This is a genomic window from Nigerium sp. (assembly GCF_039811905.1).
Classification (GTDB): domain Bacteria; phylum Actinomycetota; class Actinomycetes; order Propionibacteriales; family Propionibacteriaceae; genus Propioniciclava.
In genome coordinates, this window is sequence record NZ_JBDHZL010000014.1 from 1 (window position 1) to 46,009 (window position 46,009).

The 46,009-nt window shown below is 71.7% G+C and carries 42 protein-coding genes; 18 read left to right on the top strand and 24 right to left on the bottom strand.

What is annotated here, in order from left to right:
• The first annotated feature begins 128 nt into the window (after positions 1-128).
• A complete protein-coding gene (locus WMJ97_RS04640) occupies positions 129-1,397 on the top strand; it encodes a PspC domain-containing protein (protein WP_347347800.1) in 1,269 nt (422 codons plus the stop codon).
• Positions 1,394-2,065, top strand: a complete 672-nt coding sequence (locus WMJ97_RS04645; protein ID WP_347347801.1) for a response regulator transcription factor — start codon at positions 1,394-1,396, stop codon at positions 2,063-2,065. Before WMJ97_RS04640 ends, WMJ97_RS04645 begins: the two co-directional genes overlap by 4 nt.
• 215 nt (positions 2,066-2,280) lie before the next feature.
• Here WMJ97_RS04645 and WMJ97_RS04650 read toward each other — a convergent pair whose 3' ends face one another.
• Both WMJ97_RS04650 and WMJ97_RS04655 read right to left on the bottom strand, forming a co-directional pair.
• Positions 2,281-2,556, bottom strand: coding sequence for a GlsB/YeaQ/YmgE family stress response membrane protein (locus tag WMJ97_RS04650; protein WP_347347802.1), 276 nt, complete (start codon positions 2,554-2,556; stop codon positions 2,281-2,283).
• 297 nt (positions 2,557-2,853) lie between these two features.
• Positions 2,854-4,083, bottom strand: coding sequence for a phosphatidylserine/phosphatidylglycerophosphate/cardiolipin synthase family protein (locus WMJ97_RS04655; RefSeq protein WP_347347803.1), 1,230 nt, complete (start codon positions 4,081-4,083; stop codon positions 2,854-2,856).
• 406 nt (positions 4,084-4,489) lie between these two features.
• Between WMJ97_RS04655 and WMJ97_RS04660 the strand changes: the two genes are divergently transcribed.
• Positions 4,490-6,901: a UvrD-helicase domain-containing protein gene (locus WMJ97_RS04660; RefSeq protein ID WP_347347840.1), complete on the top strand. Its 2,412-nt coding sequence runs from the start codon at positions 4,490-4,492 to the stop codon at positions 6,899-6,901.
• Between the two features lie 19 nt (positions 6,902-6,920).
• Here the strand turns inward: WMJ97_RS04660 and WMJ97_RS04665 are convergent, their stop codons facing one another.
• Positions 6,921-7,751 (bottom strand): M23 family metallopeptidase, encoded by an 831-nt coding sequence (locus WMJ97_RS04665; RefSeq protein ID WP_347347804.1) that lies wholly within the window; start codon positions 7,749-7,751, stop codon positions 6,921-6,923.
• 238 nt (positions 7,752-7,989) lie between these two features.
• Between WMJ97_RS04665 and WMJ97_RS04670 the strand changes: the two genes are divergently transcribed.
• From WMJ97_RS04670 to sucD, 3 genes are all read left to right on the top strand, one after another.
• Entirely contained in the window at positions 7,990-8,406 is a 417-nt protein-coding gene (locus WMJ97_RS04670) for a cobalamin B12-binding domain-containing protein (protein ID WP_347347805.1), read from the top strand.
• 242 nt (positions 8,407-8,648) lie between these two features.
• Positions 8,649-9,833 carry an ADP-forming succinate--CoA ligase subunit beta gene (sucC, locus tag WMJ97_RS04675; RefSeq protein ID WP_347347806.1) on the top strand — a complete coding sequence of 395 codons (1,185 nt, stop codon included), beginning with the start codon at positions 8,649-8,651 and terminating at the stop codon, positions 9,831-9,833.
• 4 nt (positions 9,834-9,837) lie between these two features.
• Positions 9,838-10,725, top strand: a complete 888-nt coding sequence (gene sucD, locus WMJ97_RS04680) for a succinate--CoA ligase subunit alpha (protein ID WP_347347807.1) — start codon at positions 9,838-9,840, stop codon at positions 10,723-10,725.
• Positions 10,726-10,875: 150 nt separating this feature from the next.
• On the opposite strand, the gene WMJ97_RS04685 is transcribed toward sucD, so the two are convergent.
• Entirely contained in the window at positions 10,876-12,405 is a 1,530-nt protein-coding gene (locus WMJ97_RS04685; protein ID WP_347347808.1) for a hypothetical protein, read from the bottom strand.
• A 97-nt stretch (positions 12,406-12,502) separates the two neighbouring features.
• On the opposite strand from WMJ97_RS04685, the gene WMJ97_RS04690 reads away from it, so the two are divergent.
• Positions 12,503-14,386 carry a DUF6350 family protein gene (locus tag WMJ97_RS04690; RefSeq protein ID WP_347347809.1) on the top strand — a complete coding sequence of 628 codons (1,884 nt, stop codon included), beginning with the start codon at positions 12,503-12,505 and terminating at the stop codon, positions 14,384-14,386.
• Positions 14,387-14,402: 16 nt separating this feature from the next.
• Here WMJ97_RS04690 and WMJ97_RS04695 read toward each other — a convergent pair whose 3' ends face one another.
• From WMJ97_RS04695 to WMJ97_RS04730, 8 genes are all read right to left on the bottom strand, one after another.
• On the bottom strand, positions 14,403-15,182 hold the full coding sequence (locus WMJ97_RS04695; protein WP_347347810.1) for an ABC transporter ATP-binding protein: 780 nt from the start codon (positions 15,180-15,182) through the stop codon (positions 14,403-14,405).
• Positions 15,182-15,991 (bottom strand): ABC transporter permease, encoded by an 810-nt coding sequence (locus tag WMJ97_RS04700; protein ID WP_347347811.1) that lies wholly within the window; start codon positions 15,989-15,991, stop codon positions 15,182-15,184. The genes WMJ97_RS04695 and WMJ97_RS04700 overlap by 1 nt, the downstream gene beginning before the upstream one ends.
• Before the next feature lie 25 nt (positions 15,992-16,016).
• Positions 16,017-17,030 (bottom strand): hypothetical protein, encoded by a 1,014-nt coding sequence (locus WMJ97_RS04705; protein WP_347347812.1) that lies wholly within the window; start codon positions 17,028-17,030, stop codon positions 16,017-16,019.
• A complete protein-coding gene (locus tag WMJ97_RS04710; RefSeq protein ID WP_347347813.1) occupies positions 17,030-17,887 on the bottom strand; it encodes a glycosyltransferase in 858 nt (285 codons plus the stop codon). Before WMJ97_RS04710 ends, WMJ97_RS04705 begins: the two co-directional genes overlap by 1 nt.
• 10 nt (positions 17,888-17,897) lie before the next feature.
• Positions 17,898-18,227 (bottom strand): hypothetical protein, encoded by a 330-nt coding sequence (locus tag WMJ97_RS04715; RefSeq protein WP_347347814.1) that lies wholly within the window; start codon positions 18,225-18,227, stop codon positions 17,898-17,900.
• 104 nt (positions 18,228-18,331) lie between these two features.
• Positions 18,332-19,078, bottom strand: a complete 747-nt coding sequence (locus tag WMJ97_RS04720; protein ID WP_347347815.1) for an SDR family NAD(P)-dependent oxidoreductase — start codon at positions 19,076-19,078, stop codon at positions 18,332-18,334.
• Complete coding sequence (locus WMJ97_RS04725; protein ID WP_347347816.1) at positions 19,071-20,297, bottom strand: AMP-binding protein; 1,227 nt, start codon at positions 20,295-20,297, stop codon at positions 19,071-19,073. Before WMJ97_RS04725 ends, WMJ97_RS04720 begins: the two co-directional genes overlap by 8 nt.
• Positions 20,294-20,551 (bottom strand): acyl carrier protein, encoded by a 258-nt coding sequence (locus tag WMJ97_RS04730; protein ID WP_347347817.1) that lies wholly within the window; start codon positions 20,549-20,551, stop codon positions 20,294-20,296. Before WMJ97_RS04730 ends, WMJ97_RS04725 begins: the two co-directional genes overlap by 4 nt.
• Positions 20,552-20,654: 103 nt before the next feature.
• On the opposite strand from WMJ97_RS04730, the gene WMJ97_RS04735 reads away from it, so the two are divergent.
• Positions 20,655-21,158: a GNAT family N-acetyltransferase gene (locus WMJ97_RS04735; protein ID WP_347347818.1), complete on the top strand. Its 504-nt coding sequence runs from the start codon at positions 20,655-20,657 to the stop codon at positions 21,156-21,158.
• Positions 21,155-22,210 carry a pseudaminic acid synthase gene (pseI, locus tag WMJ97_RS04740; protein ID WP_347347819.1) on the top strand — a complete coding sequence of 352 codons (1,056 nt, stop codon included), beginning with the start codon at positions 21,155-21,157 and terminating at the stop codon, positions 22,208-22,210. Before WMJ97_RS04735 ends, pseI begins: the two co-directional genes overlap by 4 nt.
• Positions 22,211-22,286: 76 nt before the next feature.
• On the opposite strand, the gene WMJ97_RS04745 is transcribed toward pseI, so the two are convergent.
• Together WMJ97_RS04745 and WMJ97_RS04750 are read right to left on the bottom strand one after the other, a co-directional pair.
• Positions 22,287-23,741, bottom strand: a complete 1,455-nt coding sequence (locus WMJ97_RS04745; protein WP_347347820.1) for a hypothetical protein — start codon at positions 23,739-23,741, stop codon at positions 22,287-22,289.
• The gene (locus WMJ97_RS04750) at positions 23,734-24,555 is read right to left on the bottom strand and encodes a hypothetical protein (protein ID WP_347347821.1); all 822 of its coding nucleotides are present in this window, start codon (positions 24,553-24,555) and stop codon (positions 23,734-23,736) included. The genes WMJ97_RS04745 and WMJ97_RS04750 overlap by 8 nt, the downstream gene beginning before the upstream one ends.
• Positions 24,556-24,629: 74 nt before the next feature.
• Here WMJ97_RS04750 and WMJ97_RS04755 point away from each other — a divergent pair, with 74 nt between their 5' ends.
• The gene (locus WMJ97_RS04755) at positions 24,630-26,555 is read left to right on the top strand and encodes a glycosyltransferase family 2 protein (protein ID WP_347347822.1); all 1,926 of its coding nucleotides are present in this window, start codon (positions 24,630-24,632) and stop codon (positions 26,553-26,555) included.
• 3 nt (positions 26,556-26,558) lie between these two features.
• On the opposite strand, the gene WMJ97_RS04760 is transcribed toward WMJ97_RS04755, so the two are convergent.
• The 5 genes from WMJ97_RS04760 to pseB are packed head-to-tail and all read right to left on the bottom strand — an operon-like array spanning position 26,559 to position 32,078.
• The gene (locus WMJ97_RS04760; protein ID WP_347347823.1) at positions 26,559-27,359 is read right to left on the bottom strand and encodes an SDR family oxidoreductase; all 801 of its coding nucleotides are present in this window, start codon (positions 27,357-27,359) and stop codon (positions 26,559-26,561) included.
• Positions 27,356-28,249: an aldo/keto reductase gene (locus WMJ97_RS04765; protein WP_347347824.1), complete on the bottom strand. Its 894-nt coding sequence runs from the start codon at positions 28,247-28,249 to the stop codon at positions 27,356-27,358. Before WMJ97_RS04765 ends, WMJ97_RS04760 begins: the two co-directional genes overlap by 4 nt.
• Entirely contained in the window at positions 28,246-29,955 is a 1,710-nt protein-coding gene (locus tag WMJ97_RS04770) for a hypothetical protein (RefSeq protein WP_347347825.1), read from the bottom strand. Before WMJ97_RS04770 ends, WMJ97_RS04765 begins: the two co-directional genes overlap by 4 nt.
• A 10-nt stretch (positions 29,956-29,965) precedes the next feature.
• Complete coding sequence (pseC, locus tag WMJ97_RS04775) at positions 29,966-31,090, bottom strand: UDP-4-amino-4,6-dideoxy-N-acetyl-beta-L-altrosamine transaminase (RefSeq protein ID WP_347347826.1); 1,125 nt, start codon at positions 31,088-31,090, stop codon at positions 29,966-29,968.
• A 1-nt stretch (position 31,091) separates the two neighbouring features.
• Positions 31,092-32,078, bottom strand: a complete 987-nt coding sequence (pseB, locus tag WMJ97_RS04780) for a UDP-N-acetylglucosamine 4,6-dehydratase (inverting) (protein ID WP_347347827.1) — start codon at positions 32,076-32,078, stop codon at positions 31,092-31,094.
• Positions 32,079-32,170: 92 nt separating this feature from the next.
• On the opposite strand from pseB, the gene WMJ97_RS04785 reads away from it, so the two are divergent.
• Genes WMJ97_RS04785 through WMJ97_RS04810 form a run of 6 tightly spaced genes read left to right on the top strand, consistent with a single transcriptional unit; the run spans position 32,171 to position 38,207 of the window.
• On the top strand, positions 32,171-33,217 hold the full coding sequence (locus WMJ97_RS04785) for a spore coat protein (protein WP_347347828.1): 1,047 nt from the start codon (positions 32,171-32,173) through the stop codon (positions 33,215-33,217).
• A gap of 9 nt (positions 33,218-33,226) precedes the next feature.
• Positions 33,227-34,639, top strand: a complete 1,413-nt coding sequence (locus tag WMJ97_RS04790; RefSeq protein WP_347347829.1) for an NTP transferase domain-containing protein — start codon at positions 33,227-33,229, stop codon at positions 34,637-34,639.
• 10 nt (positions 34,640-34,649) lie between these two features.
• A complete protein-coding gene (gene purN, locus WMJ97_RS04795; protein ID WP_347347830.1) occupies positions 34,650-35,237 on the top strand; it encodes a phosphoribosylglycinamide formyltransferase in 588 nt (195 codons plus the stop codon).
• Positions 35,234-36,811 (top strand): bifunctional phosphoribosylaminoimidazolecarboxamide formyltransferase/IMP cyclohydrolase, encoded by a 1,578-nt coding sequence (gene purH / locus WMJ97_RS04800; protein ID WP_347347831.1) that lies wholly within the window; start codon positions 35,234-35,236, stop codon positions 36,809-36,811. The genes purN and purH overlap by 4 nt, the downstream gene beginning before the upstream one ends.
• A gap of 10 nt (positions 36,812-36,821) precedes the next feature.
• Positions 36,822-37,736 (top strand): bifunctional methylenetetrahydrofolate dehydrogenase/methenyltetrahydrofolate cyclohydrolase, encoded by a 915-nt coding sequence (locus WMJ97_RS04805; protein ID WP_347347832.1) that lies wholly within the window; start codon positions 36,822-36,824, stop codon positions 37,734-37,736.
• A gap of 3 nt (positions 37,737-37,739) precedes the next feature.
• Positions 37,740-38,207: a DUF3017 domain-containing protein gene (locus tag WMJ97_RS04810; RefSeq protein WP_347347833.1), complete on the top strand. Its 468-nt coding sequence runs from the start codon at positions 37,740-37,742 to the stop codon at positions 38,205-38,207.
• Positions 38,208-38,249: 42 nt separating this feature from the next.
• Here WMJ97_RS04810 and WMJ97_RS04815 read toward each other — a convergent pair whose 3' ends face one another.
• Together WMJ97_RS04815 and WMJ97_RS04820 are read right to left on the bottom strand one after the other, a co-directional pair.
• Positions 38,250-39,974, bottom strand: coding sequence for an AMP-binding protein (locus WMJ97_RS04815; RefSeq protein WP_347347834.1), 1,725 nt, complete (start codon positions 39,972-39,974; stop codon positions 38,250-38,252).
• Positions 39,975-40,147: 173 nt separating this feature from the next.
• The gene (locus tag WMJ97_RS04820; RefSeq protein ID WP_347347835.1) at positions 40,148-41,125 is read right to left on the bottom strand and encodes a malate dehydrogenase; all 978 of its coding nucleotides are present in this window, start codon (positions 41,123-41,125) and stop codon (positions 40,148-40,150) included.
• Positions 41,126-41,250: 125 nt separating this feature from the next.
• Here WMJ97_RS04820 and WMJ97_RS04825 point away from each other — a divergent pair, with 125 nt between their 5' ends.
• Positions 41,251-41,961, top strand: coding sequence for a substrate-binding domain-containing protein (locus WMJ97_RS04825; protein WP_347347841.1), 711 nt, complete (start codon positions 41,251-41,253; stop codon positions 41,959-41,961).
• A 41-nt stretch (positions 41,962-42,002) separates the two neighbouring features.
• On the top strand, positions 42,003-42,623 hold the full coding sequence (locus WMJ97_RS04830) for a histidine phosphatase family protein (protein ID WP_347347836.1): 621 nt from the start codon (positions 42,003-42,005) through the stop codon (positions 42,621-42,623).
• Positions 42,624-42,750: 127 nt separating this feature from the next.
• Here WMJ97_RS04830 and WMJ97_RS04835 read toward each other — a convergent pair whose 3' ends face one another.
• The 3 genes from WMJ97_RS04835 to purU all read right to left on the bottom strand — a co-directional run bounded on the left by WMJ97_RS04835 (position 42,751) and on the right by purU (position 45,963).
• Positions 42,751-44,391 (bottom strand): cation acetate symporter, encoded by a 1,641-nt coding sequence (locus WMJ97_RS04835; protein WP_347347837.1) that lies wholly within the window; start codon positions 44,389-44,391, stop codon positions 42,751-42,753.
• Positions 44,388-44,873 carry a DUF485 domain-containing protein gene (locus WMJ97_RS04840; RefSeq protein ID WP_347347838.1) on the bottom strand — a complete coding sequence of 162 codons (486 nt, stop codon included), beginning with the start codon at positions 44,871-44,873 and terminating at the stop codon, positions 44,388-44,390. Before WMJ97_RS04840 ends, WMJ97_RS04835 begins: the two co-directional genes overlap by 4 nt.
• Before the next feature lie 238 nt (positions 44,874-45,111).
• Positions 45,112-45,963 (bottom strand): formyltetrahydrofolate deformylase, encoded by an 852-nt coding sequence (gene purU, locus WMJ97_RS04845; RefSeq protein ID WP_347347839.1) that lies wholly within the window; start codon positions 45,961-45,963, stop codon positions 45,112-45,114.
• Between the last annotated feature and the right edge of the window lie 46 nt (positions 45,964-46,009).

Here is a 46,009-nt window from a genome sequence, read left to right on the forward strand (position 1 = left end):
GGAGTCGCTCCCCACCGACGTCCAGCCCGGGAGTCGCTCGCCGACGGAGCCGTGTGACAACCTCCACATCAGAGTGTGGAGAGCGTCAGGTAGAAACGCCCACGGGGCCGGGCGTTAGTCTTTCGGGCATGTCAACCCCGGAGCAGCAGGCGTCCGATGGTCCGCGCCGGGTGGTCCGGGCGCCGGAACGCGGGCTCCTCGGCGGGGTCTGCGTCGGCCTGGGGGAGCACCTCGGGATCCCCGTACCGGCGGTGCGGCTGATGTTCGCCGCGTTGGCGTCCTGGCGCCTCCTCGGGGTCGTCACCTACTTTCTGCTCTGGCTGCTGCTGCCCCGCGCCGCCGAGGACGCCGAGTCGCCCGGCCTCGCCGCCGCCACCCGCCGCGGCCTCCGGACGAAGGCGACGAAGCAGACCGTCCGGGACGCCGCCCCGCACCTCGGCGAGGCGGCCGCGATCGCGATGGTCGGGGGCGGGCTGGCGTGGCTGGTCCAGTGGTTCGGCTGGGGCATGCCGGACGCCTGGTTCACGATCGGCATCCTCCTCGCCGCCGGCGCGACGCTCGTGTGGTGGCAGGCCGACCGCTCGTCGGCGTCCGGCATCGATCTCAGCCGGGGGCCGCTCGGCCTGATCGAGCCGCTCGTCCGGCACTGGACGACCGTCCTCAGCCTCGTCGTCGGGCTGCTCAGCGTGGCGGTCGCGATCGGCATGATCACGACGATGATCCCGGGCGTCGGGGACGTCGGCCGCACCCTCCTCGCGATCGGGCTGGCCGTGGCCGCGCTGTTCCTGCTGACGGGCCCCTGGCTGCTCCGCGTCCGCCGTGCTTTCACGGTCGCACGTGAGGACAAGCTCATATCGGACGCCCGCGCCGACATGGCCGCGCACCTGCACGATTCCGTCCTGCAGACGCTGGCGCTCATCCAGCGGCAGGCGCAGGATTCGGCGGAGGTCGTCCGGCTGGCGCGCCGCCAGGAGCGCGAACTCCGCGAGTGGCTCTACGGCGAAGGGATCCCCGCCGAGACCCTCAAGGCCGCCCTCACCTCCGCCGCCCAGGACGTCGAGGACAACTTCGCCGTCACCGTCGAGTCCGTCGTCGTCGGCGACGTCGAACTGGACGCCCGCCTGGCAGAACTCGTCCGCGCCGCCCGCGAGGCGATGTGGAACGCGGCGAAGCACTCCGGCGCGCCGGCCGTCGACGTCTACGCCGAGGTCGAGGAGGACGGCGTGACGATCTTCGTCCGCGATCGCGGCTCCGGTTTCGACGTCGAGGCGATCCCGGAGGGAAGAATGGGCATCGAACGGAGCATCATGGAGCGCGTGCGGCGGCACCACGGGGTGGCGCGCATCCGCTCGAGCGCCGAGACGGGAACCGAAGTGATGTTGGAGATGAAGAGATGACCGACGAGAAGGCCACGCCGGCCGCCACCGCCCAGCGCCGGGTCGTGATCGTGGACGACCACGCCATGTTCCGCAGCGGCGTCCGCCACGATGTGGGCCCGTTCGTGACCGTGGTCGGCGAGGGCGAAGACGTGAAAACCGCCGTCGAGGCGATCACGAAGACCCTGCCCGACGTCGTGCTGCTCGACGTGCACATCCCCGGCGGCGGGGGCGTCGCGGTCATCAAGGAGGTGTTGGCCGAGCATCCGGACGTCCGCTTCCTCGCCCTCAGCGTCTCCGACGCCGCCGAGGACGTCATCGGCATCATCCGCGCGGGCGCCCGCGGCTACGTGACCAAGTCGATCTCGGCGTCCGAACTGGTGGACGCCATCGAGCGCGTGGCGAGCGGTGACGCCGTGTTCAGCCCGCGCCTGGCCGGCTTTGTGCTGGACGCCTTCTCGGGCGCGATCGACATCTCCGAGATCGATGAGGAGCTCGACAAGCTCTCCCAGCGCGAGCGGGAGGTGCTGCGCCTCATCGCGCGCGGCTACGCCTACAAGGAGATCGCGAAGGAGCTGTTCATCTCCATCAAGACGGTCGAGACCCACGTCAGCAGCGTGTTGCGCAAGCTTCAGCTCTCGAACCGGCATCAGCTCACACGCTGGGCGACCGACCGCCGGCTCGTCTGAGCCCCGATTCAGGACGCCCCGGCTCGCCGGGGCGTCCGCGGCGCGAGAATGCAACGCGGACGCCTCCGGACGCCGCGCCGGCTCTGCTCGCCCGCGTCCTGGGCGCGCCCCATGCCGGAACCCGCCACCCCCCGAAGACGCGATCAGGGGCCGCGCCCGACGGCGCGGCCCCTGATGGAGCGGTCAGTGGGACGCCTGCGGCGCCCGGCGAACCGTTACCGGCCCACCTGCGAGCGGCCGCGGGTGGCGCCGACGTAGATCGACACGCAGACCATGGCGGCGATGACCATGAGGATCCAGCGGATCCAGTCGATGCCGCCGGTGGCCACGGCGTTCGGGAAGAGCAGCCCCGTCAGGAACGAGCCGATGAAGGCGCCGATGATGCCGAGGATGATCGTCCAGACGATGCCGATCGGCTGGCTGCCGCGCATGAACAGGCGGGCCAGCAGGCCGACGATGAGACCGACGACGATGGTGGAGATGATTTCCATGTGAATCTCTTTTCCTAGAAGGTCGGGGTTGTGATCGCGAGCTCTCCCGCGAGCGAGCGAGGCGCGGCGCCCGGATGGGCCGTCCTCGGGCCTCCCCTGGTGTGGCCGCGCTCATCCCTGCTCATGGCCTCCAAGTTAGCTCGGTGATGGGCAAAAGAGGTAGTGAACGCGCCCCTCGATGCGATTCAGAGTCGATAACAATCGTCCCCGGGTGTCTCAGTACACCCTCAGTTTTTAGGGACACCCGGCGGCCGGCGGCAGCGGGCGGGGCGCGGCGTCCGCGCCCGCACAGCCGGCTCACAAGAGGGGCCGCAGCGGCGCCAGCACCCACTCCGAGATCTTGGCCGCGACGGGCCGGGCCTCCCACTCGGCGAGGGTCAGCTCGACGCAGTTGCCGGCGTCCATCGAGAAGACCTGCTCGAGCTGGGCGGCCAGGTCGGCGTCCACGACCTCGATGTTGACTTCGTAGTTGCCCATCAGGCTGAGCCGGTCGATGTTCGCCGTGCCGATGGTCGACCAGCGCCCGTCGATCGTCGCGGTCTTCGCGTGGACCATCGCCCCCTGATAGCGGAACAGCCGGATGCCGTTGCCGAGCAGCACCTGGTAGTAGCCGCGCGACAGCCAGTCGGCGACGATGTGATTCGACTCGGCGGGCACGATGATGCGCACGTCGACGCCCCGCTCGGCCGCCTCGACCAGGGCGAGGGTGAGGACGTCGTCGGGGATCAGATAGGCGTGGGTCATCCAGATGCGCTCGGACGCCCGGTCGATCGCCTCCAGGTAGCTGTACCGAATCGGGTACACCCCGATGCTCGGCACGTTGCGCGTGACCTTGACCGGCGCGTCCCACGAGCGGCCACCCGGGGACGTCAGCTCGGGCATGTGCGGACGCCGCGCCTGGTTCCAGTAGTCGACGAAGGCGTTGGCCAGGTCGAGGGCGGCCGAGCCGGTGACGCGGGCGTGCGTGTCGCGCCAGCGGGTCGCGTAGAGCGAGCCGATGTTGTAGCCGCCGACGTACGCGCAGTCGTCGTCGACGACGAGCAGCTTGCGGTGGTTGAGCCCCGGGGCGCGCCACACGATCGCGCCCTTCATGCCCGTCCACGGGAAGTGCGGCATGACGTAAACGCCCGGCAGCCGGAAGAACGACGGCTTCACGACCAGATTGCCGAACACGTCGAAGCTCACGTAGACGTCGACGCCGCGGGCGGCGGCCGCGACGAGCGCGTCGCGGACGAGGCGTCCGGTGCGGTCGCCCTTCCAGATGTAGGTCTCGAAGTAGATGCGGTCGGACGCCCCGTCGATGGACGCGATCATGTCCTCGTACAGGTCGCGACCCTTCGTGTAGACGACGACCTCGCCGTCCCCGACGCCGACCGCGGTCGGCGGCGCCGTCGGGAAGGGCCGGTCGCGGCGTCCGCGCTTGCGGCGGCGGTCGACCACCGCCAGCGCGGCCAGCGTGACCGCCTGCGCGCCGGCGAAACTCGCCGCGCCCCACTTCACCAACCGCCGAACCCGGGGGAGCACCATGGCGTCACTGTAGTGGGACGCCTCGTCCCTCCGGCGCGGACGCCGCCCCGCGCGCCCCGCCGAGCGCGAGGGGGCGCGGGGTCGGGGCCGGACGCCGTGGCGGTCGGGAATTGTCAGGGCGACCGCCTAGGCTGGCAGAGCCATGAACGACTCCCTCTTTCCCGACCTGTTCGCCGCGTTCGAGCCGGCCCCGCCGAGCGAGCGGGCCGAGCGGGCCGTCGACCGGCTGCGTCGCGCCCGTCCGACCACGGCCGAGCCCGCGCCGCGCGGGTCGGGGGCGTCCGGGGGGCGGGCCGCGGGCGGTGAGCCCGGGCGGGCGGACGGTGCCGCTCGATCCGATGCGGGCAGGGGTGCGGAGAGGCCCGAGGGCGCCGACCGGCGCCCGAGGCGTCCGCGGGGTGACGAACTGCTGGAGGGGCTGAACCCGCCGCAGCGCGAGGCCGTGGTGCACGCCGGCACGCCGGTGCTGGTCGTCGCCGGCGCCGGCTCGGGTAAGACGCGGGTGCTCACCCGGCGCATCGCGTACCTGCTCAGCGAGCGCAACGTGCACCCGGGGTCGATCCTGGCGATCACGTTCACCAACAAGGCCGCCGCCGAGATGCGGCACCGCGTCACCGAGCTCGTCGGCAACCGGGCGCGGCTGATGTGGGTGTCGACCTTCCACTCGGCGTGCGTGCGCATCCTGCGCTCCGACATCGATCGGTTCGGGCTGTCGAAGACGTTCTCGATCTACGACGACGCCGACTCCAAGCGGCTGATGACGCTGGTGACCCGCGAGCTGAACCTCGACCCGAAGCGCTACCCCGTGCGCGCGGTGATGAACGCGGTGTCGAACTGGAAGAACGAGCTGGTCGACCACGAGTCGGCGGGCAAAGACGCGGAGGGGGCGACCGCGGTCTACGCCGAGGCGTACGGCGAGTACCAGCGGCGGCTGCAGGCGGCGAACGCGCTCGACTTCGACGACCTGATCATGACGACCGTGCACCTGCTGCAGGCGCTCCCCGACGTGCGCGAGCGCTACCGGCGGCGGTTCCGGCACGTGCTGGTCGACGAGTATCAAGACACGAACCACGCGCAGTACGCCCTGGTCAGGGAGCTGTGCGGCGTCGCCGAGGGGCCCGACGGGGCGCCGATGGCCGAGACGCCCGAGCTGATGGTCGTGGGCGACTCCGACCAGTCGATCTACGCGTTTCGCGGCGCGACGATCCGCAACATCCTCGACTTCGAGTCCGACTTCCCGGGCGCCGAGACCATCCTGCTCGAGCAGAACTACCGCTCCACGCAGACCATCCTGTCCGCCGCCAACGCGGTGATCACCCGCAACCCGAACCGGCCCGAGAAGAGGCTGTGGTCGGATGCGGGGGACGGGGAGAAGATCGTCGGCTACGTCGCCGACACCGAGCACGACGAGGCGCAGTTCGTCGCCGACGAGATCGACCGGCTGGTCGACGCCGGCGAGGTGAAGCAGTCCGACGTCGCGGTGTTCTACCGCACCAACGCGCAGTCGCGCGCGTTCGAGGAGGTGTTCATCCGGGTCGGCATGCCGTACCGGGTGGTCGGCGGCGTCCGGTTCTACGAGCGGCGCGAGATCCGCGACGCGATCGCGTACCTGCGGGCCATCGCGAACCCGGCCGACGACGTGTCGGTGCGGCGCATCGTGAACGTCCCGAAGCGCGGCATCGGCGAGCGGGCCGAGGCGGCCGTCGAGGTGTTCGCGGCGTCGCGGCGCATCCCGTTCGGGGCCGCGCTCGAGCGGCTCGACGAGGTGCCGGGGCTGGCCACGCGGTCGGCGAAGCAGCTGGCGTCCTTCGCCGAGCTGATGGCCAAGCACCGGGCGATGGTCGCCGAGGGGGCGAGCGCCGACCAGGTGCTCACGAGCATCCTCAACGAGTCCGGCTACCTGGCCGAGCTGCAGAGCTCGACCGACCCGCAGGATCAGACGCGGCTGGAGAACCTGGTCGAGCTCGTCAGCGTCGCGGGGGAGTTCGTGGCGGCCGCGCACACGATCGACGTGCCGAGCGCGTACACCGTGGTCGACGATCCTGCCGAGCCCGGTTCTCTGGAGCCCACGACAGCCCACGACGCCGCGGGGCCGGACGCCGCGGGCGTCCGAGCGGCGGCGGCCGACGCCGATGCGGAGGAGGCGGACGGCGGCGGGCTGGCCGCAGGAGCCCCCGAGCCCGACGACTCGCTGCCGGCGTTCCTGGAGCGGATCGCGCTGGTCGCCGACTCCGACCAGATCCCCGACGCCGACGACTCCGGTGGCGTCGTCACCCTGATGACGCTGCACACGGCGAAGGGGCTGGAGTTCCCGGTCGTGTTCCTCACCGGCTTCGAAGACGGCATCTTCCCGCACATGCGCGCGATGACCGACCCGAAGGAGCTGGAGGAGGAGCGGCGCCTCGCCTACGTCGGCATCACCCGCGCCCGCAAGCGGCTCTACCTGACGCGGGCGACCGTGCGCGTCATGTGGGGCCAGCCGCAGTACAACCCGCCGAGCCGGTTCATCGAGGAAATCCCCGAGCGGCTCATCGACTGGCGTCGGCTCGGGGCGTCCGCGGGGGGCTGGGGCACGAACGCGCGGGTCCGCACGGAGGCGTCCTGGCGGCAGACGGTCGGGTTCGGCGGGTCGGCGAAGCCGGCCGGGCCTCGGGCGGCGTCCGTGAGCGTCGGCGACAAGGTGCTGCACACCAAGTTCGGCCTGGGCAGCGTGATCGAGACCTCGGGGGCGGCCGACAACCTGAAGGCGAAGATCGACTTCGGGTCCGACGGCGTGAAGATCATGGCGGTCAAGCACGCCCCGATGGAGAAGCTGTAGCGGGGCGGACGCCGCGGGCTCAGCCCTCCAGGTACTGGCCCGGGTCGGCGTTCTCGCCGTTGGCGATGACGCCGAAGTGCAGGTGGCAGGCGGTCGAGAGCCCGGTGTTGCCGACGTAGCCGACGACCTGCCCGCGCTTGACGGTGTCGCCGGCCTTCACCGTGAAGCTCTGCATGTGCTGGTAGCTGGTCTCGACCTTCGTGCCGTTGACGGTGCCGTGATCGATGCGCAGGTAGTTGCCCGACTGCCCGGCCTGCGCCGCGAGCACCACCTTCCCGTCGCGCGCCGCCCAGATGGGTTGGCCGCAGTTACCGCCCATATCCCAGCCGGCGTGGAGCCGCGTGTAATGCAGGATCGGGTGCATCCGCGGGCCGAACTTCGAGCCGAGTTCCCCGTCGGTCGGCCGGAAGAAGCCGCCCCGCTGGTTGAGCCGGTTCGCCTCGCCCTTGATCCGGCCGGTCTCCGTCGACAGGGACGCCTGCCGTGCCGACAAGGCGGTTCGGAGCTGGGTGGCGTCCAGGTCCTTGCTGACCGCGCCGAGTTGCGTCGCCCGGGCGGCCGCCGCAGCGCTGAGCGACCCGGCGTCCCGCTGGCCGCCGCGGCTCACCGACGAGCCGCGGTCGAAGGGGGCGGGCGTCGGTGACGCCTCGACGCCGAGCGCGTTGACCGCGCGGAGCTGGTTGCCGGACGCCTCCGCCGCCTGCGAGCCGGGGGCCACAACGCCCACCGCCCCGGCCAACAGCACCGCGAGGCCCGCGATGCCGGCGCGCAGAATGCGCCGCGGGACGCCGCCGGTGCGGTCCGGCCGGGTCTCGGCCGCCGCCGACGAGGAGCGTTCTGAAGCCACCATGGGGATCCTTCTCAGCTTGATCAGGGGCGTCGCGCGCGTGCGGAGCGGCGGCCCACCGAAAAAGTTAGCATTGCATTAAGATTTCTCAGCATCTCAGGTGGAAAGTTGCCACGTCGCCCGCGCAGGGGACGCCGTGCCCGCGATGTGGACGCCGCCCTGCCGAGCGTCCGCGCTGCCCGGGACGAGCGATTTGACGTTTGTCTCCCCTCGGCATGCGGCCAGGGGTAGGCTCTTCGACGTGGATACCAATGCTCCTATTCGTGTCGTTGTTGCCAAGCCCGGTCTCGATGGTCATGACCGGGGCGCCAAGGTGGTGGCTCGGGCCCTGCGGGACGCGGGCATGGAGGTGATCTACACGGGGCTGCACCAGACGCCCGAGCAGATCGTCGACACCGCGATCGCTGAGGACGCCGACGCGATCGGCATGTCGGTCCTCTCCGGGGCGCACCTGACCTTGTTCAAGAAGGTGATCGAGCTGCTGAAGGCGGCCGACGCCGACGACATCGTGGTCTTCGGGGGCGGCATCATCCCCGAAGAAGACCACCAGGCCCTCTACGACATGGGCGTGAAGGGCATCTTCACCCCCGGCACGCGCATGGACGAGTGTGTCGACTGGGTGCGCAACACGGTCGGCAAGCAGACCGAACCGGCCTGACCGGTTGAAGAAGATCCGGGCGCCTCGGCGTCCGGTCCGGTGACGCTCGACAGGACGCCGGCGAGCGGGTAAGCCCGCGCGCCGGCGTCCTGCGTTTGTCCGGACCCCCGCGGAGGGTGCCTCACCCCGGGGGACCGCTCAGGTTTGCAGGCCAGGATCGAGCCGTTAGTCTCTAGGGCACCTCACGGCGACGTCCGATGCCCGCCCGGCTACGACGGACGCTGACAGTTGGATGGAGAAGCATGGATCTGTACGAGTACCAGGCGCGCGACCTGTTCGAAGCCAACGGAGTGCCCGTGCTGCGAGGCATCGTCGCCTCGACGCCGGCCCAGGCGCGGGAGGCCGCGGAGCAGTTGGGCTCCGAGGTCGTCGTGGTGAAGGCCCAGGTGAAGACCGGGGGGCGCGGCAAGGCGGGCGGCGTCAAGCTGGCGAAGTCGCCCGAGGAGGCCGAGGAGCGGGCGTCCGAGATCCTGGGGCTCGACATCAAGGGTCACGTCGTCGAGAAGGTGATGGTCGCCGAGGGCGCCGACATCGCCGAGGAGTACTACTTCTCCCTGCTGCTCGACCGGGCCAACCGCAGCTACCTCGCGATGTGCAGCCTCGCCGGCGGCATGGATATCGAGGCGCTCGCCGAGGAGCACCCCGACGAGCTGGTGAAGATGCCGGTCGACCCGCGCCGCGGGCTCGATATGGACGCCGCCGACGAGTTGGTCTCGTTGGTGGGCTTCTCGGCCGACGACCGCGACGAGGTCGCGCGCGTCCTGACGCTGCTGGGCAAGACGTACGCGGAGTCGGATGCGACGCTCGTCGAGGTGAACCCCCTCGTCAAGACCGGTGACGGGCGCATCCTCGCGCTCGACGGCAAGGTCTCGCTCGACGACAACGCCGACTTCCGGCACCCCGAGTGGGAGGAGTGGCGCGACGAATCCCGCGACGACCCGCTCGAACTGCGCGCCCGCGAGAAGGGCCTCAACTACGTGAAGCTCGACGGGCAGGTGGGCGTCATCGGCAACGGCGCCGGCCTCGTGATGAGCACGCTCGACGTCGTCGCGTACGCGGGCGAAGACCTGCCGGGGTCGCCGACGCCGGCGAACTTCCTGGACATCGGCGGCGGGGCGTCCGCGCAGGTGATGGCCGACGGGCTCGACATCATCCTGTCCGATCAGCAGGTGAGCGTGGTGTTCGTGAACGTGTTCGGCGGCATCACCGCCTGTTCGGAGGTCGCGAAGGGCATCCGCGGGGCGCTGATGCAGCTCGGAAACCGGGCGAGCAAGCCGATCGTCGTCCGGCTGGACGGCAACGCGGTCGACGTCGGGCTGGCCATGCTCGGCGAGTACGACCACCCCCTCGTCACGATCGAGAAGACGATGGACGGCGCGGCCCGGCGGGCCGCCGAGCTGGCCAGCGCGGCCATGGAAGGGAAGTGACACCATGGCGATCTGGCTGGACCATACGAGCAAGGTGATCGTCCAGGGCATGACCGGCAGTGAGGGGCGCAAGCACACCCAGCGCATGGTCATGTTCGGCACGCGGATCGTCGCGGGCGTCACGCCCGGCAAGGGCGGGCAGAGCCTCACGTTCGAGGAGGACCCGATCCCGATCTACAACACCGTCCGGGAGGCGCGGCATGCGACCGGCGCGACGGTGTCGGTGATCTTCGTCCCGGCGGCGTACACGAAGGCGGCGGTGCTGGACGCCATCGACTCCGGCGTCGAGCTCGTGGTGTGCATCACCGAGGGCGTCCCGGTGAAGGACACGGCCGAGTTCTTCGCGGCCGCGCAGGCCAAGGGCGTCCGGCTGATCGGGCCGAACTGCCCGGGCATCATCTCGCCCGGCCGCTCGAACGTGGGCATCATCCCGCCCAACATCGCGCGCACCGGCCACATCGGGCTGGTGAGCAAGTCGGGCACGCTGACCTACCAGATGATGTACGAGCTGGGCGACCTCGGCTTCTCGACGGCCGTCGGCATCGGCGGTGACCCGATCATCGGGACGACCCACATCGACTGCCTGCAGGCCTTCGAAGAGGACGACGAGACCGACTGCATGGTCATGATCGGCGAGATCGGCGGCGACGCCGAGGAGCGGGCGGCGGCGTACATCGCCGAGCACGTCAGCAAGCCGGTCGTCGCGTACGTGGCCGGGTTCACCGCCCCCGAGGGCAAGACGATGGGGCACGCGGGCGCGATCGTGTCCGGGTCGTCCGGAACCGCGGAGGCGAAGAAGAAGGCGCTCGAGGCGGCGGGCGTCCGGGTGGGCAAGACGCCGAGCGAGACGGCCGAGCTGGTGCGCGAGATCGTCCGGAAGACGGCTCGCTGAGGCGGAGTTTCCGAGTCCAGAGGCTCCCCCCCCCACGTCGACGACGAAAACCGACCTCGCGCGTGTTGCGGCACGCGCGAGGTCGGTTTTCGTCGTCGAGGTCGTCTGAGGGTCTGCGAGGTGGCGTCCCTCCCCGCGAACGCGGGCCGCTCAGGGCAACTGCGTCAGCCGGTCGGACGCCCGATTCGCCAGGCCGGCGAACACGCCGTCGGCCAGGTCGTACGCGGGGGAGGGGTTGGCGAGCAGGTAGGTGACGTCGGCGCCCCTGCGGACGATCGCGACACGGAATCGCACGCTCGTCGTCGGGTTCGTCTTCTGGTCGACCAGGAACATCGCCCCCGACGCCGGCGCCGGTGAGCTGCCGGTCTGCTTCACGGTCGCGGTGGTCGTCCTCTGGGCGCAGCCGCTGATGTTGCCGGCCACCTGGCTGGTGAACGCCTGCGCGGCCTGCTGCGAGCCGAAGGTGTAGATCGCCTGATCGACGCCGAAGCCCTGCGGCGCGCGCGGGTCGTCGGTGAGCAGGAAGGTGCGCTGCGACCGCTTGGACGCCCCCGGCACCGTCGTCAGGTCGACGCCCTCGCACTGGGTGCCCGGGAGGCGCATCTGATCGACGTCGGTCGCGTGCCAGGCGCCGACGCCGGGGGTGAGCTGCGGGAGATCGCCCGGCGCGAGCCAGCCGGCCGGGTCGCCGGGCGGCGGGACGGCCGCGCTGGCGACGTTCACCGTCGCCGGGCACGTGCCGGACGCCGGCCCGCACAGCCGCGTCAGCGACGCGCCGAGCGCGGTCGCGACAGCCTTGGGGTCGAACGGCCCGTCGACGCGGCTGGCGTCCACGATCGCGACCGCCGTGCCCGTGCGCGCGAGGATGATCGCGTGGTGCTCGGCCGTCGCGCCCTGCCCGCGCTGTGCGATCAGCCCGACCGCCGAGTTCGCGAGGCCGGTGGGGGCGAGCCCGCGCGCGATCGAGGCGTCCGGGCAGTTGCCGATCTGGCCGGCGAGGGTGGCGTAGGCGGCCTTCGCGGAGGCCTCGTCGGGGTAGGTGCGGATCGACTCGAGCAGGGCCGACTCCGGGGACCCCTCGGCCGTGAACGTCCGGACGCTGCGCCCCGCCGGAGCCGGGTCCTCCGGCGCGTCGGATGCGATGCAGCGCGGCCGGGGGCTGGCCTCGTCGGCGTCCAGGGCGGTCTGCGCGATCGCCCAGGTGCGCCCCAGCGGCGCGAGGTCGGCCGGCTGCAGGAGCGCACCCTCGACGGGGTTCGGCGTCGGCGGGGCGACGGTCGGCGCGGCCGGCGCGGGGTGCGTGGCCAGGTAGGCGCCCGCGGCGATGAGGCCCAGCACGACCACGCCGCCGAGGATCGTCAACAGCCGGACCCCGACGCGGCGGCGGGCCACCGCCGACTCGGCGCGGGGGGCGTCCGGGGGGCTCATCGGCGAGCGCTCGCGCGTGCCTGAGGGGCTGTCGGCGGAGCGGCGCGGCAGCGGGGACGTCCAGTCGTCGGGCAGCGAGTCGGCCGAGTAGCGGCGGCCGGAACCACCGGCGTCCGACGGGGGGAGCGCCGGAGGCGGGACGGGCGTTGGCGGGCGGTCCTGCCCTGGGCTGGACGCCGACCACCGCGACGAACCGCCGCCGTCCGGCTTGTCCGCGGCCCGCCGCGGCCCCGTCGGCTCGTCGTCGCTCATGTTGGGTCCCCCTGAAAGTCCGTTGGCGGTCAGACTTTAGCAACGGCGGGCGTGTCCGGGAGCCGCACCCCACGGCGGTGGGGAAGCATGGTGCATCATGTCGAAGCTGCTCGCCCACCGTCCCCCGGTCTCCCTGACGGTCTCCTCTCCGAGCGAGAACGCGGACGCCGGGGCGCGCCTGTCGCGGGTTCCGTACTTGCCGTGGCTGGCGGCCGCGCTGTTGGGTGCCGTGTGCTGCGTGCTGTTCGGGTGGCTGCTGGTCGCCCTCCCCGTGGCCGTGGGGTGGCTGAGCGCGACCTACCTTCCCCTCACGACCGTGCTCACGACCGTGAACCAGGGGTGGCTGGCCCTGCACGGCGTCGGCGGTCAGGTCGGCGACCTGACCCTGGGCATCACGCCCCTCGGTCTCACCGCGGTCGTCGGCGTCGCGATCGGCGTCGCGACCACGTATGCGTCCGCGCAGATGGGCGAGCGGGCCGATGGTGCCCCCGCGACGCCGCTGCGGGCCGCGCTGCTGCTGACCGGCTCGATGACCGTCAGCTACACGGTCGCCGCGCTGCTGCTGGCCACGCTGGTCGGGGCGCCGGCGCAGGCCGCGCACATCGTCGTGGGCTCGTTCGCGCTCGCCCTGGTGAGTTCCTGCTGGGCGGCGGTGCGGGCGCGGCGCGTCCGGCTGCTGGAGGCGGCGCCGGCCTGGGTCCGGGCGTTGCCGGGGGCGGCGCTCGCCGGGGTGGGGGTGCTGCTGACCGGCTCGGTCGCCGCGCTCGCGACGGCGCTGGTCGCGCACTGGCCGCGGGTCTCCGCGCTGCAGGCGGCGCTCGACCCGGGCGTGCCGGGGGCGATCCTGCTCGGGATCGCCTACCTGGCCTACCTGCCGGCGATGCTGCTGTGGGCCGGGTCGTACGTGCTCGGCGCGGGGTTCCGGGTGAGCGTCGACAGCGTGGTGACCCCCGGGTCGGCGGCCGTCGGGCTGCTCCCCGGGTTCCCGCCCTTCGGCGCGGTGCCGGCCCAGTCGGCACCGGCGGCCTGGGCGTGGCTGGCGTTCGGCGTGCTCGCCGGGGCCGCTGCGGCGCTCGTGCACCGGCGGGCCGTGGGCCGGACCGACGACCCGTGGGGACGCGCGGCCTGGCAGTCCGCGGTCGCGGGGGCGGCGTCCGGGCTGGGCTGGGCGCTGGCGTCCGGGTTGGCGCGGGGTGACCTGGGCGAGGGACGCCTCCGCGGGCTCGGTCCGGTTTTCCCGCAACTGCTGCTGTACGGCGTCGGGCTGACCGCGGCGGGTGCCGCGCTGGCCGGCCTAGCCTGGACGGCCTGGGCCCGGCGGTCCGCGCTCGAGCCCGAGGAGGTCACGTCGCCGTTGGGGCGTCCGTGGGTGCGGCAGTCGTCCGGGGCGGACGCGCTCGGGTCGGGGGCCGCGGCAGCCACGGGCTCGCCCGCCGAAGCGCCGTCGGACCCCGCGGACGGCGCCTCCGGCGCGGCCGGGCTTCGGGGCGTCGGGTCGGCGGTAGGCCGGGTGGGTACCCGGCTCAAGGACGCCGCGGCCGCGCGGGTCGCCCGGGTGCGTTCTCGGGCGGCGCGGGACGACGCTCCGCGTGACGGCACCCCCGGCGCCCCTGTGCCGCACGAACCGGCGGAGCGGGCCGCGTCGAGTCGGGTGTTTGAGCCGGTCTCGGGCCCCGACGAGGAAACCCTCGCCCTCGGGACGCCCGCCCCCACGCGGCGGCTCGACCCCGACGACGCCGATCGTGGCGCGGACGAGCCCACCGATCGCGTCCCGGGGCTCGCGAGCGACGTCCCCGCCGGCGATCCCTGCGCCGAGGGCGTCCCCGCGCATGACCTGCCCGCGCACGACGCCCCGGACGCCGAGGATGCGCACCCGGCCCAGCCGGAGGAGAAGCGGACGCCCGCGGCGTCCCCGTGGGGCGACCCGGACGCCATCGGTCCGATCGCCATGCGGCCCTGGGGCCGCGACGACGCGCGCTGAGCGCGCGCCGGACGCCTCAGGCCTGGGCGTCCAGGTCGGCGTTGTACTGCGCCATGACGGCCTCCATCTCCCCGTCGAGCACGAGGTGGCCGCCGCGCAGGTAGAGGCCGCGGTTGCAGAAGCGCATGAGATCCGCCTCGGAGTGGGAGACCAGGAACAGCGTCTTGTCGTTGGCCAGCATCTCCTCCATGCGCGCGTAGCACTTGTCGCGGAACGCGCGGTCGCCGACGGCCAGCACCTCGTCGACGAGCACGATCGGCTCGTCGAGGGTCGTGATCACGGCGAAGCCCAGCCGCACCTGCATCCCGGACGAGAAGTGCCGAAACGGCGTGTCGAGGCCGGCGCGCACCTGGGGGCCCGCGAAATCCACGATCTCGTCGAACCGTTCGTCGACCTGCTCGCTTGTCAGCCCGTGCAGCCCGGCGGTGAGATAGATGTTCTCGCGCGCGCTGAGGTCGCCGAGAAACCCGCCGGTCAGCTCGATCAGCGGGGCCACCCCATGGGCGACGGAGATCGTGCCCTCGTCGGGCAGCAGGACGCCGGCGATCATCTTCAGCAGCGTCGACTTGCCGCTGCCGTTGCCGCCGACGAGGCCGACCGCCTGCCCGCGCAGCACCTGGAACGACACGTCGCGCAGGGCCCAGAACGTGTCTTTGGCCGCGCCGCTGCGCCCGGTGAACACGAGCTCCCGGATCGACATCTTGCGCTTGCGGGAGCGCAGGAACTCGATGCCGACACCCTCGACGTCGATCACGACCTCCTTGGTCGCGACGCCGGTGCCCTGCGTCTCGGTCATCAGATCTCCTTCAGGACGGTCTTCTCCATGCGCGAGAAGACGAACCCGCCGATGAGCAGCATGATCACGGTGCCCGCGACGGCCGAGACGACCGGCAGCGGGTTGACGGGCTGCGGGAAGAACCCGGCCCGGAAGAGCTCCAGCACGCCGGAGTACGGGTTGGACGTGTAGATCCAGCGGATGAAGTGCGGGATGTACGGCTTCTCGAGGAACCTGATATCGAAGATGATCGGGCACAGGTAGAAGAAGACCCGCAGGAAGATGCGCACCAGCGGCATGATGTCGTTGATCAGCACGGTGATCGGCGCGAGCACGAGCCCGATGCCGATGCACATCAGGTACTGCAGCACGATCGCCACCGGGAAGAAGACGATCTGCCAGTTCAGGTGGGCCTCGCCGCGGATGAAGTAGATGGTGAAGAAGATGATCAGCACCGGCAGCGACAGCAGGAACTCGATGCCCTTCGCCGTCACCATGCGGATCACCCACAGCTCGCGCGGCAGCTTCGTCGAGCGGACCAGCTTCTGCTCGGCGATGAGCGCCCGCGGCGACTCGGCGACGGCGGCGTTGAACCACTGCCACGAGAGCAGGGCGACGATGAGGAAGAGGAAGTACGGCGAGTGGCCCGCGTCGCTGCGGTGAAAGATCACGGCGAACAGCATGAAGTAGATCAGCGCGTTCGCGAGGGGGTCGATGATCGTCCACAGGTACCCGAGGAAGCTCTGGGAGTACCGCACCCGCAGATCCCGCTTCACGAGGATGCCGAGAACCTTGCGGTCGGCCCACAAGGCCCGCAGTCGTGTGATCATCGAACGCCTTTCCGCCTGACGGCTGTCACAGCGTACCGCCCTGCGTCGCGAGCGCCCGGAGGGCGCCGCCGGTCTCGTCGTCGGCCACCGGACGCCCCACGAACTGCCCCAACAGGGACGCCTGATCGGCGCTCAGATCGCGATCCAGGAACTCCAGGCCGGGCGCCGCGACCCGCAGCGCCGGGACGCCGTAGAGCGCCCGCAGGTTCAGCAGCGCGGTGCTCGTGGCCCCCAGCACGACGGACGCCCCGACGATCCGGGCGTCCAGCTCGGCCGGCTCGGGGCCGGCGTAGACCTCGTGGGCGGCGTAGCGCGCGGGGTCCTCGACCGGGTGCGGCCGGACGACGAACCGCAGCCCCGCCCCGGACGCCTGCGCGGCCAGCCGGTCGACGTGGGCGGCGTAGGCGCCGGCGTCGAGCACGCCGAGCTCGACCCAGGGCTGCGAGAGCAGCACGGCCGTCCGCGGGGACGCCGCCCGCCGGACGCCGCCGTGCCGCCGGAACTCCGCCGCGACCTCGTCGTGGACGGCCCAGGACCCCCCACGCCGCTCGTACAGCGCCCAGCGCTGCGTGGTGAGCATGCGGCGCGCCCCGGTCGTCGCGAGCGCCCGGACGGTCGGCCACCAGCCGTCGCCGCCCTCGCGCAGCCAGGCGTCCCGCCGGGTCTGCCAGGTGCCGTAGGTGCCGAGGCCCTCGTCGGTGACGACCACGTGGAACGCGCGGCCGGGGTTCGCGGCCAGCAGGCGTCCGTAGGGCTTGATGCCCGGCGCGCCGATCGCGAGGTAGGCGAGACGTTCGCCGCGGCGTCCCCGCAGCGAGGACGCCTGCTCGATCGTCAGCCGGGGGTCGTCGGGCAGCAGCCGCCGCACGTCGGCGTCCGTGACGGCCTGCCGGCCGAGGAACGACCCGCGCCCGAGGTTGACCAGTGTCACCGGACCGTCGGTGCGCCGCAGCAGGTCGCGCAGCCAGCTCGCCGCGTACACGACGTGGCTCTGCGAACGGACGCCGGAGCAGAACACCCGGCGGGCGACGGCACCCATCACCACACCGGCGGGCGGCCGAGCCGGGTCATGCGGGCGACGGTCGCCCACGAGATCGGACGCCGCGGCCCGGCGTCGGTGCGCAGCCCTTCGGCCAGGCCCCGGAACCAGGTGGCGACGAACCGCGGGTCGCGCACCCGCGCGACGGTCGCGGCCGCCCAGACGCCCAGGTAGACCGGCAGGAGCGGTGCGGGCAGGTTGCGCTTGGCCACCCACGCCCGGTTGCGGGCGGTCAGGCGGTAGTGGTGGGCGTGCCGGGCGGCGGTGGTCGCCGGGTGGCAGACCTCGATGTCGGGGGCGTAGACGAGGCTCCAGCCGGCGTCGAGCAGCCGGAACGCCAGGTCGACGCCCTCGTGCCCGAAGAAGAAGTTGCCCGCCCAGCCGCCGGCGCTCTCGAACGCGGTCCGCCGGACGAGGCACAGCGCTTCCCAGAACACGGCGACGTCGCCGCCCTTCGCCCGGCCGGCGCGCAGCCGCGGCACCCAGCGCCTCGGCGTGGGCCGCCCGCCGGGATCGACCCCGTGCGGCTGGACGACCGCGACGCCCGGCCCCATGCGCGCGACCATGCGCGCCAGGACGTCGGGGCGCGGCAGGAACGCGTCGTCGTCGTAGAAGAACAGGAAATCGCCGGTCGCGTGGGACGCCCCGATGTTGCGTCCGCCCGGGCAGCCGGTGTTCTCGGGCTCGTAGTAGGTCTCGACCCAGCCGGGCACCCCCTCGGGACGCCAGCCGTTGCCGACGAGGATCGTCTGCAACTCCACGCCCGTCTGGGCGCGCAGCGTGTCAAGGGCCTTGGCCAACTCGGCGGGGCGGTTGCCCATCGACAGGACGATCGCCGACACCCTGGGACGTTGCATGGGGGACAACCTACTCGGTCGGGACGCCGCCGTCGCGGACCCCGATGCAGACCAGCACGTCGCCGATTCGCCGATGCCACACCCGCATCCCGGACGCCTCCGCGCCGAACCCGCGCGTGGTCACCCAGGCGAGGATCGGCGTCCCGGTGAGCTTCGCGGCGACCTCGGCGCGCGTCCAGGCGCGCCAGAAGGCGTCCGGGTCGGCGTCGCCGTGTTCGTGGTCCCCGGCGTCGGGCCCGCCCTCGGCGCGCCAGCGCGCGCCGAGGGCGTCCGGGATGGGCTGGGTGACCAGCTCGGCGTCGACCGCCCAGGCGCCGGGGGCGTCCGGACGCAGGCACACCCGCCGGTCGTCCGCCAGATAACTGTGGACGCCGCGGCAGCCGCTCGTGCACGGCCGGCCCCGCTCGGGGCGGGGGCTGAGGCGCAGCGCCCAGGGGTCGGCGGTCAGATCGACCCGCCGCCGTCGACGACGAGGACCTGGCCGTTGGTGTTCGTGTCGTCGAACAGCAGAAGGTCGACGTAGGGGACGATGTTCTCCGGCTCGACGAGCAGGCCCGTCGGGGTGCGCCGGGTGATCGCGTCGAGCTGGGTCTGGCCGAGCACCGAGCTCATCTCGGAGGCGAAGAACCCGGGCGCGATCGAGTTCGCGAGCACCCGGCCGTGCATCTCGCGGGCGATGGCGCGCATGGCCGAGTCGAGGCCGCCCTTCGTCGACGAGTAGGCGACGAGGCCGGCGTAGCCGCGCTGGGCGCAGATGGAGGTGACGAACACGATCCGGCCGCGGCCGGGGCCGGCGAGGATGCGGCGCAGCACCGTGCGGGTGAGCACGAGCGGGGCGGTCAGGTTGGTCGCGACGATCTGCTCGATCTTGGCCGGCGAGGTGTGGATGTGCAGGCTGTCCTGGCCGATGGCCGCGTTGTTGACGAGGCTGTCGATCGGGCCGAGCTTGGCCTCGGCCTCCTTGACGAACGCGGTGAGCGCCTTGCTGTCGGTCGCGTCGACGGACGCGACGTGGACGCGGTCGGGGTGGGCCGCGGCGAGGGCCTCCAGCTCGGGCGTGACCGTCCGCGCGAACGTGGCGACCTTCGCACCGCGGTCGACGATGGACTGCACGATCGCGAGACCGAGGCCGCGGGACCCGCCCGAGACGACGGTGACGGACGCGGGCGGGATCGGGGTGACGTCAGACATCGCTCTTCAGGCTCTCCTTGATCGGGATGGAGTCGCGCACGCGGAACCGGCGCGGCACCGCGTAGTCGGCGAGGCGCTCGGCGCACCAGCGCGCGAGGTCGGCCTCGGTGGTGGCCGGGTCGGCCAGCACGACCTCGGCGGTGACGACCGTGCCCACCAGCGGGGCCTTGCGGCCCTTGACGTTCGCCCAGGCCACGCCGGGGTGTGCCAGCAGGGTCTCGCGCACCTGGGACGCCGACACCTTCGAGCCGCCCACGTTGATCTCGTCGGACGCCAGCCGCCCGGTGATCAGGACGCGGCCGTCGCGGATCTCGACGCGGTCGCCGGTGTGCAGCTCGGCGTCCACCCCCTCGCCGCGGTGGGGCGAGGCGATGACGAGCTCGTCGCCGTCGATCGACAAGCGCGGACGCCCCTCGCGCGGCTCGCTGCCGAGCCACTTCTCGGGGAACCCGGCTTTGCCGTCGTGCACGGCGATCGAGGCGCCGGCTTCGGAGGACGCGTAGATCCAGGACACCCGCGCCGAGGGGAAGGCCTCGTGCAGCAGGTCGAGCACGGCCTGATCGACGGGCTCGCCGCCGAGGGTGACCTGCTGGAACGGGATGCGCGCCAGCGTGTCGCCGGAGCGCATGAGCGCCTGCCGCCAGAACGTCGGCGTGCCGGACGCCGCATCCACCCCGTGCTCGAGCGCGATCTCGGCCCAGTCGTCGAGCCGGTCGTTCTCGACGTAGACGACGGCTTGGTCGGCCAGCTCGAGGCCCAGCGTGGTGACCTGCCACCACGCGTACGCGCCGGGGGTGTAGGGGCACAGCCAGGTGCGGGGCGGCTGGGCGCCCTTGACGGTGGTCAGCGACTCGAGCGTGTGCGCGACGTGCTTGGGGCGTCCGGTGGATCCGGAGGTCAGCAGCCAGACCCGCCCGGGCGTGGCCGGGCGCGGGTCGGGCAAGGGATCGACGGCGACCGAGTCGCCGTCGACGTCGACCGTCGCGAGCCCGGCCACGCGGAGCCCCTCGACGAGGCCCGCCTCCTTGCGGGAATGCGCCGCGACGAGGGTCTCGCGCCCCGGGTGCGTGGCGTGGATCCAGACGGCGCGGAGCGCGTCGATGTTCGAGCCGACGAAGAACGCGGACGCCTCGGGCGCCTCGAGCGCGGCCAGGTCGCGCCAGGTGCCCTCGAACGACCCGGCGACGATGCGGTTGCCCGCGCCGGCGGGCTCGCTCACTCCTCAGCCTCCAGGAGTTGCTGCACGAAGTCGAGCACGTCGCCGATCGTGCGGATGGAGCGCAGGCCGGGGGCGTCGAAGTTCAGCTCCTCGTCCACCTCGTCTTCCACCTTCAGCGCCAGCTCGGAGAAGTCGAGCGAGCGGAAACCGAAGGAATCGAGCGGCGTCGCGTCGTCGGCGGGCAGCTCTTTGCCCTGCTTGGCCATCACCTCGGACATCATGCTGCGGACCTGCTCGCGGCTCAGTTGGCTCATCGGTTTCCTACCCTCTGATCGGGAATGTCGCGCTGTAGTCTAGCGACGATATCCCCGCCCGAGCCTGCACGCGCGGGGGCCGCGCCGAGCACGAGAGGCACCCATGCTGCGACCTGCGACCGACGCCGACCGGGACCTGATGCTGCCCTGGCGCAACCACCCCGAGGTGCGCTCCGTGTCGCTCACCCAGCACGAGATCAGGCCCGAGGAGCACGCCGGGTGGTGGAAGAAGACGAAGTCCGACCCGACCCGCGCGGTGCTGATCTACGAGCGCGACGGCGTCCCGTCCGGCGTGGTGTCGTTCTTCGATCTGGACGCCGAGGCCGGGTCCGGCTGGTGGGGCTACTACCTCGACAACGACGGGCTGACCGAGCGCGGCGCGATGTTCCCGGCGTGGATCGCGATCCAGCGCGAGGCCGTCAAGTACGCCCGCGACGTGCTGAAGCTGCACACGCTCGACGGGGAGACGCTGGCGTCCAATCAGTCGGTGCGCGACTTCAACGCGCGCCAGAAATTCGACGAGGTCGAGACGTACCTGCGCGAGATCGACGGCGTCCCGACCGAGGTCGTCCACACCCGCCGCACGTTCGAGGAGAACGCCCGATGAGCCGTCCCAGCATCACGATCGGCGACCGCAGGGTCGGCGCCGACGCACCGCCGTTCTTCCTCGCCGAGATGAGCGGCAACCACAACGGGAGCCTCGCTCGGGCGCTGGAGATCGTGGACGCCGTCGCCGAGGCCGGCGCGCCCGCGATCAAGCTGCAGACCTACACGGCCGACACGATCACGATCGACGCCGACACCCCGAACTTCCGCATCAGCGACGGCCACTCGCTGTGGGGGTCGCGGCGGCTGTACGAGCTGTACGACGAGGCGCACACGCCGTGGGAGTGGCACGAGGAGATCTTCGCGCGGGCGTCCGAGAAGGGGATGCTGGCGTTCTCCAGCCCGTTCGACCCGACGGCGGTGGACTTTCTGGAGGGGCTGGGCGCCCCGGCGTACAAGGTGGCGAGCTCCGAGATCGTCGACCTGCCGCTCGTGCGGGCGATGGCGGCCACGGGCAAGCCGATCATCATCTCGACGGGGATGGCGTCGCTGTCGGAGATCGACGCCGCGGTGCAGGCGGCGCGGTCGACGGGCAACGAGCAGATCGTCGTCCTGAGCTGCACGGCCGAGTATCCGGCCGACCCGGCGTCCGCGAACCTGCGGTCGCTGCCGACGCTCGCGGCGGCGTTCCAGACGCTGGTGGGGCTGTCGGATCACACGATGGGGATCGGCGTCCCGGTGGCGTCGGTCGCGTTCGGGGCGTGCCTGATCGAGAAGCACGTGACGACGCGCCGCGCCGACGGGGGCGTCGACTCGGCGTTCTCGCTGGAGCCCGAGGAGGTCGCGGCGCTCGTCCGCGAGACCGAGGTGGCCTGGCAGGCGCTGGGGGAGAACCGCATCGGCGCGAAGGAGTCCGAGCGGGAGGGCCTGCGGTTCCGCCGCTCGCTGTACGTGACGCGCGACGTGACGGCGGGGGAGCTGGTCGGCCCCGACAATGTGCGCTCGATTCGTCCGGCGGGCGGGCTGGCGCCCGACGAGTTCGGCGTGGTCGAGGGGCGTCCGTTCCGGGTGGACGCCGTCAAGGGCACGCCGTTGACGTGGGAGATCATCTGAGCGGCCGGGACTCACCCGGCCTGGGGACGAGGACGCGGCGCCATCCGGCAGCGCGGCTCGGATCTGCGGCGAGCCCCTAGCCGCGGAGTCGCCGGAGGACGCCCTTGGCCACGCGTTTGCCCTTCCCGGCGACGCGACGCGCGGTCCGGACCGCCTTGTCGCCGACCTTGTGACTGACGTACTGCAACTCGGTCCAGGCCAGCCGGGAGCGCAGGGTGCGGATGGTCTCGTTGTTCCGGTCGATCGCCGCGACCAGTTGCTGTTCGTCGAGCGCGTCGAACGGGTCGCGGGCCGAAGGCGCGGCGATCACGAACTCACGCACGGGCCGGCTGGGCTCGGGCAGCCCGGCCATGGCTCCGATCGCCCGCAGGAGGTCCGCGTCGTCCATCGTGGACGGCCACGGGTGCCGCCAATGCCGGCCGCGCACGATCGCCACGAACGTCGCGAGCGCCGCCCACAGGTCGTCGAGGGTCGCGGATCCGGACGCCTCGACGACGCCCGTCATGCCGTCGGGTCCGCTGAGCACGAGCGAGGGGCTCGGGTCGACCGGACGCCCCTCCACCGCTTCGCGCCACGCGCGGAGCAACCCGCGCAACGTCGGGAGGTCGTGGGAGGCGCATCCGTCGGCGAGGAGTGCCAGCAGCGGCGTCCCACTGCCGCCGTCCTCGCGCCACTCCGTCACAGGCCCATGCTCGACGAGCGTGGCCGCAAGAGCCGTGTGGGTCGGCTCGGTCGGCCGCAGGACGAGGAGCCAGCCCGACGCCAAGGCGTCCGCCTGGCCGGCCATCCCGAACGACCGCAGAAGCCACGACGGGTCGGGCCCCCGCAACGGCCACGCGGCGGTGTGCCAGGCGACGACGTCGGCGAGGGCGCCGCGAGGAGTGTCGAGCCGGCGGGCGCTGCGGACGTCCGGGAAGCTCGGCCCGAGCGCCCACACGGTCGCGCCGCCGAGGGAGGCGGCCGCGGCGTCGGCAGTGCGGGGGCGAGAGGCGTCCCAGGTGGCCAGAACGTTCCAGTCGGCGTCCGAGTTGGCCAGCCGTGGGTTGTGCGTCGCCGTCAGGCGATGGAGCCCGAGGTCGTTCTCGACGGCGAGCACCACCGTGCCGGTCGGGCTCAGCCGGTCGGTGACGTCGGTGAGGATCGCGCCCCAAGGGCGGGCCTCGCTCTCGAGCGGCAGCACGCTGGCGAGGTCGGCGCACACGATCGTGTCGTAGCCGGACGCCTCCGCCGGCAGGTCGGCTACGTCGCCGCACCAGACGCGCCCCTCGGGCAGGCGTTCGCCGTAGGTCGCCGAGTCCGGGATCGACCGGACGACCGCGTCGACGCTCTCGGCCCTCGCGGAGACGTCGGCCAGCAGCGCCAGGTCCACCGGCCCGACGACCAGGCACCGGCCGTGGACCTGCGCGGAGATCAGGCCGGCGACGACTGAGGCGGCGCCGAGCGCGCCACGCTCGAGGTCGGACCAGTGTTGTGTCGCGCCTCTCACCAGGGTCACGTTGTCGGGGTGCGTGAGGGTGCGGATCTCAACCATGGTTCTCCCAACCGAGGACGACGCGGAGTTCGTCGGGGTCTAGCAAGTGATCGGCCCCGAGTTCGGCGTCGGCGACCGCTCGCGCACGGCCGGTGTCGAGGCGGGCACCGTACATGTCGGGGTACCAGGCGTGCAGCAATTCCTCTCCCAGGAAGCCTGGTTTGCCCCCGACGAAGTCCATCGGGTCGCCGTAGACGCCGGCCTCGCAGCCGGTGGCGAGACCGTACAGAATCGCCGTCGACAGCCGGTTGGACGCCACCCGCTTGTGGCGCCGCAGTTCGGAGAGTTGGCTATGGAGGAAGTTGCTCGTCGTCCCCGCCCACTTCGTGCCGCGGTGGCCGTGGCAGATGACCCGGAAGCCGGCGTCCTCGTAGAACCGGCGGATCTGGGGCTGCTCGTACTCGACGTAGTACAGGCACATGGTGACCGGGCCGTCTTCGGTCTCCTTGATCTCGTCGATCAAGCGCTGATGGTCACCCTCGACCTGCTCGTAGTCGACCGTGCCGTGGAACGGGTACCAGATGGTGCCTGAGCGCTCGGCGGTGTCGTCGGGGAGGAGTCTGTCGAGGTACAGGAACGGGGCGCCGATGACGAAGTAATCGCGCCAGCCGATGATCTGACCACGGCGGCGGCACACGTCCGACCAGGCGAATCGGGTGTATCCGACCGGGGGCTGATGCCCGTAGCCGTAGCCGTGAACGAACGTCCAGCCGTGCTGAACAATTCCCTGGATGGGCGGTGGGTTCGCCGCGTCGAGCCCACAGTAGTCGGCCAGGACGTGGGCGTGGCCGTACCAGTGGTTGCTCGAGTCCATGGCGGTCAGCATAGGGGCAGGATTCGCGGACGTGCGGCGCGACGCGACGGGGGTGTTCACGATAGAAAGGACGCATGTCCCCCAAGCTCAGCGTCGTTGTCCCCTTCCACGCCGTCGAGTCCTACATCGAGCCTTGTCTCGAGTCGATTCGGACCCAGTTGTATCCCAACATCGAGGTCATCATGGTGGATGACGGGTCCCCCGACGGAAGTTCGGCGATCGCCGAGCGGTACACCCGTCAGGACGACCGGTTCAAACTGATTCGGTTGCCCCATCCGCACGGGCCCGGCCCCGCCCGGAATGTGGGCATCGCGGAGGCGACGGGCGAATACCTCGCGTTCGTCGACAGCGATGATCTGCTGCCACCTCGGGCCTACACGAGGATGGTGGGTTCCCTCGAGCAGACAGGGTCCGATATCGCCGCCGGCAACGCGTGGCGCTTCTCGAACTCCACGGGCACGCGACCGTCGTGGACCCACCGTCAGGCGTTCGAGGAGGACCGGACGGCTACCCACATCAACGAGTTCCCGCTGCTCGTGCGCGACCGAATGCTGTGGAACAAGGTGTACCGCCGCTCGTTCTGGGACGCCCACGGCTACGAGTTCCCGGCGATTCGCTACGAGGACTACCCGGTGGCGCTGCGGGCGCACCTCGAGGCATCGTCGGTCGACGTCATCAGCAAGCACGTGTACCTGTGGCGTGACCGTGAGTCTGGGGACTCCATCACCCAACGGACTTTCGACGTCGACAACGCCCGCGACCGCGTGACCTCGGCGCACATGATCCTGGACTCGCTGGCAGAGGCGACGCCGGCGGTGGCGGAAGCCGTGCACGCGTACTTCATCGATGTCGACATCGTGGCGCTGGCGGGGGCTCTCGCGACCGCCCCTGCCGCCTATCAGCCCGAGTTGGAGACGCTGGCCATCGGGTTGGCGCGCCGCCTCGAGCCCCAGCAGCAAGGGCCGACTCGGCTGGCCCGTCTGGCGCACCTGGCGTTCCGGGACGGCGACGTCAACCTCCCCGTGGCCTTGGCTCGCTGGCGCTCCGACGGAGACCGTGCTGCGCTGCTCAAGGCCGTCGGCCGCGATCCGAAGCTCTACAAGGTGCCCTCCGTCGTTCGAGCCATCACGCCCCGCCGCCGAGTGCAGAACCCGCTGCGGCCACGCCGGCTGCGCGCTCAACTCATCGGGGGCCGTGTCGAGAACGCCGAGATGTTCCTCGACGTCGAGTTCAAGCTGCGGCGTCAGTTCGCACAGGGAGCCACGGTCCACGCGGTGATCGAGAAGGGACGCGGCGAGATCCCCATCGACTCGATGGAGCCCGTGCCCGGCGGTGTGCGCCTCACGCTTCGGATCGGCGCCGACACGGTCGAGAGGCTGGGCCGGAAGGATCGGCGCGTCCGGCTGCACGTGCGCAACGGCGTCCTTCGGTGGGCGGGAGGAATCGAGCTTGTCGACGCCGTCACGCCGCCGGTGGCCCGCCTGGCCAACGGGCGGTGGCTCTCGGCACGCCGTGCCGACGCCAACAGCGTCGCCTTGCACCTCGGCTACGTCGTGAATCCGGTGCCTGCGGCGGCGCGGATCGTCGATGGCGACTTCGTGCTCGACTTCGCGCATCATCGCACCGGCACGCTCGCCGTGGTCCGGCCAGAGCCGACGCCGTGGCTCTCCGTGCCGATCGCCGACGGCGTGGCGCGCATCCCGTCCGCGGACGTTCTCGAGGGGGATCCCTCCGACAACCCCTTCTCGGGTCGCGCCTATCGTGAGGTCACCGTCTTGCGCGGGCATTCGTGGGCGCGGGTCTACCTCACGAACGCGGTCGATGAGATCCGGGTCGGCGAGGCGACCTTGGAGTTGCAGCCTGCGACGGCAGGGTACCTGCAGCTCGTCCACGACCGGCATCTCGACGACGCGCTCCTCGACGCGGAGGCCACCGAGTCGGCGACGAACCGACGCGGGGAGGAACTGGCGAACGAGGAGGCGCGCGCGACGGACGCCTGAGCGTCAGCGGGCCGTCCAGCCGCCGTCCACGGTGACGGTCGAGCCGGTGACGAATGTCGAATGCGGTGAGGCGAGGAAGAGCAGGGCGGTGCGAATCTCGTCGGGGCGTCCGATGCGCCGTAGGAGGGTATGGGCCCCCAGGTCTGCGATGAACAAGGTGTTGGCCTGGGCGGCCTCCGCGGGGAACGGCCCGGGCACGATCGCGTTCGCCCGGACGCCTTGCGGGCCGAGTTCCGCAGCCTGATACCGGGTCAATTGCAGCAGTGCGGCCTTGACGGCGCCGTAGTACGGCGGCGTCCGGCCGGCCTCCGTCGCGTAGACGGCTAGGTCGGGCGCCACGACGCCGTACATCGAGGAGACGTTGATCACGCTGGGAGATCCGCCTGCCGCGACCGAGGCGGCGAAACCCGGGCGTGCCGCCTCGGCCCCGCGCCAGGCCGCCTTCACCGCCAACTCGTAGGCCTCGTCGAACAGCTCGCCGGTTGCGGTCGCCAGCGAGCCGCCGTGCCCGACGTGCGCGTTGTTGACCAGCACGTCCAGCCGCCCGTGCGCCTCCGCAACCTCGGAGACGAATGCGGGCCAGGCGTCCGAGGCGACGTCGACGGGCCGCGTCCGGATCGTCAGTCCGTCCTCGGCGAGTCGCCCGGCGAGGGCGTCCAGCTTGCTCGGCGTCCTGGAGACCGCGTAGACGGTCGCTCCGGCAGACGCTAACGCGGAGACCATCGGCCCACCGAGCCAGCCGGTCGCGCCGGTGACGATCGCGACCGCGCCGTCCAGCCGAAAGAGATCCGCGCCATCGATCATGACTTCCTCCAGGTGCTGGGGTCCACGAGGCCGGCTGATCCGGCAGGCAGACGCTCGCCGACGAGGGCCAACTCGTCAGCGGTCAGCGGGGGGTTGCGGGCCAGCGCCGCGTTCTGCTGAACCTGCTCGGGCGTCTCCGCCCCCAGGACGACCGACGTCACGAAGCCGTGGCCGAGGGCGTAGGCGACGCACAGATCGGCCCGGTTGGTGCGCCCCAGTTCGCTGACCAACGCCTCGATCGCAGGGACGTGCTGGGCGCCCTCGGCCGGGTCCGGCCAGTCGGACGCCGCCCCGCCGGCGAGCAGCCCCTGCAGAAACACGCTGCGGACGGTCACCGTGACGTCGGGACGCCGCTCCAGCGCGGCGAGCACCGGCTTCGCCAGCCAGCGGCGATCCACCAGGTTGAACGGGAATTGGACGTACCCGAGCAGCGGGTCCTCCAGCAGCGGCAACAGCTCGTCGGGGGCCGCCAGCGATGCCCCGACGGCCGCGAGGCCGGTCTCGCGTGCCTGCCGCAGCACATCCCGGACGCCTGGCCGCCACCAATCCGCCGCGCGGTGCACGAGCACGGCGTCGAGCTGGGTGGAGGCGAGCGCCGCACGCGAGGCGTCCAGGGAGGCGGCCGCGTCGGTGGCCGCCTCGGCGTCCGACGTCAGCGGGGCAATCTTGGTGATCACCCGCGGAATGGGCGACCCGCCGGCCGCCGCCCCGATGGCCTCCTCGGAGTCGCCGTAGGCGCGGGCGGTGTCGACGTGGCTCGCGCCCCCCGCGACCGCTTCGGCCAGGATGCGTCGAGCTGAGTCGCGGGACGGCTTGCCCGTCCGGTTGACGATCCCATAGTCGAGACCGAGTTGGACGCCGCCCAGGATCCAGCGGCTCTGCGCGATCATGCGTCGCCCCGGCGAGGGCAGACGACGAGTTTGCCGGGCGCCGGCACCAGCGCGGCCGACGTGCAATCAAAGGCACGGTCGATCGCGGTGCGGGCCTCGGCGGGCAGCCGGTGGGGCGGAATCCAGCCGGTGTCCCAGATCAGATACCGGGCGCCGTCGGCGTCGGTCAAACAGCGCATGCTGTCGGCGTAGCTGCGGGTGGGTACCACGACTGCCGGGTAGACCGTCGCGCGCTGTAACCACTGCGGCGATGGGTAACGGCAGGTCGTGGGGTTGCCGAGTGCGTAGTTGATGGAGCCGAAGGTGAGGTAAAGAACATCGGTGCGAGCGCCGATGCGCCCGCGCAGTTGTGTGTACTGCGCTTCGCTGGCACGGACGCCGGCCGGGTTCGGAACGGCGCCGATCTGGGCGTTCATCACGTCGAATGAGTAGGACGAGGTCGGTAGGTTCGCCACGGCCAACGAGGCGGCGAGCGCGACGGGGGCTGCGACGAACCAGCCCCGGGCCGCGGGTCGCCGTGCGGTGAGCGCGAACAGCAGCAGCCCCAGCAGCACGATGACGCCGATGGCCCCGATCGCCACCGACAGGTGCCCGCGCCGCCAGGCGAGAGGCTGAGCGAGTAGGACGCCCCCCGCCACCGCGACCGCAGCGGTCGCCAGCGACAGCGCGGGCGCGATGTTCGGCCGGACAATCAGGGCGAGCCCCCAGACCGCGGCCGCCGCCAGGGGCAGCGAGGAGTAGTGGTACATGAACTCTTCGCCCTGAAGGTAGCCCGGCAGCGCGCTCGCGACCACGGAGGCTAGGCCGCACAGGGCGAATTCGACCCGGCGGCCGGCCGACCTCCCGGAGGCCGACGCCAGGCCGACCAGTGCCAGCGGGACCGTCGCGATCAACGGGACGAGCACCGCATTGTTGGCCACGAAGGTGGCCCAGTGGTGCAGGTCGGACAGTCGCAAGCCGTGGGAGAGCGGCGATTGGCGAGGCAGGTGGCCCTGATCGACCGTCCAGGTGATCTCCCACGGGAACGCGACGACGTTGAGGGCGAGCCACCCAGCGCCCCACACGGCCGTCGCGACCGCCGCGCCGACCGCGAGCCGGCGGTCGGCGATCCAGAGCGCCAGGACGCCCGCGATCACGAGCGGCGCCGCCGGCGCCTTCATCGCGACGACCAGCATGAACAGCAGCCCGGCGAGGACCGCGCCCACCCAGCGCCGGCGGGGGATCAGGCCGACTCCCACGCCCGCCACCGCGATCACGCCAGCCACCCAGTCGGGCTCCAGGAAGTTCCAGGGCGGTGCGACCACGCCGGCGGCCGTCACCGCCCCCGAGACCAGGGCCGCGCGGGAGGCGTCCAGGTGCCGACGCAGGCCCGCGAAGAGCAGCAGTCCGGCGATCGCGACCAGCACCCCGGCCTCCGCGCGGACGATCGCCTGCGCCAAGCCTCCGTTGGCGACGGGGGTGACCAGCCCGCGCACGGCGTCCATGCCCTGGATGAGGAGGCGATAGGGCAGCGGGCGGGCCATGAAGAGGTCGACCGTGCTGATGCCTTGCCCGGCCGTCGTCTCCAGGGTCCCGAAGGCATAAGTGACGTCACCGTTCAGCCGCGCGGGAAAGCTCGCCGCGAACGCGACGAGCACGGCGACAACGCCCACGACGTGCGTCGCGAGCGGGGGCGTCGGGCCGGTGGAGGCGGCCTTCGCGCTCACCGCCGCGCCCTCAGCCGACGATGCCGGTCAGCGTCTCGATGACGCGATCGACGTCGGAGTCGGTGAGGTCGGCGAACATCGGCAGCGACAGCTCCTCGGCGTAGAACTGCTCGGCGTTCGGGCACAGGCCGCGCCGGAAGCCCAGGTCCTCGAACAGCGGGTGCCAGTACACCGGGATGTAGTTCACCTGCACCCCGATGCCGGACGCGCGCATCTTCTCGAAGACCTCGCGGCGCCGGCCGTCCTTGATGCGCACCGGGTAGAGGTGCCAGGTCGGGTCGACGCCCTCCCGGACGCCGTGGATGCCGAGCCCGTCGACCCCCGCGAACGCCTCCTGGTAGCGCGCGAAGATCTCGGCGCGCCGCGCCTTGAAGGACGCCAGCCGCTTCAGCTGGCTGAGGCCGAGCGCGCAGTGGACGTCGGAGAGCCGGTAGTTCAGCCCCCAGGAGTGCACCTCCTGGTGCCACGGGCCCTCGTCGGGGTAGCGCATCCGGTCGCGGTCGCGCACGAGCCCGATGAAGTGGAACTCGTGAGCGCGCTGGCCGAGCGCCGCGTCCCTCGTCGCGACCGCGCCGCCCTCGGCGGTCGTCATGTTCTTGGTCGGGAAGAACGAGAAGGTCGTGAGGTCGGCGACCGAGCCCACGTGGCGTCCGTGTGTCAGCGAACCGATCGAGTGCGCCGCGTCCTCCACCGTGAGCGCCCCGACGCCGTGCGCCAGCTCGTTGATCCGGTCGATCTCGACCGGCTGGCCCGCGAAGTCGACGGGCGCGACCACCTTCGTGCGTTCGCTGAGGAGGGGCTCGATCGCCGCCGGATCCACGTTCGCCGTGTCCGGCTCGATGTCGGCGAACTTGATGGACGCCCCGAGCGCGACCGCGCACGACGCGGTCGCCACGAACGTCATCGGCGTCGTGATCACCTCGTCGCCCGGACCGACGCCCGCGGCCGCGTACGCCGTATGCAGGGCCGCCGTGCCGGACGTCACCGACACGGCCCGGGCGGCGCCGACGTACTCGGCGATGGCCTCCTCGAACGCCGTGACCGTCGGCCCCGTTGTCAGCCAGTCGCCGCGCAGCACGGCCGCGACGGCCTCGATGTCGTCCTCGTTGATGGACTGTCGGCCGTAAGGGAGCACGTCAGACCTCCGTGGCCAGGATCTTCATCATTTCCTCGCCCGAATACCACTGATCGTTCTTGTCCGACGTGTAATGGAACCCCTCGGGGACGGGCGTGCCGTGCTCGGGCGGCACGTAGCCCCACGTGGCGAGGTCGGGCTGCAGGACGAACCGGTGGTCCGAAATGCGCAGCGTGCGGCGCCCCTCCTCGGCGGAGATCATCTCCTCGTGCAGCTTCTCGCCCGGACGCAGGCCGATCTCGTGCATCTTCGCCCCCGGCGCCACCGCCTGGGCGAGGTCGACGATCTTCATCGACGGGATGCGCGGCACGAACAGCTCGCCGCCCTGCATCAGCTCGAAGCTGCCGACGACGAACTCCACCGCCTGCGGCAGCGTGATGAAGAACCGCGTCATGCGGAAGTCGGTGATCGGCAGCGAGTCGCCGCTCTCGGCGAGCCTGCGGAAGAACGGGATGACCGAGCCGCGGCTGCCCATCACGTTGCCGTACCGGACGACCGAGAACCGCGTGCCGTACGCCGCCGCGTAATGGTTGCCCGAGATGAACAGCTTGTCGGCCGTCAGCTTCGTCGCGCCGTACAGGTTGATCGGGCTGGATGCCTTGTCGGTGCTGAGCGCCACGACGCGCTTCACCCCCGCATCCATGGACGCCTCGATGACGTTCTGGCTGCCGATCACGTTCGTCTTCACGAACTCGTACGGGTTGTACTCGGCCGTGTCGACCTGCTTGTAGGCGGCAGCGTGCACCACGTAGTCGACGCCCCGCATCGCCCGGTTCAGCCGCGGGAGATCGCGGATGTCGCCGAGGAACCACCGCAGCCGCGGATCGTCGTTGAACATCTGCCGGCACTCGTACTGCTTGAGCTCGTCGCGGCTGTAGATCACGACCCGACGCGGGTTGATGTCGTTGAGCAGGCGCGTGACGAACGCCTTCCCGAAGGAACCGGTGCCGCCGGTAATGAGGATGGACGACCCTTCCAAGATGCTCACGTGGGGGATTCCTTTGCTCTCGGGGTGACTCCTGGGTGCCGGTGGCGGGCCGCACCCGCTCCCACCGCGCTTGGACACTACCATTCAGGGCCATGGTTGCCGCCCCGACTCCCCACACCCGTGTCGCCATCCGCTGCGACGCGACGACGCGCTCGGGAGTCGGCCATCTGGTGCGCCAGGTCGCCCTCGCCGAGGAGCTCGTGGGGCGGGGTCACGGCGTCCGGTTCGTGGGGGATCTCGAGGTGCCCTGGGCGCGCAAACAGGTCTCCGATCGGGGGTTCCGCTTGGACGCCGTCCCGCCCGGGCCGCTCGGCGCGGCCCTCGCGGCGTCCGGGGTGAACGCCGTCGTCATCGACGGCTACGAGATCGCCGCGGACGCCGGCCGCACCTGCCGGGCGTCCGGGCTCGGCGTCCTGACGATGGTGGACGGGCCCTTCGGGCTGCATCAGGACGCCGACGTCTACGTCGATCAGAACCTGGGCGCGGCGGCCCCGCCGAACGCGCGCCCGGGGGCGGAGTTCCTGCTGGGGCTCGACTACGTGCTGTTGCGCGACCTCGTGCGGGAGCGCCGCGACCGGGCCCAGCGGCGGCTCGCGCCCGGCGAGCCGCCGCGCGTGCTGGTCGTCTTCGGCGGCACCGACCCGTACGAGGGCGCGCCGGTGCTCGTCCCGATGCTGCTGGACGCCGACGTCCCGGTCGAGGTGCTCGCCATCGCCGCCCGCCCCGAGGTCGCCGCGCACCTCGACGGGCTGGAGCGCGCCGCGGGCCAGACCGTCACCGTGCTGCCGCCGACCGACGACCTGCCCGGCGTGGCGGCGTCCTGCGACGCGGTGGTCAGCGCGTCCGGCACGAGCGTGTGGGAGATGCTGTGCCTCGGCCTGCCGCTCGGCCTCGTCTGCGTCACCGAGAACCAGGTGCTGGGCTACCGCGAGGCCACGCGCGAGCTCTGCCTGCCGGTGGGGCAGTTGGGCCCCCTGCGCGCGGACGCCGCCGCCCGCCGCGCGGGCGTCGCCGAGCTGCGCCGGCTGCTCACCGACGCCGGGTTGCGGGAGCGCCTGGCCGCACGGGGGCGCGCGCTCGTCGACGGCCGCGGCCGCGAGCGGGTGGCGGACGCCGTGGAGCGGCTCGCCCTGCGCTAGCTTGAGCGCATGCGCACGCGTGTGGTGATCCAGTCGCGGTTGTCGTCGTCCCGGCTGCCCGGGAAGGCCCTGATGAACGTGGCGGGGATGCCGCTGATCGAGCTGGTCGCGCGGCGGGCGTCCCGCACGGGGTACGAGGTGATCGTGGCCACGTCGGTCGAGCCGTACGACGACCGCATCGCGACCCACCTGGAGCGCGTCGGCATCCCGGTGATGCGCGGCTCGCTGGACGACGTGCTGGGCCGGTTCGTCGAGGCCACCGCCGACCTGGCCCCCGGCGACCGGGTGGTGCGGCTCACCGGCGACAATCCGGTGGCCGACGCCGCCCTCGTCGACGAGCTGATCGACGCCGTGGTCGCCGACGGGCACACGTACGGCCGCATCGACACCGAGCGGGTGGCCGAGGGCATCAGCGCCGAGGTCTTCACCGCCGAGGCCCTCCGTGAGGCCGGCGAACAGGCCTACCTCCCGTACGATCGCGAACACGTGACGCCGTGGCTGCGTCGCGAGCTCGGCGAGTTGCTGTTCGCGCCCGCCGACAACCCCGGGGACCCCGTCGCCTACCGCTGCACGACCGACTGCCTCAACGACTACGACCGCATCAGCCGCCTGTTCGACGACGAGCCCGACCCGGTCGGCGTCCCGTGGTCGCGGCTGGTCGCGAAGCTGAAGAACGCCGTGGACGCCCTGGGCCCCATGGCGCGCCGCGCCGACCGGCCCGGGCCGCGGCTCACCGAGGTCGTGCTCGGCACCCGGCGCGTCGGCTACACGGGCCACAGCGAGACGCGGGACGGCTCGGTGGTGCGCGACGTCTTCGCCCAGGCCGTGAACCGCGGCGTCAGCCACGTGGTCGCCGCCGACCCGCGCGACACCGAGGTCGTCCGGCAGGGCACGCTGCCCGCGCTGCAGCAACGGCTCGGGACCATCGTCCGGCTGCCCGTGCTCGCCCACGACGCGACGCCGCGGCACCTCATCACCCAGGTCCGGGCGGCCGTCGAGCGGGCGTTCGCCGACGTCGGCCAGCGCAAGCTCGCGGGCGCCGTGTTCTCGTCGGTCGACGACGCCTTCGCCGGCGACGGTGCCACCTGGAAGCGCCTGTCCGACTACAAGCTGGCCGGCTCGGTCACCGAGATCGGCGTCAGCCTGCGCGACACGCAGGAGGTCGCGATCCTGGACCAGTTGCCCGGGCTCGACCTGGTGATCGTCCCCCTGGGCCGCGACGACCGGTTCCTGGCGCAGGCCATCGCCGACCGCCTCGACGACCTGGCCGCGCAGGGCGTCACGATCCTGGCCAGCGTCGGCGACGCGACCGCCGGGGCCGCCCTGGCCGCGCTGCGCGTGCCGTGGATCGACGCGGTGATCGTGGACGCGGCGACCGCCGACGACCTGGATGGCGTGCTCGACGCGGCGGCCGATCGCTAGGCTGGCGTCCATGACGTTCCGGCTCGCGGTCCTCGTCTCGGGCTCGGGCACCCTCTTGCAGGCGTTGCTGGACGCGCAGGCGTCCGGGGCGCTGCGGGCCGAGGTTGTGGCCGTGGGGTCCGATCGGCCGGGCATCGAGGGGTTGGCGCGCGCCGAGCGCGCGGGCGTCCCGACGTTCACGCACCCGCTCGCCCGGGGCGCCGATCGCGCGGCGTGGGACGCCGAGCTGGCCGGCCTCATCGGGGCCTACGAGCCGGACCTGGTCGTCTCGGCCGGGTTCATGAAGCTGGTCGGCGACGCCGTGCTGGCCCGGTTCGGCGGGCGCCTCATCAACACGCACCCCGCGCTGCTGCCGAGCTTTCCCGGCGCCCACGGCGTCCGGGACGCGCTGGCCCACGGCGTCAAGGTCACCGGCTGCACGGTCTTCGAGATCGACGCCGGGGTGGACACGGGCCGAATCATCGACCAGGTGCCCGTCCGGGTGGAGCCCGGCGACACCGAGGAAGCACTGCACGAGCGCATCAAGGTCGCCGAGCGGGCTCTGCTCGTCGACACGGTCAACGCGCTGGCGGACGCCGGCGCCGAAAGGGAGACATGAGCGAACGCAGCCCGATCCGTCGGGCGTTGGTATCCGTCTACGACAAGTCCGGGCTGGTCGACCTCGGCCGCGCCCTGGTCGACGCCGGCGTCGAACTGGTGTCCACCGGCGGCTCGTTCCGGGCGCTCACCCGGGCCGGCCTGCCCGTCACCGAGGTCGCCGAACTGACCGGCTTCCCCGAGTGCCTGGACGGCCGGGTCAAGACGCTGCACCCGAAGGTCCACGCCGGCATCCTCGCCGACCGCCGGCTCGAATCGCACCGCGCGCAGCTCGACGAGCTCGGCATCGCGCCGTTCGACCTCGTCGTGAGCAACCTCTACCCGTTCACCGAGACCGTCGCCTCGGGGGCCACCCCCGACGAGTGCGTCGAGCAGATCGACATCGGCGGGCCGTCCATGGTGCGCGCGGCCGCGAAGAACCACCCCAGCGTCGCGATCATCACCTCGCCCGCCCAGTACCCCCAGGTGCTGGCGGCCCTGGACGCCGGCGGCTTCACGCTGGACCAGCGCCGCGACCTGGCTGCGGCCGCCTTCGAGCACACCGCCGAGTACGACATCGCCGTGGCGGGCTGGATGAACGCGACGCTCGCCTCGCAGCCGGAGGAGGACGACGCGTCCACGGGCGCGGCGTTCCCCGCCTGGATCGGCGGCGCCTGGCACAAGGAGCACAGCCTGCGCTACGGCGAGAACAGCCATCAGCCGGCCGCCCTGTACTCCTACCCGGCCGGCCCCGACGGCATCGCCCAGGCGAAGCAGCTCCACGGCAAGGAGATGAGCTACAACAACTACACCGACGGGGACGCCGCCTACCGCGCCGCCTACGACTTCGACGAGCCGTGCGTCGCGATCATCAAGCACGCGAACCCGTGCGGCATCGCGGTGGCCGGCACGATCGCCGAGGCGCACGCCAAGGCGCACGCGTGCGACCCGCTGAGCGCGTTCGGCGGCGTCATCGCGACGAACCGTCCGGTCAGCCTCGAGATGGCCCAGACCGTCGCCGACATCTTCACCGAGGTCGTCATCGCGCCCGGCTACGAGGACGGCGCGGTGGAGGCCCTGTCGAAGAAGAAGAACGTCCGGCTGCTCGTCGCGCCGCCGTACCAGCATCGCGAGCGGCAGCTCCGCTCGATCTCGGGCGGCGCGCTCGTGCAGGCGCCCGACAAGCTGGACGCCGCCGGCGACGATCCGGCCACGTGGCAGCTCCAGGCCGGGGACGCCGTCGACGAGGCCACCCTCGCCGACCTCGCCTTCGCGTGGCGCGCCTGCCGCGCGGTGAAGAGCAACGCGATCCTGCTGGCGTCGGGCGGGGCGTCCGTGGGCGTCGGCATGGGCCAGGTGAACCGCGTCGACTCGTGCAAGCTCGCCGTCGAACGCGCCGGCGAGCGCGCGGCGGGGAGCGTCGCGGCGTCCGATGCGTTCTTCCCGTTCAGCGACGGCCCGGAGATCCTGATCGACGGGGGAGTGAAGGCCATCGTGGAGCCCGGCGGGTCGATCCGCGACGACCAGACCATCGCGCTGTGCAAGGAGCGGGGCGTCGCGCTCTACTTCACGGGCACGCGGCACTTCTTCCACTGATCGGAGGCTCATGACCGCCCAGAAGCTCGACGGCCTCGCCGTCGCCCGCGCGATCAAGGCCGAGCTGGCCGAGCGCGTCGCCGCCCTGCGCGAGCGGGGCGTCGTGCCCGGCCTCGGCACCGTGCTGGTGGGGGACGACCCCGGCAGCCACAGCTACGTGAAGATGAAGCACCGCGACTGCGAGCAGGTCGGCATCGGCTCGATCCGGGTCGAGTTGCCGGCGGACGCCTCGGCGGCCCAGGTCGCGGAGTCGATCGTCGCGCTGAACGAGGACCCGGCCTGCACCGGCTACATCGTCCAGCTGCCGCTGCCGAAGCACCTCGACGAGAACGCGATGCTCGAGTTGGTGGACCCGGCCAAGGACGCCGACGGCCTGCACCCGACGAACCTCGGACGCCTCGTGCTCAACGAGCCCGCCCCGCTGCCGTGCACGCCGCGCGGCATCGTCGAGCTGGTGCGCCGGCACGGCGTCGAACTCGCCGGCGCCGAGGTGTGCGTGGTGGGCCGCGGCATCACGGTGGGGCGTCCGCTGGGACTGATCCTGACCCGCCGCTCGGAGAACGCGACCGTCACCCTCTGCCACACCGGCACCCGCGACCTGGCCGCGCACACGCGCGCGGCCGACGTCGTGGTGGCCGCGGCCGGAGTTCCCGGGATGATCACGGCCGACATGGTGAAGCCGGGGTCCGTCCTGCTCGACGTGGGCGTGAGCCGCGTCGACGGCAAGACGGTCGGGGACCTTGCCCCCGACGTGTGGGACGTCGCGTCGTTCGTCTCCCCGAACCCCGGCGGGGTCGGGCCGATGACGCGCGCGATGCTGCTTTCCAACGTCGTGGACGCCGCCGAGGCCGCGTTCGCGCGGGCGCAGGCGTCCGGGGCGACGGAACCCGTCGTGACCGGGGCGACCGAGGCGTCCGGGGGGTAGGGCGTGACGAGCCCGAGCGGAGGGCGTCCGGGGCCCGGCGTCGGCCAGCAGGCCGGCGCGGGGGCGAGCCGGCCGGACGCCGCCGTGCGGCGTCCCCCGCAGGGCCGGCATCACTTCCGCCCACCCGACCCCGCGGACGCCGTCGACACCCCCTACGACGGCCCGCACGACCGGCTGCCGGGCCCGAGGGCCCCGCGGCCGTGGTACCTGCTCGTGCTCGGCCAGTGGCCCATCTTCGTCGTGCTGCTCGGTCTGGCGAGCGGGCTGGCGGTCGCCGGGTTCGGCTTCTGGCGGCGCGGCGCCACCATGATCGGGCTGACGATGGTGGGCGCGAGCCTCCTGCGCCTGCTGCCCGATCGCGTCGTCGGGCTGCTCAAGGTGCGCTCCCGCGCGCTGGACGTCACGCTGCTCGCCGTGCTGGCCCTCGGCATCCTGATCATGGCGTGGGTCATCAGCCCGACCCGCAAGTAGCGCCGGGCCGGGCCGCGGCCGACGGGCGGAAGGCCCGGGCGGCTATCGGAAATCCCGATCCAGGAACTGGCCCTCGGTGCGCCCGGACGCCACCCGCTCGGCCTCGGCGTGGCGCAAGTCCACGCGGCGGATCTTGCTCGAGATCGTCTTCGGCAGCTCCTCGACGAACTCGAGGATCCGGACCAGCTGGTAGCCGTTCAGCACCTCGCGCGCGTGGGCGAAGATCGCCCGCGCGGCGTCCGCCCCCGGCTGGAAGCCCTGCGCCAGGTGGACGTACGCCTTCGGCACCGCCCCGCGCAGCGGGTCGGGGCTCGGGACGACCGCGACCTCGGCCACGGCGTCCTGCTGCAGCAGCGCGGACTCCAGCTCGAACGGGCTGATCTTGTAGTCGGACGCCTTGAAGACGTCGTCCGCGCGGCCGACGTAGGTGAGGAAGCCCTCCTCGTCGCGCGACGCGATGTCGCCCGTGTGGTAGTAGCCGCCGCGGGTGGCCTCCTCGGTGAGCCCGGGGTCGTGGTAGTAGTCGCCCATGAGACCGACGATCGGCGTCGACAGGTCGAGGCAGATCTCGCCCTCGCCGACCCCCTCAACGCGCTCGTCGGTCGCGGTGTCGACGAGCACGACGGCGTAGCCGGGCATCGGACGCCCCATCGCGCCGGCCTTCATCGGGGCGCCCGGCGAGTTGCCGATCGAGCAGGTCATCTCGGTCTGGCCGTAGCCGTCGCGGATCGTGTTGTGCCAGGCGTCCCGCACCTTGTTGATGACCTCGGGGTTCAGCGCCTCGCCGGCGCCGACGAGCTCGCGCGGCGGTTTGGTGAGCTTGGTCAGGTCGGCCTGGATCAGCATCCGCCACACGGTCGGCGGCGCGCAGAAGCTGGAGACGTCGTGGCTGTCCATGATCTTCATGAGCGTGTCGGCGTGGAAGCGCGCGTAGTTGAAGATGAAGACGGTCGCCTCCGCCAGGAACGGGCTGAAGAAGTTGCTCCAGGCGTGCTTGCCCCAGCCGGGGGAGCTGATGTTCAGGTGGACGTCGCCCGGCCGCACCCCGAGCCAGAACATCGTCGACAGGTGCCCGACCGGGTAACTGACCTGCGTGTGGCGCACCAGCTTGGGCCGGGCCGTCGTGCCCGACGTGAAGTACAGCAGCGAGGTGTCGCCCGCGGGCGTGGGGCCGTCGGGCTCGAAGCCGGACGACGCGGCGTACGAGCCCTCGTACGAGACCCAGCCCGACGGTAGGTCGTCGCCGAGGCCGACCATGGTCGCGTCGGCCGTCACGCCGTCGAACTTGCCGGCGAGGTCGGTGGGCGCGAAGGTGAACGCCGCGCCGGCGGTGTCGATGCGCCAGGCGAGATCGGTCTCGCTGAGCAGCGTGGACGTGGGAATCGCGACGCCGCCGACCTTGAGGAGCGCCATCAGCACCTCCCACAGCTCGATCGTGTTGTTGAGCATCACGATCGCGCGGTCGCCGCGCTGCATGCCGAGGTCGTCGCGGAGCCAGGAGGCGACCTGGTCGGAGCGGGCCGCGAGCTCGCCGTAGGTCCACTGACCCTCGTTGAGGTGCTCGTCGACGATCTTCACGGCGGGACGGTCGGGATGCTCGCCCGCGACCACGTCGAACCATTCGAGCGCGAAGTTGAACTCGTCGAGCTGCGGCCACGCGAACTCGGCCCGGACAAGATCGGGCTCGTAGGTGTGGGCGAGAAGGAAGTCGCGCGCCGAGCGAACGGCGTCGGTCGCCGGCGTGGAGGGGCGTCCTGCGTAGGTCATGAAGGACACGCTAGCGTAACAACCTACGGAACCGTAGGTTGTTGCCACCGGTGTCCGCGGCGCCCGTCGGCGCCCGGGGGCGTCCGGAAAGCGGCCGACGCCGGGGGCGTCCGGAGGCCTTAACGGCGTCGTGGCGCGCCCCCAGGGGCGCGCCACGACGGTGAGGTACCGGCTCAGATGAGGCCCAGCTCCTTGACGGCCGCGCGCTCGTCTTCGAGTTCGGCGACCGAGGCGTCGATCTTGCCGCGGCTGAAGTCGCTGACCTCGAGGCCCTGCACGATCTCGTACTTGCCGCCCGAGAAGGTGCACGGGAACGAGGAGATCAGGCCCTCGGGGACGCCGTAGCTGCCGTCGGACACGACCGCCATCGACTGCCAGTCATCGGCACCGAGGACCCAGTCGCGCATCGCATCGATGGTCGCGTTGGCGGCGGACGCGGCCGACGACGCCCCGCGGGCCTCGATGATCGCGGCGCCACGCTTGGCGACGGTCGGGATGAAGTCGTTCTCGATCCACGCCTCGTCGACGAGGTCGAGGGCGTTCTTGCCGGCGACCTTGGCGTTCGTGATGTCGGGGTACTGCGTCGAGGAGTGGTTGCCCCAAATGGCGACCTTGGAGATGTCGGCCACCGGGGCGCCTGTCTTCTTCGACAACTGGGCGAGCGCGCGGTTGTGGTCGAGCCGCGTGAGGGCCGCGAAGCGGTCGTCCGGAATGTCGGGGGCGTTGCTGCGCGCGATCAGGGCGTTCGTGTTCGCCGGGTTGCCGGTGATGAGCGCCCGGACGTCGTCGGCGGCGGAGTCGTTCAGGGCCTTGCCCTGAGCGGTGAAGATCGCGCCGTTGGCGCTCAGCAGGTCGCCGCGCTCCATGCCCTTCGCGCGGGGCCGAGCCCCGACGAGCAGGGCGATGTTCACGCCGTCGAAGACCTTCTTGGCGTCGTCGCCGATCTCGACGCCAGCCAGGTTCGGGAACGCGCAGTCGTCGAGCTCCATGACCACACCCTCCAGCGCCTTCAGCGCCGGCGTGATCTCGAGCAGTCGCAACTCGACCGGCCGGTCGCCCAGCAGGGCACCGCTGGCGATGCGGAACAAGAGGCTGTAGCCGATATTTCCGGCGGCGCCGGTGACGGCAACCTTGACAGGGGCGGTGCTCACAACTGTTCCTCCGTTGGTTCAGTGATCGAAGAGATGATTAGGTGGTAAGGACGCTAGCATCATCGGCGATCGCGCGTGAGGAAGGGGTGCAGGTGAGACACTGTCTCCTTTTTGTCTTGGCCCTGGTGACCGGGCTCGTCCTCACTGGGTGCAACGGCCCCTCGCCGGAGGCGAAGACGGTCACGGTGTACGCCGACGCGGCGGCGTCTGACGCCCTCCGCGCCGGCGCGCGGGTCTTCCGGCAGACCCGCACCGTGACGGAGGTGCGCGTGCAGCCGGGCGGCTCGAACGACGTGGTCGATCGCCTCACCGGCGGCGCCCAGGGCGACGCGCTGGTCGTCCCGGAGACCGGGATGAAGCGCGCTCAGCGCGCGGGCCTGATCTCGGGCGGGGTCTGGACCGTGGCCCGCGACGGCCTCGTCCTCGTGGTCGCGAAGGGGAACCCGCTCGATATTACGGGGCTCGATTCGATCGGGGAGGACGTGGGGCTCGCCTTGTGCGACGACGCCGACCCCTGCGCGTCCGAGGCGCGCGAACTGGCCGACGACGCGGACGTCCGGTTGATGCCGGAGTCGCGGGGGAAGGACGCCCTTGCCGTGCGCGACATGGTCGCCACCGGCAAGGAGGACGTGGGGATCACGTACGCGTCCGTCGCCGCGACGCACCCCGACGGCATCGACGTGATCCCGCTGCCGGGCGCCGAGCGCGTCGTGCGCGTGCAGGCTGCGCTGCTGGCCGACTCGCGCTCGCCGGGCCCGGCTGAGGACTTCGTGAAGTTCCTCGCCTCGCCGCAGGGGCAGGCCGCGCTCCGCGAGCGGGGTTTCACCGCCCCCTGACCGGGGCGGCCCGCGTGCGCGCGCTGGCTAGGCTGGGGCGCATGAGACTGCACCTCGTCCGGCACGGCCGCACCCCCTCCAACGTCGAGCAGGTGCTCGACACCACGTTCCCCGGGGCCGGGTTGGACGCCGTGGGCGTCGCGCAGGCGGAGGCGCTCGTGAGGCGCTTCGACGGCGTCCCGCTCGAGGGACTGTTCGTGTCGGACCTGCCGCGCACGCAGCAGACCATCTCCCCGCTGGCCGCCGCGCGCGGCCTGGAGCCGACGGTGCTGCCGGGGCTGCGCGAGATCCAGGCGGGCGACGAGGAACTCTCGCGTGACTACGGGCCCTACATCAGCGTCTTGCGGAATTGGGCGGTCGGTGACGGGCGGGCCGCGATGCCCAACGGGGACTCGCGGGCGTCCTTCTTCTCCCGCTACGACGAGGCGGTCGCGACGATCGGGGCCGCCGGCCACGAGCACGCGCTGCTCGTGTCGCACGGTGCCGCGCTGCGCATGTGGGTCGGCGCGACGGCGTCCGGTCTCGACCCTGGGCAGGCGGCGCACCAGGTGATGGGCAACACGGCCGTGATCGTCCTGGAGGGCGAGCCTGGGGACTGGCACTTCGTGTCGTGGGACTCCGGGTACGACGTCGCGGGCAGCGACGGAGACCCGATCGACTAGGGGGCGCTGGGCTGGTCCCGACCGCTGGGCGGCGTCCTCTGGGCGGCGTCCGCTCGGGCCGGAGGGCGCGCGAGGGCCCGCGGACGAATCCGCGGGCCCTCGGTGCTGCAGAGCGCGTCCGGGGACGTCAGTGCGCGATCGCCTTCTCGGCGCCCGCGCCGGTCATGGACCGGACCTCCATCTCGGCCTGCCGCTCCGGGAATTCCGGCTTCGACGTCAGCGTGCCGATGATGCCGAGGAGGAAGCCGATGGGCACCGACACCAGAGCCGGGTTATCGTACGGGAACCAGGCGAAGTGCATCGTCGGGAACATCGCGCCCTTCGCGCCCGACACGGCCGGGGAGAAGATGATGAGCACGATGGCGGAGATGAGGCCGCCGTAGATGCTCCAGACCGAGCCGCGCGTGTTGAACCGCTTCCAGTACAGCGAGAACAGGATCGACGGCAGGTTCGCGGACGCCGCGACCGCAAACGCCAGCGCGACGAGGAACGCGATGTTCATGCTCTTGGCGAAGACCCCGCCGAAGATGGCGAGCGCGCCGATGACGATGACCGTCATGCGGGCGACCTTCACCTCCTGCGCCGGGTCGGCGTTGCCGTCCTTCATCACGGAGTTGTAGATGTCGTGCGCGAAGGACGCCGACGCCGTGATCGTCAGGCCCGCGACGACCGCCAGGATCGTGGCGAACGCGACGCCCGCGATGAGCGCGAGCAGGATCGTGCCGCCGGTGCCGCCGCCGGGCAGGAAGTAGGCGAGCGCCGGGGCGGCCGCGTTGACCTTGCCGGGCAGCGAGTCGATGAACTGCTGGCCGCCCGGGATGAGCGCGGCCGCGCCGAAGCCCAGCACCAGCGTGAACAGGTAGAAGGCGCCGATCAGGCCGATCGCCCAGGTCACCGAGCGGCGGGCCTCCTTGGCCGTGGGCACGGTGTAGAAGCGCATCAGCACGTGCGGCAGGCCGGCCGTGCCGAGCACGAGCGCGATCGACAGCGAGATGAACCCGACCGGGTTGCTGCCGTACTTGGCCATCGGCGGCAGCAGCTTGTCGCCGGCCTGGGCGACGAGCCCGTTCGCCGGGTCGTTGTTGACCTCGACCGCGCGGCCCATGACCTCGGACAGGTTGAACCCGAACATCGCGAGCACCCAGACGCTCATGATGCCGGCGCCCGCGATGAGCAGGACCGCCTTGATCATCTGCACCCACGTGGTGCCCTTCATGCCGCCGATGAGCACGTAGGCGATCATCAGGATGCCGACCAGCACGACGATGCCGTTCTGCGCGAACTCGCCGCGCAGGCCGAGCAGCAGGGAGACGAGGCTGCCGGCGCCGGCCATCTGGGCGAGCAGGTAGAAGAACGACACGGCGAGGGTCGAGATGGCCGCGGCCAGGCGGACCGGCTTCTGCCGCATCCGGAAGCTCAGGACGTCCGCCATCGTGTACTTGCCGGTGTTGCGCAGCGGCTCGGCGACGAGGAGGAGCGCGACGAGCCACGCCACGAGGAAGCCGATCGAGTAGAGCAGGCCGTCGTAGCCCGAGTAAGCGATGGCGCCGACGATGCCCAGGAAGGACGCCGCCGACAGGTAGTCGCCGGCGATGGCGAAGCCGTTCTGGCGTCCGGAGAACTGGGCGTTGCCGGTGTAGAAGCTGGACGCCGACTTCTTGTTGCTGCCGGACGTCACGCGGATCACGACGGTCAGCGTGATGACGACGAAGAGCGCGAAGATCGCGATGTTGACCAGCGGATTGCCGAGCTGGGTGGTCTGGTTCATCGGTCGGCCCCCTCCAGGTCGGCGCGCAGCTTCGTCGAGATCGGGTCGATCGAGCGGTTCATGTGGCGGATGTAGAGCCAGGTGATGAGGAACGTGGTCACGAACTGCAGCAGGCCCATGACCATGCCGATGTTCAGGTTGCCGATGAGGGGCGTCGCCATGAAGCTGCGGGCGAAGACCGAGAGCAGGACGTACACGAAGTACCAGATCAGGAAGACCGCGGACATCGGGAACGCGAAGGAGCGGAAGCGGCGGCGCAGCTCGGCGAACTCGTCGGTCGCCTGGACGCGGCTGAACGCCTCGCTGCTGATCGGGGCGTCGGGATCGCCGACGTGATCGAGCGCGGGGAGCGGGTTGTGCTCCGAGGGCAGGTGCCGCTCGGAGTCGTAGGCGTGCTGGTCTGAGGGGTCGAGATGGGCGGGAGTGTGGTCGGCGCTCCCGCCGTCGGGAGCGGTGTTCCGCTCGTGGTCGGGCGAACTCATGTGACCTCCGATGGTCAGGCCGAAGCCGGGTTCTGCGGGACGGCGTCCCTCGCGGGCATTTCACAACATGAGACGGTCACCGGCGCGGGGACACTCCGAACCGTCTTGAAGTACGGCATAGAGAATCACGAGATAGTGAGAAAAGTCCAGAGGGCGCGGCAGGAACCTGCACCTCTTTTCAGGGGACAACCGCGGCGTCCGGTTCGGGGCGTCGCCCGGCGGGGGACGCCCCCGGTTCTCAACGGAAGATGACCGTCCGGCGGTCGTCGAGGAACACGCGGTGCTCGGCGTAGAGACGGACGGCCTCGGTGAGCGTGCGCGACTCAAGCTCCTGACCTTTCGCGACCAGGGCGGGGACGGTGTCGGCGTGGTCGGTGCGGCCGACGTTCTGCTCGATGATGGGGCCCTCGTCGAGGTCCTCGGTGACGAAGTGCGCGGTGGCCCCGATGATCTTGACGCCGCGCGCGTGCGCCTGCCGGTAGGGGTTCGCGCCCTTGAAGCCGGGCAGGAACGAGTGGTGGATGTTGATCGCGCGCCCCGCGAGCGCCTCGCACAGCCGCGGCGACAGGATCTGCATGTAGCGAGCCAGGACGACGAGCTCGATGTCGTACTCGGCGACCGTGTCGAGCACCTTCGCCTCGAAGGCGTCCTTGGTCTCGGGCAGCACGACGTGCGACTCGAAGGGGACGCTGTAGAAACTCGCCAGGTCCTCCAGGACGTCGTGGTTCGCCATGATCTTCGCGACCGCGATCGGCAGCAGCCCGGCGCGCTGGCGGTAGAGGAGGTCGTTCAGGCAGTGGCCGGCCTTGCTGGCGAGGATCAGGGTGCGCCGGCGGCGTCCGACGTAGTCGAGGTGCCAGGTCGCGCCCAGGCTGCCCGCGATCGGCGCGACGGCGTTCTCGAACACCGAGCGGTCGAAGCCGGACTGCACCTGCACGCGCATGAAGAAGCGGCCGGTGTCGGTGGAGCTGAACTGCTGAAGTTCGGTGATGTTCCCCTGGGCGTCGGCGATGGCGCCCGTGACGCGGTGGACGATGCCGGGCCGGTCGTCGCATTGCAGGTTGAGCACCCAGTGGGATGAGTCGATCACGGGGCGCCACTGTAGCGCGGCGCGGGAGGGGCGGGCGTCCGGGGGG

Excerpts from the sequence above, each read along its gene's own strand:
- WMJ97_RS04640 (WP_347347800.1), top strand. The coding sequence starts at position 129 with ATGTCAACCCCGGAGCAGCAGGCGTCCGATGGTCCGCGCCGGGTGGTC.
- WMJ97_RS04645 (WP_347347801.1), top strand. The coding sequence starts at position 1,394 with ATGACCGACGAGAAGGCCACGCCGGCCGCCACCGCCCAGCGCCGGGTC.
- WMJ97_RS04650 (WP_347347802.1), bottom strand. The coding sequence starts at position 2,556 with ATGGAAATCATCTCCACCATCGTCGTCGGTCTCATCGTCGGCCTGCTG.
- WMJ97_RS04655 (WP_347347803.1), bottom strand. The coding sequence starts at position 4,083 with ATGGTGCTCCCCCGGGTTCGGCGGTTGGTGAAGTGGGGCGCGGCGAGT.
- WMJ97_RS04665 (WP_347347804.1), bottom strand. The coding sequence starts at position 7,751 with ATGGTGGCTTCAGAACGCTCCTCGTCGGCGGCGGCCGAGACCCGGCCG.
- sucC (WP_347347806.1), top strand. The coding sequence starts at position 8,649 with ATGGATCTGTACGAGTACCAGGCGCGCGACCTGTTCGAAGCCAACGGA.
- sucD (WP_347347807.1), top strand. The coding sequence starts at position 9,838 with ATGGCGATCTGGCTGGACCATACGAGCAAGGTGATCGTCCAGGGCATG.
- WMJ97_RS04685 (WP_347347808.1), bottom strand. The coding sequence starts at position 12,405 with ATGAGCGACGACGAGCCGACGGGGCCGCGGCGGGCCGCGGACAAGCCG.
- WMJ97_RS04690 (WP_347347809.1), top strand. The coding sequence starts at position 12,503 with ATGTCGAAGCTGCTCGCCCACCGTCCCCCGGTCTCCCTGACGGTCTCC.
- WMJ97_RS04695 (WP_347347810.1), bottom strand. The coding sequence starts at position 15,182 with ATGACCGAGACGCAGGGCACCGGCGTCGCGACCAAGGAGGTCGTGATC.
- WMJ97_RS04700 (WP_347347811.1), bottom strand. The coding sequence starts at position 15,991 with ATGATCACACGACTGCGGGCCTTGTGGGCCGACCGCAAGGTTCTCGGC.
- WMJ97_RS04705 (WP_347347812.1), bottom strand. The coding sequence starts at position 17,030 with ATGGGTGCCGTCGCCCGCCGGGTGTTCTGCTCCGGCGTCCGTTCGCAG.
- WMJ97_RS04710 (WP_347347813.1), bottom strand. The coding sequence starts at position 17,887 with ATGCAACGTCCCAGGGTGTCGGCGATCGTCCTGTCGATGGGCAACCGC.
- WMJ97_RS04720 (WP_347347815.1), bottom strand. The coding sequence starts at position 19,078 with ATGTCTGACGTCACCCCGATCCCGCCCGCGTCCGTCACCGTCGTCTCG.
- WMJ97_RS04730 (WP_347347817.1), bottom strand. The coding sequence starts at position 20,551 with ATGAGCCAACTGAGCCGCGAGCAGGTCCGCAGCATGATGTCCGAGGTG.
- WMJ97_RS04735 (WP_347347818.1), top strand. The coding sequence starts at position 20,655 with ATGCTGCGACCTGCGACCGACGCCGACCGGGACCTGATGCTGCCCTGG.
- pseI (WP_347347819.1), top strand. The coding sequence starts at position 21,155 with ATGAGCCGTCCCAGCATCACGATCGGCGACCGCAGGGTCGGCGCCGAC.
- WMJ97_RS04745 (WP_347347820.1), bottom strand. The coding sequence starts at position 23,741 with ATGGTTGAGATCCGCACCCTCACGCACCCCGACAACGTGACCCTGGTG.
- WMJ97_RS04750 (WP_347347821.1), bottom strand. The coding sequence starts at position 24,555 with ATGGACTCGAGCAACCACTGGTACGGCCACGCCCACGTCCTGGCCGAC.
- WMJ97_RS04755 (WP_347347822.1), top strand. The coding sequence starts at position 24,630 with ATGTCCCCCAAGCTCAGCGTCGTTGTCCCCTTCCACGCCGTCGAGTCC.
- WMJ97_RS04760 (WP_347347823.1), bottom strand. The coding sequence starts at position 27,359 with ATGATCGATGGCGCGGATCTCTTTCGGCTGGACGGCGCGGTCGCGATC.
- WMJ97_RS04765 (WP_347347824.1), bottom strand. The coding sequence starts at position 28,249 with ATGATCGCGCAGAGCCGCTGGATCCTGGGCGGCGTCCAACTCGGTCTC.
- WMJ97_RS04785 (WP_347347828.1), top strand. The coding sequence starts at position 32,171 with ATGGTTGCCGCCCCGACTCCCCACACCCGTGTCGCCATCCGCTGCGAC.
- WMJ97_RS04790 (WP_347347829.1), top strand. The coding sequence starts at position 33,227 with ATGCGCACGCGTGTGGTGATCCAGTCGCGGTTGTCGTCGTCCCGGCTG.
- purN (WP_347347830.1), top strand. The coding sequence starts at position 34,650 with ATGACGTTCCGGCTCGCGGTCCTCGTCTCGGGCTCGGGCACCCTCTTG.
- purH (WP_347347831.1), top strand. The coding sequence starts at position 35,234 with ATGAGCGAACGCAGCCCGATCCGTCGGGCGTTGGTATCCGTCTACGAC.
- WMJ97_RS04805 (WP_347347832.1), top strand. The coding sequence starts at position 36,822 with ATGACCGCCCAGAAGCTCGACGGCCTCGCCGTCGCCCGCGCGATCAAG.
- WMJ97_RS04815 (WP_347347834.1), bottom strand. The coding sequence starts at position 39,974 with ATGACCTACGCAGGACGCCCCTCCACGCCGGCGACCGACGCCGTTCGC.
- WMJ97_RS04830 (WP_347347836.1), top strand. The coding sequence starts at position 42,003 with ATGAGACTGCACCTCGTCCGGCACGGCCGCACCCCCTCCAACGTCGAG.
- WMJ97_RS04835 (WP_347347837.1), bottom strand. The coding sequence starts at position 44,391 with ATGAACCAGACCACCCAGCTCGGCAATCCGCTGGTCAACATCGCGATC.
- WMJ97_RS04840 (WP_347347838.1), bottom strand. The coding sequence starts at position 44,873 with ATGAGTTCGCCCGACCACGAGCGGAACACCGCTCCCGACGGCGGGAGC.